General features: G+C 72.5%; 47 protein-coding genes (1 of these 47 running past the window's edge). 26 read left to right on the forward strand and 21 right to left on the reverse strand.

Features of this window, described 5'->3' with window-relative positions; all coding sequences use genetic code 11:
* The 5 genes from E0504_RS32475 to E0504_RS32490 form a co-directional block, all read right to left on the reverse strand.
* On the reverse strand, positions 1 to 188 hold a 188-nt coding region (locus E0504_RS32475), incomplete at its 3' end, for an aldehyde dehydrogenase family protein (RefSeq protein ID WP_131626490.1).
* Positions 185 to 313 (reverse strand): hypothetical protein, encoded by a 129-nt coding sequence (locus E0504_RS53605; RefSeq protein WP_306769285.1) that lies wholly within the window; start codon positions 311 to 313, stop codon positions 185 to 187. The genes E0504_RS53605 and E0504_RS32475, both read right to left, overlap by 4 nt.
* Before the next feature lie 595 nt (positions 314 to 908).
* Positions 909 to 2,315, reverse strand: a complete 1,407-nt coding sequence (gene proS / locus E0504_RS32480; protein WP_112109259.1) for a proline--tRNA ligase — start codon at positions 2,313 to 2,315, stop codon at positions 909 to 911.
* 370 nt (positions 2,316 to 2,685) lie between these two features.
* Entirely contained in the window at positions 2,686 to 2,964 is a 279-nt protein-coding gene (locus E0504_RS32485; protein ID WP_071065785.1) for a hypothetical protein, read from the reverse strand.
* 692 nt (positions 2,965 to 3,656) lie between these two features.
* A complete protein-coding gene (locus E0504_RS32490; RefSeq protein WP_071065786.1) occupies positions 3,657 to 4,154 on the reverse strand; it encodes a TIGR00725 family protein in 498 nt (165 codons plus the stop codon).
* 267 nt (positions 4,155 to 4,421) lie between these two features.
* On the opposite strand from E0504_RS32490, the gene pstS reads away from it, so the two are divergent.
* From pstS to E0504_RS32515, 5 genes are all read left to right on the forward strand, one after another.
* Positions 4,422 to 5,528, forward strand: coding sequence for a phosphate ABC transporter substrate-binding protein PstS (gene pstS, locus E0504_RS32495; protein ID WP_112108606.1), 1,107 nt, complete (start codon positions 4,422 to 4,424; stop codon positions 5,526 to 5,528).
* A 167-nt stretch (positions 5,529 to 5,695) separates the two neighbouring features.
* Positions 5,696 to 6,832 carry a phosphate ABC transporter permease subunit PstC gene (gene pstC / locus E0504_RS32500; RefSeq protein WP_112108600.1) on the forward strand — a complete coding sequence of 379 codons (1,137 nt, stop codon included), beginning with the start codon at positions 5,696 to 5,698 and terminating at the stop codon, positions 6,830 to 6,832.
* A complete protein-coding gene (gene pstA, locus E0504_RS32505) occupies positions 6,829 to 7,896 on the forward strand; it encodes a phosphate ABC transporter permease PstA (protein ID WP_112108601.1) in 1,068 nt (355 codons plus the stop codon). Before pstC ends, pstA begins: the two co-directional genes overlap by 4 nt.
* A 104-nt stretch (positions 7,897 to 8,000) precedes the next feature.
* A complete protein-coding gene (gene pstB, locus E0504_RS32510) occupies positions 8,001 to 8,777 on the forward strand; it encodes a phosphate ABC transporter ATP-binding protein PstB (protein ID WP_131626491.1) in 777 nt (258 codons plus the stop codon).
* An 11-nt stretch (positions 8,778 to 8,788) separates the two neighbouring features.
* Positions 8,789 to 9,814 carry a response regulator transcription factor gene (locus E0504_RS32515; protein WP_131626492.1) on the forward strand — a complete coding sequence of 342 codons (1,026 nt, stop codon included), beginning with the start codon at positions 8,789 to 8,791 and terminating at the stop codon, positions 9,812 to 9,814.
* A 106-nt stretch (positions 9,815 to 9,920) separates the two neighbouring features.
* Here the strand turns inward: E0504_RS32515 and E0504_RS32520 are convergent, their stop codons facing one another.
* The 4 genes from E0504_RS32520 to E0504_RS32535 all read right to left on the reverse strand — a co-directional run bounded on the left by E0504_RS32520 (position 9,921) and on the right by E0504_RS32535 (position 14,731).
* Positions 9,921 to 10,796, reverse strand: a complete 876-nt coding sequence (locus E0504_RS32520) for an A/G-specific adenine glycosylase (RefSeq protein WP_235014762.1) — start codon at positions 10,794 to 10,796, stop codon at positions 9,921 to 9,923.
* Between the two features lie 96 nt (positions 10,797 to 10,892).
* Entirely contained in the window at positions 10,893 to 11,972 is a 1,080-nt protein-coding gene (disA, locus tag E0504_RS32525; protein WP_112108607.1) for a DNA integrity scanning diadenylate cyclase DisA, read from the reverse strand.
* 146 nt (positions 11,973 to 12,118) lie between these two features.
* On the reverse strand, positions 12,119 to 13,591 hold the full coding sequence (radA, locus tag E0504_RS32530; RefSeq protein ID WP_200835460.1) for a DNA repair protein RadA: 1,473 nt from the start codon (positions 13,589 to 13,591) through the stop codon (positions 12,119 to 12,121).
* A gap of 351 nt (positions 13,592 to 13,942) precedes the next feature.
* Positions 13,943 to 14,731 (reverse strand): hypothetical protein, encoded by a 789-nt coding sequence (locus E0504_RS32535; protein ID WP_131626493.1) that lies wholly within the window; start codon positions 14,729 to 14,731, stop codon positions 13,943 to 13,945.
* Between the two features lie 1,107 nt (positions 14,732 to 15,838).
* Between E0504_RS32535 and E0504_RS32540 the strand changes: the two genes are divergently transcribed.
* From E0504_RS32540 to E0504_RS32560, 5 genes are all read left to right on the forward strand, one after another.
* The gene (locus E0504_RS32540) at positions 15,839 to 16,321 is read left to right on the forward strand and encodes a CarD family transcriptional regulator (protein WP_006545253.1); all 483 of its coding nucleotides are present in this window, start codon (positions 15,839 to 15,841) and stop codon (positions 16,319 to 16,321) included.
* Positions 16,322 to 16,525: 204 nt separating this feature from the next.
* Positions 16,526 to 17,215: a 2-C-methyl-D-erythritol 4-phosphate cytidylyltransferase gene (gene ispD, locus E0504_RS32545; RefSeq protein WP_112108112.1), complete on the forward strand. Its 690-nt coding sequence runs from the start codon at positions 16,526 to 16,528 to the stop codon at positions 17,213 to 17,215.
* The gene (ispF, locus tag E0504_RS32550; RefSeq protein ID WP_012157806.1) at positions 17,212 to 17,694 is read left to right on the forward strand and encodes a 2-C-methyl-D-erythritol 2,4-cyclodiphosphate synthase; all 483 of its coding nucleotides are present in this window, start codon (positions 17,212 to 17,214) and stop codon (positions 17,692 to 17,694) included. The genes ispD and ispF overlap by 4 nt, the downstream gene beginning before the upstream one ends.
* 222 nt (positions 17,695 to 17,916) lie before the next feature.
* Positions 17,917 to 18,309: a PPOX class F420-dependent oxidoreductase gene (locus tag E0504_RS32555; protein WP_012157807.1), complete on the forward strand. Its 393-nt coding sequence runs from the start codon at positions 17,917 to 17,919 to the stop codon at positions 18,307 to 18,309.
* A 69-nt stretch (positions 18,310 to 18,378) separates the two neighbouring features.
* A complete protein-coding gene (locus E0504_RS32560; RefSeq protein WP_131626494.1) occupies positions 18,379 to 19,968 on the forward strand; it encodes a cysteine--tRNA ligase in 1,590 nt (529 codons plus the stop codon).
* Between the two features lie 229 nt (positions 19,969 to 20,197).
* On the opposite strand, the gene E0504_RS32565 is transcribed toward E0504_RS32560, so the two are convergent.
* The 5 genes from E0504_RS32565 to E0504_RS32585 form a co-directional block, all read right to left on the reverse strand.
* Complete coding sequence (locus tag E0504_RS32565) at positions 20,198 to 21,805, reverse strand: FHA domain-containing protein (RefSeq protein WP_112108110.1); 1,608 nt, start codon at positions 21,803 to 21,805, stop codon at positions 20,198 to 20,200.
* A 4-nt stretch (positions 21,806 to 21,809) separates the two neighbouring features.
* Positions 21,810 to 23,096 (reverse strand): VWA domain-containing protein, encoded by a 1,287-nt coding sequence (locus E0504_RS32570; RefSeq protein WP_071065799.1) that lies wholly within the window; start codon positions 23,094 to 23,096, stop codon positions 21,810 to 21,812.
* A 106-nt stretch (positions 23,097 to 23,202) separates the two neighbouring features.
* Positions 23,203 to 24,738 (reverse strand): PP2C family serine/threonine-protein phosphatase, encoded by a 1,536-nt coding sequence (locus E0504_RS32575; RefSeq protein ID WP_112108109.1) that lies wholly within the window; start codon positions 24,736 to 24,738, stop codon positions 23,203 to 23,205.
* 123 nt (positions 24,739 to 24,861) lie between these two features.
* On the reverse strand, positions 24,862 to 26,169 hold the full coding sequence (locus tag E0504_RS32580) for a serine/threonine protein kinase (RefSeq protein ID WP_131626495.1): 1,308 nt from the start codon (positions 26,167 to 26,169) through the stop codon (positions 24,862 to 24,864).
* Positions 26,166 to 27,893: a hypothetical protein gene (locus E0504_RS32585; RefSeq protein WP_131626496.1), complete on the reverse strand. Its 1,728-nt coding sequence runs from the start codon at positions 27,891 to 27,893 to the stop codon at positions 26,166 to 26,168. The genes E0504_RS32580 and E0504_RS32585 overlap by 4 nt, the downstream gene beginning before the upstream one ends.
* A 491-nt stretch (positions 27,894 to 28,384) precedes the next feature.
* Here E0504_RS32585 and rlmB point away from each other — a divergent pair, with 491 nt between their 5' ends.
* From rlmB to E0504_RS32605, 4 genes are all read left to right on the forward strand, one after another.
* A complete protein-coding gene (rlmB, locus tag E0504_RS32590) occupies positions 28,385 to 29,545 on the forward strand; it encodes a 23S rRNA (guanosine(2251)-2'-O)-methyltransferase RlmB (protein ID WP_071065802.1) in 1,161 nt (386 codons plus the stop codon).
* Between the two features lie 96 nt (positions 29,546 to 29,641).
* Positions 29,642 to 30,688 carry a PHB depolymerase family esterase gene (locus E0504_RS32595; protein ID WP_131626497.1) on the forward strand — a complete coding sequence of 349 codons (1,047 nt, stop codon included), beginning with the start codon at positions 29,642 to 29,644 and terminating at the stop codon, positions 30,686 to 30,688.
* Positions 30,689 to 30,907: 219 nt separating this feature from the next.
* The gene (locus E0504_RS32600) at positions 30,908 to 32,053 is read left to right on the forward strand and encodes a serine/threonine-protein kinase (protein ID WP_165938680.1); all 1,146 of its coding nucleotides are present in this window, start codon (positions 30,908 to 30,910) and stop codon (positions 32,051 to 32,053) included.
* 7 nt (positions 32,054 to 32,060) lie between these two features.
* Positions 32,061 to 32,969, forward strand: a complete 909-nt coding sequence (locus tag E0504_RS32605; RefSeq protein WP_112108104.1) for a hypothetical protein — start codon at positions 32,061 to 32,063, stop codon at positions 32,967 to 32,969.
* A 91-nt stretch (positions 32,970 to 33,060) separates the two neighbouring features.
* Here E0504_RS32605 and E0504_RS32610 read toward each other — a convergent pair whose 3' ends face one another.
* The gene (locus E0504_RS32610) at positions 33,061 to 36,879 is read right to left on the reverse strand and encodes an ABC transporter ATP-binding protein (protein ID WP_131626499.1); all 3,819 of its coding nucleotides are present in this window, start codon (positions 36,877 to 36,879) and stop codon (positions 33,061 to 33,063) included.
* A gap of 133 nt (positions 36,880 to 37,012) precedes the next feature.
* Here E0504_RS32610 and E0504_RS32615 point away from each other — a divergent pair, with 133 nt between their 5' ends.
* Together E0504_RS32615 and E0504_RS32620 are read left to right on the forward strand one after the other, a co-directional pair.
* Positions 37,013 to 38,467, forward strand: coding sequence for an EAL domain-containing protein (locus E0504_RS32615; protein ID WP_235014479.1), 1,455 nt, complete (start codon positions 37,013 to 37,015; stop codon positions 38,465 to 38,467).
* Between the two features lie 141 nt (positions 38,468 to 38,608).
* Complete coding sequence (locus E0504_RS32620) at positions 38,609 to 39,253, forward strand: hypothetical protein (RefSeq protein ID WP_235014477.1); 645 nt, start codon at positions 38,609 to 38,611, stop codon at positions 39,251 to 39,253.
* Positions 39,254 to 39,393: 140 nt separating this feature from the next.
* Here the strand turns inward: E0504_RS32620 and E0504_RS32625 are convergent, their stop codons facing one another.
* The 5 genes from E0504_RS32625 to E0504_RS32645 all read right to left on the reverse strand — a co-directional run bounded on the left by E0504_RS32625 (position 39,394) and on the right by E0504_RS32645 (position 45,064).
* A complete protein-coding gene (locus tag E0504_RS32625) occupies positions 39,394 to 41,253 on the reverse strand; it encodes a DUF2334 domain-containing protein (protein WP_243657722.1) in 1,860 nt (619 codons plus the stop codon).
* Positions 41,250 to 42,512 carry a non-hydrolyzing UDP-N-acetylglucosamine 2-epimerase gene (gene wecB, locus E0504_RS32630; protein ID WP_112108102.1) on the reverse strand — a complete coding sequence of 421 codons (1,263 nt, stop codon included), beginning with the start codon at positions 42,510 to 42,512 and terminating at the stop codon, positions 41,250 to 41,252. The genes E0504_RS32625 and wecB overlap by 4 nt, the downstream gene beginning before the upstream one ends.
* A 121-nt stretch (positions 42,513 to 42,633) precedes the next feature.
* Positions 42,634 to 43,461 (reverse strand): family 16 glycoside hydrolase, encoded by an 828-nt coding sequence (locus E0504_RS32635; RefSeq protein WP_112108101.1) that lies wholly within the window; start codon positions 43,459 to 43,461, stop codon positions 42,634 to 42,636.
* Entirely contained in the window at positions 43,458 to 44,789 is a 1,332-nt protein-coding gene (locus E0504_RS32640) for a glycosyltransferase family 2 protein (RefSeq protein WP_131626500.1), read from the reverse strand. Before E0504_RS32640 ends, E0504_RS32635 begins: the two co-directional genes overlap by 4 nt.
* Positions 44,786 to 45,064, reverse strand: coding sequence for a hypothetical protein (locus tag E0504_RS32645; RefSeq protein ID WP_071065807.1), 279 nt, complete (start codon positions 45,062 to 45,064; stop codon positions 44,786 to 44,788). Before E0504_RS32645 ends, E0504_RS32640 begins: the two co-directional genes overlap by 4 nt.
* A gap of 1,193 nt (positions 45,065 to 46,257) precedes the next feature.
* Between E0504_RS32645 and E0504_RS32650 the strand changes: the two genes are divergently transcribed.
* The 10 genes from E0504_RS32650 to E0504_RS32695 all read left to right on the forward strand — a co-directional run bounded on the left by E0504_RS32650 (position 46,258) and on the right by E0504_RS32695 (position 56,841).
* Positions 46,258 to 47,523: a sensor domain-containing protein gene (locus tag E0504_RS32650; protein WP_112108099.1), complete on the forward strand. Its 1,266-nt coding sequence runs from the start codon at positions 46,258 to 46,260 to the stop codon at positions 47,521 to 47,523.
* A 614-nt stretch (positions 47,524 to 48,137) separates the two neighbouring features.
* Entirely contained in the window at positions 48,138 to 49,538 is a 1,401-nt protein-coding gene (locus tag E0504_RS32655; RefSeq protein ID WP_131626501.1) for a LuxR family transcriptional regulator, read from the forward strand.
* Between the two features lie 237 nt (positions 49,539 to 49,775).
* Positions 49,776 to 52,889 (forward strand): nitrate- and nitrite sensing domain-containing protein, encoded by a 3,114-nt coding sequence (locus E0504_RS32660; protein WP_131626502.1) that lies wholly within the window; start codon positions 49,776 to 49,778, stop codon positions 52,887 to 52,889.
* Between the two features lie 3 nt (positions 52,890 to 52,892).
* Positions 52,893 to 53,303 (forward strand): roadblock/LC7 domain-containing protein, encoded by a 411-nt coding sequence (locus tag E0504_RS32665; protein ID WP_071065810.1) that lies wholly within the window; start codon positions 52,893 to 52,895, stop codon positions 53,301 to 53,303.
* Positions 53,304 to 53,337: 34 nt separating this feature from the next.
* Positions 53,338 to 53,730, forward strand: a complete 393-nt coding sequence (locus E0504_RS32670; RefSeq protein WP_012157833.1) for a DUF742 domain-containing protein — start codon at positions 53,338 to 53,340, stop codon at positions 53,728 to 53,730.
* Complete coding sequence (locus E0504_RS32675; RefSeq protein ID WP_012157834.1) at positions 53,711 to 54,304, forward strand: ATP/GTP-binding protein; 594 nt, start codon at positions 53,711 to 53,713, stop codon at positions 54,302 to 54,304. The genes E0504_RS32670 and E0504_RS32675 overlap by 20 nt, the downstream gene beginning before the upstream one ends.
* A gap of 59 nt (positions 54,305 to 54,363) precedes the next feature.
* Complete coding sequence (locus E0504_RS32680) at positions 54,364 to 54,735, forward strand: hypothetical protein (protein ID WP_131626503.1); 372 nt, start codon at positions 54,364 to 54,366, stop codon at positions 54,733 to 54,735.
* Complete coding sequence (locus E0504_RS32685; protein ID WP_131626504.1) at positions 54,732 to 55,364, forward strand: hypothetical protein; 633 nt, start codon at positions 54,732 to 54,734, stop codon at positions 55,362 to 55,364. Before E0504_RS32680 ends, E0504_RS32685 begins: the two co-directional genes overlap by 4 nt.
* A 222-nt stretch (positions 55,365 to 55,586) precedes the next feature.
* Complete coding sequence (locus E0504_RS32690; protein WP_112104553.1) at positions 55,587 to 56,060, forward strand: hypothetical protein; 474 nt, start codon at positions 55,587 to 55,589, stop codon at positions 56,058 to 56,060.
* 355 nt (positions 56,061 to 56,415) lie between these two features.
* Positions 56,416 to 56,841, forward strand: coding sequence for a DUF3307 domain-containing protein (locus tag E0504_RS32695; protein ID WP_112108861.1), 426 nt, complete (start codon positions 56,416 to 56,418; stop codon positions 56,839 to 56,841).
* Between the two features lie 133 nt (positions 56,842 to 56,974).
* Here E0504_RS32695 and E0504_RS32700 read toward each other — a convergent pair whose 3' ends face one another.
* Positions 56,975 to 57,671, reverse strand: the 3' portion of a protein-coding gene (locus tag E0504_RS32700) for an adenylate/guanylate cyclase domain-containing protein (RefSeq protein ID WP_112108862.1). 371 nt of this gene lie beyond the right edge of the window; the window shows 697 of its 1,068 coding nt (coding positions 372-1,068); its start codon lies off the right edge, out of view; its stop codon occupies positions 56,975 to 56,977.

Genomic DNA, 57,671 nt, shown 5'->3' on the forward strand with positions numbered 1-57,671 from the left:
ACGCGGAACGCGACGTTGGTCGGCCAGTCGGTGGTGTCGAAGGCCTTGCGGGCGGCCTTGACCGCGGCGGTGGTCTCTTCGACCGTCGCGTCCGCGGCCTGGCCGATGACTTCGCCGGTCGTGGGGTTGATCGAGTCGACCGTCCGCTCGGTCTCGACAAGCTTTCCGTCGATCAGTAACCGCTTCACAGCCGCTCCTCGTTGATGTCGATCATCTTTGATGACTCGCTCGTCGTCACGGTGAGAGTTCCGAGGTGCACACCGGAACGCCGCCCGCCACGGGTTGTGCCCGCCGTTTCGCTCCCGGTTCGCATCTCGCCCTCTTTTCTCGGACGCGTGCCGGGGCGGGCGGGCCGAGCAGGCGGCCCGGTGGAGCCTGACACGTCTCGATCGCGTCCTGACCGCCACGTCCTATTTCGTGTCGTAATCCTACTTACGCCAAATTCGGAGTCAACCGTTTGACAGTGGAGTAGACCCGGCCCAGCCGGACCGGAGATCCATGGATCTCCACGCGGCCGTCCGCGGTCGCTCGGGAGGATCTCGGACATCGTCGGAGAGCGCTCGCGGGATCTTCACCGAGCGCCTGGCTTACCGCGTCCCGCAGGCGCATCTCACGGGCGTCCGCCGCACGTCAGCGGGCGTCCGACGGCGGGCGGAGCCGTCCGGAAATGGACTTCCATCGCTTTTCGATGTTTCCGTCCGCGGTGTCAAGAATGGCTACGCCAGTTACCGGGTCACCTAATCGCGGTTTCCACCGCTAAGGCACGTCGGGCCGGTGCGCCGGAAAAGCGGGAATGGCCCGTCGGCCCTCGTTCGGCCGGCCCTCGTTTGGCTGGCGCCAGCTGGGATCTGCGCCGGCTGGGATCTGCGCCGGCTGGTCCGGTGGCCACCGGACCAGCCGTGCCCGTGTCAGTAGGCGCGGGCCACGAGGCAGACGAGATCCTCGTCCCTGGTGTCCGCGGTCGGCAGGGCGCCGTCCGGCGTCTGCAGGCAGCGGACGGTCAGCGAGTCCTCGGCGAGCCGTGCCTCGCCGTCCTCACCCACCAGGTGCCAGGGCAGCCGGGCGAAGCCCGTCGCGGCGGCCTCGACCGCCTCGGCCAGCGAGGTGACGTCCGAGGTGCGTTCGTCGCGCAGCGCCAGGGCCTGCGCGTACAGGCTCGCCTGCACCTCGTCGAGCAGGACGGGGACGCGGCCGGCGGCCTCACCGAGCGGCACCGGGAACTTCTCGGCGGTGTCCCGGCGGGCCAGCGTGACGTTGCCGGCGGCCAGGTCGCGCGGCCCGACCTCGACCCGGACGGGGATGCCCTTGAGCTCGGCGTCGGTGACCCGGCGGCCGAACGACAGACCGGGGCGGGCGTCCAGCCTGGCCCGGACGCCGAGTGCGGTGAGCGCGTCGGTGATCTCGCGGGCCTTCGTGACCACGGCGTCGTCGTCGCGGACCGGGAGCACCACTACCTGGGTGGGCGCGAGCGCGGGCGGCACCCGCAGGCCGTTGTCGTCACCGTGAGCCATGATCAGGCCACCGATCATGCGGGTGGAGCTGCCCCAGGAGGTCGTCCACGCCAGGTGGCGGCCGCCGTCCGGCCCGAGGAAGTCGATGTCGAAGGCGCGGGCGAAGTTCTGGCCGAGCTCGTGGCTCGTCGCCATCTGCAGCGCCTTGCCGTCACCCATCATGCCTTCGCAGGTCATCGTGTTGATCGCGCCGGCGAAGCGCTCCTTGCGGGTCTTCGCCCCGACGAACACCGGCAGCGCGAGCACCGAGGTCATGAACTCCCGGTACACCTCGAGCGCGATCCGGCGGGCATAGGCCGCGGCGTCCGCGGCGTCCGCATGGGCGGTGTGCCCCTCCTGCCACAGGAACTCGCTGGTGCGCAGGAACAGCCGCGGGCGCAGCTCCCAGCGGACGACGTTCGCCCACTGGTTCAGCAGCAGCGGCAGATCCCGGTAGCTCTGCGTCCACTTGGCCATGTACTCGCCGATCACCGTCTCGCTGGTGGGACGGACGACGACCGGTTCGGCCAGCTCCTTGCCGCCACCGTGGGTGACGACGGCGAGCTCGGGGCTGAACCCCTCGACGTGCTCGGCCTCCCGGCGCAGGTAGCTCTCCGGGATGAACAACGGGAAGTAGGCGTTCACCGCGCCCGCGGCCTTGATCCGGGTGTCGACGTCGGCCTGCATCCGTTCCCACAGCGCGTAGCCGTAGGGCCGGATGACCATCGTGCCGCGCACGGGCCCGTTGTCGGCGAGCTCGGCCTTGTCGAGCACGTCCTGGTACCAACGCGGGAAGTCGGTGGAGCGGGGGGTGAGAACAGCCACGTCGTCCACGATATTGGTTCGGTACGACGGGCCGGCGGACACGGCCCGCCCAGGCGACCGCCACGGGCCCCGCGGACGCGTACGGGGCCCGGTTCCGGCCCCGGCTCCGAGACGGCCCGCCCCCCGAGACGGGCCGCACCGGCCCCGGCCCGCCCGGCCCCGGTGTGCGCGGCCGGGGCCGGGCGGGCGGGCGGGTGGGTCACCAGCGCGTCACCGGCCGATGGGAAGGGGGCACCCACCGCTCGCGGAATGCGGCGGGCCCCGGCCGGGACAGCGTGCCGGCGACACCTCTGCCGCGCTGTCCGCTGCCGAGCCGTCCGCTGGTGAGCCGTCCGTCCGCGGCCGGCCGGCGGACGGCTCGGCGGACGGCTCAGTGGTGCGCGACGGCGTCCTCGGGATCCGGGCGTGGGACCTCGCGGAAGATGAGGGAGAGGTCCACGTCACCGTGGTGGCTGACGAGGGCGGCGGCGGGCGGGACCAGGATCATGGCGCTGGTCAGGTCGGCCGCCGTCGCGCCGGGGGCGAGGACCAGCTCGTGCTCCACCAGTAACCCGTTCCGGACCGTGACGACTTCCGCCAGCGACGGCGGTGGACCTCCGGATACGGGTCTGGGTTCCGGCATGAGTTCACCGGTGTCGACGGTGTTCATCGTGCATGCTGCCTTCCTGTTGCTGGCGGTCCACCGACTTCGGTGTCGCGGGCGGGATCGGAGACAGGTGTGTTCAGCGCGCGTTGGTCCCGCCGGCGGGACCTGGTCCCGGCTGTGGGGCTGACCGGTGGAGCTGGGGGTTCCGTCGGACAGCCGGTGCCGGCCGGGCCTGTTCGGCGGGCGGAGCGCGGTCGGCGGCACCCGGTGCTTGCGGTGACCGGCGACCGAACTCGACATGAACGATCGGCGACGCGATGGCGACGGCTGGCAGCGCCGTCGCCGAGCTCGCGGGAGTTCCGGGTGGTTCCCTGGCGAGTCCGGGTGAGACCGGAGGGGCGTCGTCGTCGCCGTGACGTGCGTTCGGGTCGAGCCTGAACCACCTCCTGACTCTGCGGTTATGAGGCAATGCTGTCAGCTACCGCTTGTTTGCTTTATAGCAAACGGCCGGCTGGCCGGGAAGGCAAGGGACGATCTCCGGTCAGAGTTGGACGTCTGGTGACGCGGGACGAAAGTCCGGTTCGTATGCGTAATCAGAAGTCCGAAATGGTGCGTTCGCAGTGTCTTGTAAGCGGTGTGCGCGACCTTGTGTCTGGGGGTGGTCTCGTCGGCGGGCCGCCACGGGGACCTACGCCGGCCTGCCGACGAGACGTCACGCGAGAGACCACGCGACCCGCGGCGCGCGATAGGCCCGCTCAGGGCGCGGCGGCTTCGAGAACAGCCTGGACCCGCGCGAGCGCGTCCGTTACGCCGGTGGCCACCTGGACCGACGTCGGTTGATCGCGGTGCCTCGGGTCGCCCGCCGGCGGCGTCGGCGCCCAGCTTCGCAGGCTCACGACGGGGACGCCCGTCCGCAACGCCAGGGCGACCTCGGACAGCGTGCCCCAGCCGTGTCCGACGGCCACCACCGCGGCGGCGGAACGGACCACGAGCGCGTTCCGTGCCTCCCCGAGACCGGTGGGAACGACGACGTCGATCCACGGGTTGGCCGTGGCCGGATCGTTGCCTGGAAGCAGGCCCAGGGTCCGCCCGCCGGCTGCCCGGGCGCCCCGCGAGGCCGCGGCCATCACGCCGCCGAGGCCGCCGGTCACGACGGTCAGCCCCAGCCTCGCCAGGCCCGCGCCCAGGCGCTCGGCGTCGGTTTCCTGCTCCGGTGTCGCCTCGCCCGGACCGATGACGGCAACCTGTCGCATGCGCTCACGACTCCGTTCCACCGCCGGCCATGGTGCCTCTGTGTGTAGCGTGCAACTACTGAAGGTAGCTAAATGGGTCGTGTGTGGGTTGTCGACTCGTGTCGAAACCCATGGCCGGGATGTGTTCCTGTTTGAGTGCGGTTCATGTCCGTCGATGTTCACCCTTCGTTCACTCGGCATCGCTTCGATTCTCGCCGGCACCCCGATCCGGGGGGCGGGACCAGATCCGCGCCGCGAGGCGCGAACCAGATGGACGAAGGATTGCTAGTGAACCTAGGCAAGCGTCAGATCGTCGCGGGCCTCGCCGCCGCGGCGCTGCTCTCTCTGGCCGCGTGTGGCTCGGACGACAACACCGACACGGCGGACGGGACCGCGTCCACGGCCTCCGCCGGCGCGATCGACTGCGCCAAGGGGTCGATCACCGGGTCGGGGTCCTCCGCGCAGAAGAACGCGATGGACGAGTGGGTCTCGGCCTACCAGGACGCGTGTGACGGCGCCACCATCAACTACCAGAGCACCGGCTCGTCGACTGGACGCCAGCAGTTCATCGACAAGCAGATCACCTTCGCGGGTTCCGACTCCGCGCTGAAGGACGACCAGAAGACCGCGGCGGACGCCCGCTGCACCGGCGGTGCGGCCGTCGACATCCCGATGGTCGTCGGGCCCATCGCGCTCATCTACAACCTCGACGGCGTCGACACGCTGAACCTCAGCGCGTCGAACATCGCGAAGATCTTCTCTGGTGCGATCACCAAGTGGAACGACCCGGCGATCGTCGCCGACAACGACGGCGCGAGCCTGCCGGACGCTCCGATCCAGTCGGTCCACCGCTCGGACGGCTCGGGCACGACGGACAACTTCACCAAGTTCCTCAAGGGCGCCGCGGCGTCCGACTGGACCTTCGAGGGCGGCTCCGACTGGACCGCGCCGGGTGGCCAGGGCGCCAAGGGCAGTGACGGTGTGACCTCGACCGTCAAGTCCACCCCGAACGCGATCGGCTACGTCGAGCTCTCCTACGCGGAGAACGCCAGCCTGTCGACCGCGCTGATCGGCAACGCCGCTGACGAGTTCGTCGAGGTGAGCACCGACGCCGCCTCGATCGGCATCAGCTCCGCCAAGGTCGCCGAGGGTGACGACCTCAAGCTCACCTTCGACTACACCACGGCGACCAAGGGTGCCTACCCGATCTACCTGGCCACCTACGAGATCGCCTGCACCGCTGGCACTCCCGCCGACCAGGCTCCGCTCCTCAAGAGCTTCCTGACCTACATCGCGTCCGCGGACGGCCAGGCCGCGATCACGGAGCTCGGCTACGCCCCGCTGCCGGACGAGATCGCCACGAAGGTCCGCGCCGTCATCGCCAAGATCGCCTGACGGATAGAACTGGCTGACGGGCTGACCAGCATGTCCTTCCGCGGCCGGGGCACCGTCGCCCCGGCCGCGGAACCTGGTTTTCCGGGCGGTCGCCCCGGCTGCCGGTCGATCCGACCGGCAGCCGGGCCGGCCGCCCCCTGAGGGAGGAAGAGTCGAGGTAGGTACGGATGACGACTGAGCCGGGTAGCCCGGCCGACGCCGGGTCTCGGGGGACCGGTTCACCGACCACCCCGGAGGCGGCCACCGCACCAGCGGCGGAGGCCGCGCCGACGAGCACCACGTCGACGGACATCACAGCGGCGGGCGCGACACCGCCGGGCACAACGCCGCCGGAACTCGTGCCACCGGGCATCACACCGCCGGCGGACGCCAAGCCGAAGGTCGGCCTGGCCGACGTCGCGTTCAAGAACCTGACCAGGACGGCGGGCGTCAGCCTGCTCGTGCTCATCGCGCTGATCGCGATCTTCCTGGTGCTGCGGGCCACCGACGCCCTGAGCGCGAACACCGGGAACTTCCTCACCACGGAGGAATGGCGGGCCAACGCCGACCCGCCCGTCTTCGGTGTCGCCGCCCTCCTGTTCGGAACTCTGGTCTCCGCCGTGGGGGCGCTGGTCATCGCGGTTCCGGTCGCGGTCGGCATCGCGCTTTTCATCACGATTTACGCGCCTCGCCGGCTGGCCTCCGGGCTCGGTTTCATCGTCGACCTGCTCGCGGCCGTGCCGAGCGTCATCTACGGTCTCTGGGGCCTGATCGTCCTCGCTCCGCACTTCAACGGGACGCAGTCCTGGCTGGCCGACTACTTCGGCTGGATCCCGCTTTTCAACATCGATGACAGCACGGTCGGACGTTCGATGTTCCTGGCCAGCGTGGTGCTGGCAATCATGATTCTCCCGATCGTGGCGGCGATATCCCGGGAGGTCTTCTCCCAGGTGCCCATCACTCATCGTGAGGCTGCTCTCGCGCTCGGCGCCACCCGCTGGGAGATGATCCGGACGGCGGTCATTCCCTACGGCAAGCCGGGTGTGATCAGCGCTTCCATGCTGGGTCTCGGCCGGGCGATGGGCGAGACGATCGCGGTCGCCCTCGTCCTGCCGGCCTCCTTCAACATCTCCTGGAACATCCTCACTCCCGCCGGAAACACGATCGCCGCGAACGTGGCGAACGGCTTCGGTGAGGCAAACGACATCGGAAAGGGCGCTCTCATCGCGTCCGGTCTCGTTCTCTTCGTCGTCACGATGGTGGTCAACATGATTGCTCGAGCCGTCATCGCGCGGCGTGCCGAGTTCTCGGGACGCGCGGCATGAGCACCGCGACGACGACGGCGCCGACGGCTCCGGTCGGTGACGGTTCGCTGAACCTGCGCGGGCAGACGCTCGGTCGGCCGGTACTCGGTGCCATCGCTGCGGGAGCGGTCGTGCTGACCCTCCTGCTCTACCTGGTGACCTCCATCCACAGCCGGATCCAGTTCGTCCTCATCGCGCTGATCCTGTTCGGCATCGGGCAGACGATCGCGTCGGTCATGGTGGAGGGGTCACGGCGGGCGCGGGACCGGCTCGTCACCTCGGCCGTGTTCGGCTCGTTCCTCCTCGCGCTCATCCCGCTGCTGGCGATCATCATCAGTGTCGTGACGCGGGGCGCGGAGCGGCTGGACGGGAACTTCCTCACGCATTCGATGCGCAGCATCAATGCCCGGGAGGCCGGCGGCGGCGTCTACCACGCGATCATCGGGACCCTCGAGCAGGTCGGGCTGGCGAGCGTCATGGCGGTGCCGTTCGGGCTGCTGGTCGCCATCTACCTGGTCGAGTACGGAACCGGCCGGATCAGCCGCGTGATCAGCTTCTTCGTGGACGTCCTGACCGGCCTCCCGTCGATCATCGCCGGTCTGTTCGTGCTGGGCTTCTGGATTCTCGCGCTGGGGCAGAGCTTCTCCGGTTTCGCCGGTGCCCTCGCCCTGACGATCCTCATGATTCCGGTGGTCGTGCGCTCCGCCGAGGAGATGCTGAAACTCGTTCCCGACGAGCTGCGCGAGGCGAGCTATGCGCTCGGTGTCGCCCGGTGGCGGACGATTCTGAAGGTGGTGCTCCCGACCGCGCTGCCGGGAATCGTCACCGGCGTCATGCTGGCCGTCGCCCGGGTCGCCGGCGAGACGGCGCCGCTGCTGCTGACCGTCTTCGGCGCGAACTCGATCAACTTCAACCCGTTCTCCGGTGAACAGTCGGCCCTTCCGCTGTACATCTACTCACAGGCCGGACAGCCGCAGCAGGTCGCGATCGACAGAGCCTGGGCCGCGGCGCTCACGTTGATTATCATCATCATGCTGCTCAATCTGCTCGCTCGGCTCGTGGCGCGCCGGGCGACGATCAAGTAGCCCGTGGTGGCCGTCGTCGTCCGCCCAGGGCGCCAGTCGGCAGTCCGGGTACTGCCTTCTTCCACGAACCGACCGACCGCACAAACACCTGAGTCGAGGTAGCAATGGCCACCCGTATCGACATCTCCGGGCTGACCGCCTACTACGGGAAGTTCAAGGCCGTAGCCGACGTGAACCTGACGATCGAGCCCAAGACCGTGACGGCCTTCATCGGCCCGTCCGGCTGCGGGAAGTCGACCGTCCTGCGGACGCTCAACCGGATGCACGAGGTCCTCCCCGGAGCCAGGGTCGAGGGCAGGGTCCTGCTCGACGGGGAGGACCTGTACGGCCCCGGGGTCGACCCGGTGAACGTCCGCCGCAACGTCGGCATGGTCTTCCAGCGGCCCAACCCGTTCCCCACGATGTCGATCTACGAGAACGTCATCGCCGGGCTGAAGCTGAACGGCATCCGCAAGAAGGCACTGCTCGACGAGCGGGTCGAGGAGTCGCTGCGCGGCGCCAACCTGTGGGACGAGGTCAAGGACCGGCTCAACCGGCCCGGCGCCGGGCTGTCCGGAGGCCAGCAGCAGCGACTGTGCATCGCCCGCGCGATCGCCGTCGAGCCGCAGGTGCTGCTCATGGACGAGCCGTGCTCCGCGCTCGACCCGATCTCCACCCTCGCGATCGAGGACCTGATCCAGAAGCTCCGGTCCAGCTACACGATCGTCATCGTCACGCACAACATGCAGCAGGCGTCCCGCGTGAGCGAGACGACGGCCTTCTTCTCCCTGGAGAAGACCGGCGACCCGGGACGGCTGGTGGAATGCGACCGCACCTCGCAGATCTTCAGCAACCCGAAGGAGAAGCGCACCGAGGACTACGTCTCCGGGCGGTTCGGCTGAGATCTCCCGACGTGTGGCCGACGGCCAGCGGCGGGGGCGACGGTGCGGTCGCCTCCGCCGCGCCAGATCACGGGCAGCCCTCGCCCTCGCTGCTCATAGCCGACGACGAGGCGAACGACGAACTGCTACCGGCATTGCGCGGCCGGGGCGTGGAGGTCAGCGTCGTCACCGACGGCGCCCAGGCCCTCGTCGAGATCGGTCGGCTCGACCCGTCGGCCGTGCTGATCAGCGCACGGCTGCCGGTGGTGGACGGCGTCACCGTGATCCGCACGGTCCGCTCGGTGGCGGGCCGGGACACCACGCCCATCCTGTTCGCGGTCGGCCCCGGTGACCGGGAACAGGCCGCGGCGGCGCTCGAGGCCGGGGCGAGCGCCTGCGTGGGCAAGCCGTACCGCCTGCACGAGGTGCTGGCGATGGTCGGTGCCGTCGGCGGCCTGGCGGCCGTCACGGCCGGCCTGGACGGCTCGGGCGGTCTGAGCGGTTCAGGCACCCGGATGACGCCGGCCGCGGGCCGCGCCGGCTCGTCCGGAGGCCCGGAGGGCGCCGGCGGCTTCGGCGGGCTCCTCACCGCCGGCGGCACGGGCCGGCCAGGGTCGGCCGGCGTGTTGGCGGTCCCCGCGGCATCGAGCGTGCTGCGCTCCGGGCCGGTCGTCCTCGACGTCGACGCGCACGAGGTCACCGTGGACGGCCGCGCCGTCCACATGCCGCCACGGGAGTTCCGGCTGCTGCACCTGCTGCTCGGGCACGCCGGGCGGGTCGTCACCAGGGAGACCCTGCTCACCGAGGTCTGGGGCTCGGCCGACACCGACCCGAACACGCTGGCGGTGCACGTGCGCCGCCTGCGCCGCCGCCTCGGGGACTCCATCTCCGGCGCGGCCGACGGCGCCGCCGCGCAGCGACACGACTCCGCCGACGCTCCCGGCGTGTCGCGCCCGGTTGTGACTTCCCGTGGCCTCATCGACGTTCATCCGCCGCTCATCGAGAGCATCCGCGGGATCGGATATCGCTTTCGGGCTCCCGCTCCGCGCCCGACCTGATTTCGGGGCGGACCATTTCACGGCACTTCCGTGCCGCCGAAGTGCCGTGAAATGGTCCGCGGAATGCGAAAGAGGGCCGCGGCGTCCGGGCGGGAGGCCCGGGGCGTCAGTGTGGAAGGGCGTAGACGCCCGGCGCCGTCCGGCTGACCAGGCCGTCCGTGAGGAGCCCGGCGAGCGCCCGGTCGCGCTGGACGGGCTCGTCCCACACCGCGTCGAGGTCGGCCTGCTCGACCGGCCCGGTCGCCTCCCGGAGCACGGCCAGCAGACGGCCGCGCACCTGGCGGTCGGTCCCGGCGTAGCCCTGCGGGCGCCGGGCCGGGCCCTCGAAGGGCGGGCTGCCGGCCGCCAGCCACGCGCACCCGTCCCGGACGGGGCACGCGGCGCAGCGGGGCGCCCGGGCCACGCAGACCAGCGCGCCCAGCTCCATGAACGCCGCGCTCGCCCGCGCCGCGGTCTCCGGGTCCGCCGGCAGCAGGTCGGCGACCAGCGCGAGGTCGCGCCGGGAGACCGACGTCGGTCCCTCGGCGACCCCCTCGACAGCCCGGGCGACCAGGCGGCGGACGTTCACGTCGATCACGGCGTGGCGCTGCCGGAAGGCGAACGCCGCCACGGCCCTGGCCGTGTAGCTCCCGACACCGGGCAGTGCCAGCAGGTCGTCAAGCTCGTCCGGGACGGTGCCGCCGTGCCGTTCCAGCATCGCGGTGGCGGCCTGGTGCAGTCGCAGAGCCCGGCGGGGGTAGCCGAGGCGCCCCCACGCCCGCACGGCCTCACCGGAGGGCTCCGCGGCGAGGTCGGCCGGTGTCGGCCAGCGGCTGAGCCACTCCGCCCAGACCGGCAGGACCCGGTTGACCGGCGTCTGCTGCAACATGATCTCGCTGACGAGGACGCCCCACGGCGTCGTCTCGGGCCGCCGCCAGGGCAGGTCGCGGGCACAGACCGCGAACCACTCCAGCACCTCGTCAGCCATTCGCACGGATGTCATCGCGGGAATCGTCTCAAGCCCCGGCACACCGCCCACCGCCGGCCCTCAGCCCGCCCGCGGCCGCCTCCCGCCACCGCACCGCCTACCGCGGCGCTCTCAGACGTAGCGTTCGAGGATGCTCGACTCCGCGAGCCGGGAGAGCCCCTCACGGACCGCGCGGGCGCGGGTCTCACCGACGCCGTCAACCGCCTGGAGGTCGTCGACCCCGGCGGCGAGCAGCTTCTGCAGGGTGCTGAAGTGGTCGACGAGGCGGTCCACCACCATCCGCGGCAGGCGCGGGACCTTGGCCAGCATCCGGTAGCCACGCGGGCTGATCTGGCGGTCGAGGATGTCCGCCCCGCCGGAGAAGCCGATCACCCGGGCGATGACGGTCAGGTCGAGCAGGTCCGTCGGTGACATCGCGGACAGCTCGGCGAGCACCTGGGCGGCGTTGCCCGCCCGCGAGCCGACCGGCAGGTAGTCGCGCACGGTGAGCTCGCGCTCGGTCTCGACGCCGGCCATCAGCTCCTCGAGCTGCAGCGACAGCAGCCGGCCGTCCGTCCCGAGCTCGACGACGTAGCTCTCGATCTCGTCGGCGATCCGCCGGACCATCTCCAGCCGCTGGCTCACCGAGATCGCGTCACGGACGGTGACCAGATCCTCGATCTCCAGCGCCGAGAGGGTGCCGGCGACCTCGTCGAGGCGCAGCTTGTAGCGTTCGAGCGTGGCCAGCGCCTGGTTGGCGCGGGAGAGGATGGCCGCGGCGCCGTCGAGCACGTACCGCCGCCCCGCCACGTACAGAGCGATGATGTGCATCGACTGGCTGACCGAGATCACGGGGAAGCCGGTCTGCTTCGCGACCCGCTCCGCGGTGCGGTGCCGGGTGCCGGACTCCTCGGTCGGGACCGTCGGATCCGGGACGAGGTGCACGGCGGACCGCACGATCCGCGCGAGGTCGGAGGAGAGCACGATCGCGCCGTCCATCTTCGCCAGCTCGCGCAGGCGGGTGGCCGAGAACTCCACGTCGAGCTCGAATCCGCCGGTGCACAGGCCCTCGACGACCTTGTCGTGGCCGAGCACTATGAGCGCTCCGGTGTGCCCACGCAGGATGCGCTCGAGACCGTCACGGAACGGGGTACCGGGCGCGACCGCGGCGAGTGTCGCCCGGAAGATGTCATCCCCGGGTGGTCCTGCCATCAGGCTCCCTCGTTGTTCTTCGACGTCCTGTGCGTCGAACGCCCCCACCGTGTCGTGCCCGTCGCCGTAATGGTATCGGTAAGTCGCATGCGGATCAGTGTGGGCTCACAGCGGCCTCACCATATCCGGCAATCACCAAAGCAGGTTCATTCGTCGTACATGTGCGCAATGGCCGCGATAAGGTCCGGTACTTCCTGGACGGTCAACCCTTCCGGCGCCTCTCCGGACCCGGTCGGCACGAGCGCCCGGCGGAAGCCCAATCGGGCCGCCGCGGCGAGCCGCGTACGCACCGCGCCCACCGAACGCACCTCGCCCGCCAGGCCCACCTCGCCGATCGCCACCAGATCACCGGGCAGCGGCCGGTCGCGGGCGGCGCTCACCGTGGCCAGCGCCACCGCCAGATCCGCCGCCGGCTCGGCGAGCCGAACCCCGCCGACCGTCGCCGTGTAGACGTCCGCGCGGCCGAACCGGACCCGCGCCCGCCGCTCGACGACGGCGAGGATCATCGCCACCCGGGCGGCGTCCAGCCCCGACACCGCGCGGCGCGGCACCTGCGCCGACGCCTCCGCCACCAGTGCCTGCACCTCGGCGACCAGCGGACGCCGGCCCTCCACCGTCACCGTGACGCAGGTGCCGGGTACGGCCGCCGGCCCGGCGCCGCCGGACCGCGACAGGAACAGCCCGCTGGGATCGGCGACCTCGCGGATGCCCGAGTCGTGCATCTCGAAGCAGCCCACCTCGTCCGCCGGGCCGTAGCGGTTCTTGCCGGCCCGGAGGAGACGCAGCGTCGAGTGCCGTTCGCCCTCGAAGTGCACGACGACGTCCACCAGGTGCTCGAGCAGCCGCGGCCCGGCCACGGCGCCCTCCTTCGTCACGTGGCCGACCAGCACGGTCGCCAGGCCCAGCGCCTTGGCGGTGCGGATCAGGGCGCCGGTCACCTCGCGCACCTGCGTCACCCCGCCGGCCGACCCGTCGAAGCCGGAGGAGGAGATGGTCTGCACCGAATCGACGACCAGCAGGGCCGGCTGGACCTGCTCGACATGGGTGAGCACCGCGCCAAGATCGGTCTCGGCCGCCAGCCAGAGATCGGGATGCAGCGCGCCCGTCCGCCCGGCGCGCAGGCGGACCTGGGCGGCGGACTCCTCCCCGGTGATGATGAGCGAGCGCGACCCGGTGGCCGCGCTGCGGGCGGCGACCTCCAACAGCAGGGTCGACTTGCCCACACCCGGCTCCCCGGCGAGCAGGATCACCGCCCCGGGGACGATCCCGCCGCCGAGCACGCGATCAAGCTCACCGATGCCGGTGGGCCGCGAGCGGGCGGTCGTCACGTCGACCGCCGTGACCGGGGTGGCCGGCGCCGTCACCGGGGCCGCGGCCCCGATGCGACCGGTGCCACCCAGCCCACCCGAGAACCCGCCGGCCCGGCGGGGGGCGGGTGCCTGCGCCTCGAGGGTGCCCCAGGCCTGGCAACGCGGGCACCGGCCGGCCCACCGAACGGCCTCGGCCTCGCAGGCCGAGCACCGGAAACCACCCGCGGGGTTGCGGGAACCCGCGCCCGCCCGCGAGGAGGCACGCCCTGCGCCCGCACCGGACCGCGCCGCGGGACCTGTAGACGACATGGCGGCCACCGTAGCCGGTAGGTCCGACAATCAGGGCGAGCTCCCACCTCCAGCAGGGCGGGCTCCCACCTCCGGGCACTACTGAGGAGCCCCTCAGGGCACCGGCGAGGAGCTGCTCGGCACCAGAGCGCGGGCCTGATCCCCGAAGCCGGGCCCAGCGGCTGAACCGCGGCCTGGCGGCCGAAACGGGACCTGCTCACAGAAATGTGGCGGGTCAGTAAGTCCATGGACTTACTGACCCGCCACACTTCGTACAGATCAAGGGAAGACGGCGGGCGGACGGTCGTCGGGGCCCGGCAGCCTGCCTGGCCCCGACCTGGCGACCTGCCCCGGCCGCCGGCCGCGGGTGGGTCAGGCCGTCGGGGCGGTGGGGGCGCCAGCGGGGGCGGGGCTCTCCGCGGGGGCGCCGGGCTCGGTCGTCGTGCCGCCGACCGCCGGTGCGCCGCTTTCGGCTGGCGCGCCGCTGGACGGCGTGGCGGTGCCGGACGGGGACGCCGAGGTCTCCGCGGGCGCCGTCGGGGCCACCGGGCCACCGGAGGCCCCGGGGGCCGGGGCCTCGACCGGCACGTCGAGGGTGACGCTGCCCGCCTTCGCGAATGTGAAGGTGACGGGCACCTCGTCGCCGATGGCCAGCGTCTCGTTCAGGCCGGTCAGCGTGGGCGCCGAGCCGTTCGCGATGTAGATGTTGCCCGCACCGGGACGGATGATCGAGGGCTTGGGCGCCGTGCCACTACTGGCGGCGGGGGAGGAAATCCCGATCAGGCTGTCCTCCTCCGCTCCACCGTTGAACACGGCGGAGATGACCTGCGCCGACCCGCCCTCGTTCGCCGGGCCCGCGACGTAGACATTTCGCAGGGTGACCGACCCAACGGCTCCGCTCACCGAGTTGGTCGTGGTGCGGGCGGAGTTGGTGAGGGCGTCGGTGCCGGACGCGCATCCGCTCAGCGCGGCCGCGGCGACGGCGGCCGCGGCGACGGATGTCGCCAGGGCGGCCCGCGCGCGGACCCGGCCGCGGCGGGCGGTTCTCGGGCCGCCGCCGACTTCCGGGGCGTGGCCCGGACCACCGGTTTCGGCGGCTTCGACGTGCGGCGTCCCATGGATGGTGGACGTCGCGGAACGAGCACCCAGACGGCGGCTCACGGCTCGGTGGCTCCTCCTGCGCAGGGACCGGCGCGCCTGGCGCGTCGGTGCCGATCGGTCGTGACCGGTCAGGTGGCCGTTGCGGGGGCCCGCAGCGGCCGGCGCGCACCGGTGCGGGCCGTCGCGACGTTCCAGTCGGTGGATCGCCGCGTGGCGCACCGGGAGCGCACCCGGTCACCCGCGTCCCAGGTCGGAGCCGCGGGTGCGGGGCTAAGACTAGCCATCCGCGCCCGCTATGTGCGGCCTAGCGTGTTGGGCTCGACATCTCGGACCGATCGGACGGCTGACAACAGATCCGAACGGCCCATGCGAACCCGCCCGCAGGTCGGACCCGTTCGCCGCGGCGCGGGTGTGGGCGGGAGAGCCGTGGCCTCGGGGGGCGGGTCCAGGCGGGTTCAGCTGTCTGACCAGGTCGGCGGGTGGAGCTGGCGGAAGGGAGCCGGCCTGGGGCGGGTGAGCGACCGCGAGCATGGCGTTTCCCCGTCGTCTCGCGCAACCGGATGTCATCTGCGTGATCGGATGTCCGGAGAATCCGCTTCGTCATGACTCGGGCCAGTTGCGCGCACCGAACAGGGGGGCCTGGAAGGGCCCGGCACCCTCGGGGCGGGCCGACCGGATTCCACAGGTCCGGGGGAGAAAGGCCGCAGGGCCCTGGGAGACAGGGTCTTCGGTCCCCGCGGCGGCCGCCCCGTCTTCGGTCGCACGGCGAGTGCGAGCGGGCGGGCGGACGGGGGCGGGAGGCGGCCCGCCGAGCCGGCGCGACACGCCCGGTGCGGACGGCGGCTCCGGGGGACCTTCGGCGGGTCGATGTGGGGCCAGCGGGGTAGGGACGGTAGTGTCGCGACGCTCTTGATGCCAACAACCGGACAACTTCCGCCGCAACGCCATCTGTTTCGCCAGACCGGACACGTCGCCCGTTGATAGCCCCCGACCTGCGCCGATCCGGTCGGGCTCGGCGCCAGGTCTGTCGCGTGCCGTACCTGCCGGCCTCGGAGGGTGGCCGGAACACGACGGCTGCCCCCTTCCCGTGGCAGGCCAGCAGCGCGCGTCTGACCTGCGGCGATGCGTGCGTGTTACGCTGGTAGAGGCGGAAGGGGCACGTGACACATGGCGTTCCAAGTCGGCGAGACCGTTGTTTACCCGCATCATGGTGCTGCTCTGATTGATGCGATTGAAACGCGCGTCATCAAGGGTGAAGAGAAACTTTATCTCGTGCTGAAGGTCGCCCAGGGCGACCTCACTGTCCGCGTTCCAGCCGACAACGTCGGCATGGTCGGGGTGCGTGACGTCGTCGGTCAGGACGGCCTGGAGCGTGTGTTCGAGGTGCTACGCGCCCCGCACACGGAGGAGCCGACCAACTGGTCCCGGCGGTACAAGGCCAATCTCGAGAAGCTCGCCTCGGGTGACGTGAACAAGGTCGCCGAGGTGGTTCGTGATCTCTGGCGGCGTGATCGTGAACGCGGTCTTTCCGCGGGTGAGAAGCGCATGCTCAGCAAGGCGCGGCAGATTCTCGTCAGCGAGCTCGCGCTCGCCGAGGGAACCAATGAGGACAAGGCTGAAGCCATGCTCGACGAGGTTCTCGCCGGCTGATACCGGCAGGCTCGAACATGCGCGGTCGGCAACACCGGGGCGGCATTGTGCGCGCCGTCCGACGTCAGCGGAAGGCTTGATGTTTCCGACCGAATCGTGGTTGCGGCGGATTTTCATCCCCGTGGGAGTGCCCCCGGAAGGGGGCCTCTCACCCGTCCGGATCTCCCGGGCGGTCAGGCGCGTTCGCCGCGGAGGCCGGAGTTGGTGAGCACCCGGGTCGGGGCCCTCGTCCCGGCGGCGGGCCGAGGCGAGCGTCTCGGCGGTGGCACGCCCAAGGCACTGCGGCCGCTCGGGGGCCGTCCGATGCTTTTGCATGCGGTGGAGACGCTCCTGTCGTCCACGCTCGTCTCTCAGGTCGTCGTAGCGGCACCGCCGACTCTCGTCGAGGTGGTGGGCCAGATCCTGGGCCCACGGGTGCTCGTCGTCCCCGGCGGGGCTGAGCGGGTGGACTCGGTCCGCGCCGCGCTCGAGGCGTTGGACGACGACATCGGCGTGGTCCTCGTGCATGACGCGGCGCGGCCGCTCACGCCCGCCAAGCTGGTGGACGCCGTCGCGACCACGGTGCTCGACGGCCATCCCGCTGTCATCCCCGTGTTGCCCGTGACGGACACCGTCAAGGAGGTGGACGCCGACGGCCGGGTGGTGCGGACCCCACCCCGGGACGTCCTGCGCGCGGTGCAGACCCCACAGGGCTTCCGGCGGGACATCCTGCACACGGCCTACGCGAACCGGGACCTCCCGGTCACCGACGACGCCGGTCTGGTGGAAGCTCTGGGGGTGCCGGTGACGACGATCCCCGGCGCTGAGGAGGCGTTCAAGGTGACCCGACCAGCTGACCTGGTCCTCGCGGAGGCCCTGCTGGCCCAGTTCGCACCCGGCGACGGGCAGCGGTGACCGAACCGTCGCTGCCCCGGGTGGGCACAGGTGTCGACGTCCATCCCTTCGAGCAGGGGCGGGAGTGCTGGGTCGCCTGCCTGCTGTGGCCCGGGGAGACGGGGCTCGCCGGGCATTCCGACGGTGACGTCGCCTCGCACGCCGCGTGCGACGCGCTGCTCACCGCGTCCGGCATCGGCGATCTCGGTGCCGTGTTCGGTACCGGTCGCCCCGAGTGGTCCGGCGCGTCCGGCGCGGCGCTGCTCGGCGAGACCGCGCGCCTGCTCGCCGAGGGCGGCTGGCTGATCGGGAACGTCGCCGTCCAGGTGGTGGGCAACCGCCCGCGGATGGCCGCGCGCCGGGTCGAGGCGCAGGAGGCGATGTCGGCGGCGCTGGGCGCCCCGGTGAACCTCTCGGCGACGACGACGGACGGGCTGGGCCTCACCGGCCGCGGCGAGGGCCTGGCCGCCATCGCGACGGCTCTGGTCACCCGCGTCTGACGTTCCCGGCCCGGCCCCCGGCGCCCGACTACCCCGTGCCCGGCGGGATCCGTCTGACCGGACGCACGTGACAGTGCCTGTGGCTGTCAGTGGCCCGCGGTCGTCCGAAATGGTCGTGGGCCAAGTCGTGGCCAAAGGGATATGCCTGACTGGCATCGGCGTAGGTTGGATCCCGGGTGGAGTGAGAGGGTGTGCCCGGTGAGTGACTCCCGGAGGAGTGTGATGGCGGCGCGGCTTCCCGAGTCGGTCAGGGCGCTCGCGGATGCTCCGACATACGTGACGCTGGCGACGATCCGTCCCGACGGCTCGCCTCGCCTGACCGTGCTGTGGATCGCCCGGGACGGCGATGAGCTGCTCCTGTCGACCGTGCGCGGGCGCGCGAAGGAGCGTGACATCGCGCGTGACCAGCGGGTCGGGCTGATGTTCCTCGATCAGCGGGACCCGTACAGCTACGTGGAGGTCCGCGGGCTGGCCACGCTCTCCGAGGAGGGCGGCAAGGAGCTCATCGATCAGCTCGCCACCAAGTACACCGGGTCCCCATACCAGTGGGACGGTCCGGATGAGGTCCGGCTGGTGATCCGGGTGGTCGCGGAGCGCGTTCTCACCACCGGCTGAGCCCGCCGCGACCGACCCGGGGGACCTCCCTTTGGCGCCGCCGCCGCGGCGGGGCCGTACCCTTGACAGATGGGTCTTCACCTCTATGACACGCGCACCCGGCGCGTGCGGCCGTTTGTGCCGCAGCGCCCCGGTCATGTGGGCGTGTACGTGTGTGGGCCCACCGTCCAGTCTCCGCCGCATGTGGGCCACATCCGTACCGCCCTCGCGTTCGACCTGCTGCGGCGCTGGCTGACGCAGAGCGGCCTGTCGGTGACGTTCGTCCAGAACGTCACCGACATCGACGACAAGATCATCGTCAACGCCGAGCGGGCGGGGACGAGCGTGTGGGAGCTCGCCACCCGGCAGACCCGGGCGTTCGAGGATGCCTACCGGGCCGTCGGGATCCTGCCCCCGACGATCTCCCCACGAGCCACCGGGCACATCCCCGAGATGCTCGAGATGATCGCCGTCCTGGTCGAGCGTGGGTTCGCCTATCCCGGCGCGGGCTCGGTGTGGTTTCGCGTCGGCGCGTTCGCTGATTACGGCGCGCTCTCCCACCAGCGGCCCGCCGCGATGCACCCGTCCCCGGAGTCCGAGCCGGGCAAGGCCGACCCCAGGGACTTCGCCCTGTGGAAGGCCGTGAAGCCCGGTGAGCCGTCCTGGTCCTCTCCCTGGGGCCCCGGCCGGCCGGGCTGGCACCTCGAGTGCTCCGCGATGGCGGGCAAGTACCTCGGCGATCTGTTCGACATCCACGGCGGCGGGCTCGACCTGGTGTTCCCGCATCACGAGAACGAGCGGGCGCAGTCCGTGTGTGCGGCGGAGCTCGCGGTCGCGGAAGCCGCGACCGCGACCGCGACCGCGAGCGCGGCGTCCCGAGGTGCCGTTTCCGGCGGCGCCGTGCCGGCTGGCGCCCGCGCGGCGGGTGCGGGCGTGGCTGGTAGGGGTGCCGGTGCGGGAGTGGCCGGTGCCGGCGTGGCGGGCGAGATGGCGCGCTACTGGATGCACGTGGGCCTGCTCACCACCGGCGGCACCAAGATGTCGAAGTCGCTGGGGAACTCGTTCTTCGTGACCGACGCGCTGGCCGCGGTACGCCCCCAGGTGCTGCGCTACCACCTGCTCTCCGCGCACTACCGCTCCTCGCTGGAGTACAGCGAGCAGACCCTGGACGAGTCCGCGGCGGCGCACGACCGGATCGAGACGTTCGTCCGCAACGCCCTGGACATCCTGGGCGGGCCGGCGGAGGCCGCGGCGCTTGCCGCCGAGGCCGATCGCGTGGCGGGCACCGAGGCTGCGGACGCGGACGGGGCCTGGGCCGAGTTCGCCGCGGCGCTGGACGACGACCTCGGTGTCGGCCGCGCGCTGGCCGCCCTGTTCGGCGTGGTCGGCCGGGGCAACCAGGTGCTGTCGAAGACCCACAGCCGCGAGCTGGCCGGCTGGGTGGACGTCGCCCGCCGGATGCTGACCGTCCTCGGGCTCGACCCGGTCGAGCAGTGGCCGACGGCGGGCGCCGAGCTGCGCCCCGCGCTCGACGGCGTCATGGACGTCCTGCTGGACCTGCGCTCGGCGGCCAGGGCCCGGCGGGACTACAGCGAGGCCGACTCCATCCGCTCCCGGCTCGCGGCGGCCGGTGTGGTCATCGAGGACACGCCCGAAGGGCAGCGCTGGCACCTCACGTAGGCGACGGGCCGCCGGCCCGCCTGGGGCGAGATCCGGGCCGGCCGGCCATCCGCGTGGCCCGTCGTCGAGGCGAGTCGCCTGAGCCAGTCCATGTGCTGCTGGCGCACCACGCTTCAGCGCGGTAGCCCGGCGGAGGCCCCGACGAGGAGCCAGCGAGGGTCCCGCGAGAAGCCGGTGGGGCTGGCGGGGCCGCCCGGTGTCCAAGCCGGGCGGCCCCGCCAGGTGGGGCTTACTGCGCGCGGACGGTGATCCTCGTCCAGGCACCCACGTAGACGCGGTCGCCGTCGCGCAGGGGGATCGGACGGCCGGGCTCGATCGGGTCCGGCTCGTCGTTGAGGCGGGTTCCGTTCGTCGAGCCGGGGTCACGCACGGCGTACGTGCCGTCGGGCATCCGCTCCAGGGTCGCGTGCGCCCGGGAGATGCCCGGGTCCTCCGGTGCTCCCGAGAGGTCGATCTCGGGGTGGATGCCGCGCGACTCGCTGCGCCGGCCGATCAGCATCTGCGACTCGGTCAGGACGAAGACGCGGCGCGGGTAGAACGCGGGGAACGGCACGCGGTGGTCGTCACCGCTGTCGTAGTACTCGCGTTCCGCCTCGATGACGGCCTCCCACGTGCCACCGGGACCGGCCTCGTCCCACTCGCGGCCACGGGAGCCGGTTCGCGGGTCGCCGCCCATCCGGGGATCGGCCGCGCGCGGGTCGCCGAGCCGGGGATCGTCGAGCCTCGGGTCGGCGCGGCGCGGGTCGGCCATCCGCGGGTCGGTGGAGTGGCGGGCCTCGGCGCCGCGCCGTGACCCGGTCTGCCGGGAGGTCACGCCCGCGTCGTCGACGGGCACCGCGCCCGCCGGAGCGGGCAGCTGGCCGGTGCTGAAGTCGAGCCCGCAGGTCTCGCAGAACCGCGCGGACGGCTCGTTCAGCGAGCGGCAGTTCGGGCAGGGGGCGGGGGCGTAGCGGTCGCGGGTGCCGGCCGGGGCCGGTACCGGGGTCGCGCCGGCGGCCGACACGCCGAGCGGGTCCGCACCGTAGCCGCCGCCGTTCGGGCCGTAGCCGTCGTCACGGTAGCCGCGCCGGTCGTCGGCCTCGGGCGCCGGCCGGCCCGGCTCGCCGGGGCCGTAGCCGCCCCGCCCGTCGGGCGCGCCGTACCCGCCGCGGTCGTCGCGGGCGCGAGGGTAGCCGGCGGGATCCGGCTCGCCGCGCCCGCCGCCGAAGCCGCCGGCACCGCCGCGGTCGTCCCGCCCGTACCCGGGCGGGGTGCGGTCGTCGCGGCCGCCGAAGCCGCCGGCACCGCCGCGGTCGTCGCGCTCACGGCCATAGGGGTCGAGCCCATCCCGCGGCCGTTCGCCGCGGCCGTCGGGCCGGGCCCGCTCGTCAGGCCGGGCCCGCTCGTCAGGCCGGGCCCGTTCGTCGGCGGGGCGCCCGTACCCGTCGCGGTTGTACGGGTCCGCCGCCGGGTACGACCGTCCGGAGCGCGGCTCCTCGGCGTATCCCTCGCGGCCGTAGCCCCCGTAGGGGTCGCCGCCGCGGCCGGCGCCACGCGGCGGATCCGCCACGCCTGGCGCGTCGGCCGGGGCGCGCCGGATGCCGAGCGGGTCATAGCCTCCCGGCGCTCCGGCGGGGCCCGAAGGCCCCGGGGGCACCGAGGGGTCCCGTTCCGGCGTCCGACGCCCGTACGGGTCTGCCGGACGCCCCGTCGGCGCGCCCGCGCTGTACGCGGCGCCGCGCCCGGCGTCGTCCTGACGGTAGCCGTATCGCTCCTGACCACCCACGATCCGCAGCCCGCACTGATCGCAGTAGTCGGGATCGTGCGACAGGTGCCCCTCCGGGCAGCGTGCGCTCACCTGATCACCTGTTCACCCGGACAGTCCTGGTTGACCTCGAGTCGAGGACCATCTCGTCCATCTTCTCGACGTTTTTCTTCAGACGAACCGTACCCGTTGTGGGATCGTCGATGTGAACCACCTTCTGTAGGAGGCGGTAGGTTGCTTCGTTGCCCGACGCGAGCGCGATCTGTACTCCCCGCCCAAGCCTCAGTGTGGCAGTGACGTCGTCTCCCTGTTGACGGGCCTCCAGCCCGTCCGCCAGGACCCTGGCCAGCTCGGCCTGACCGGTGTAATGCGCAACCTCCGTGTTGACCCGGGTGGCCAGTGCCGTGTCATCCGTCCACAGTGCGCGTACCAGCGCGGATGACGTCGGCTGGTGGTCGACGACGAGGCTTACGCGGGCCGCCAGGACCTCGGTGCCGACCTCGCGGGCCGGTAGGCGGACACACAGGTGGTAATCCCGGGACTCGATCCCCCAGGCCCCGGTCTGGTAGTCCGTGCAGTGGTCGTCGACGGCCCGGCCGGAGCCGGTGAGGTCCCGCAGGTCCGGGGTGACCTCGCGCAGGAAGTCCAGCGAGGCACCGGTGGGCGTCCACAGCCGCAGCGAGACCCGGTCGGTGGCCCGGTCGAGGGCGGTGGCCACGATCCGCTCGAACTCGGCCGCGAGGCCGGCGGGCTCGGGGACGGCGTCCACCGTCCCCAGCAGGCCGGTGGCGATCGCCCGCAGCTCCTCCACCCGCCAGTCGGTGCCCACCCCTCGGCAGTCGCACTGGAACCGGCCCTGGCAGGCGTCGACGGCGCCGAGCAGCTCGGATTCCATCTCGCCGTTCTGCCCGTCGGTGAGCAGCAGCGCGTGGCCGATGGCGTCGGGCCGGGTCGCCAGCAGGTCGTTCGCCAGCCGCAGCCAGCGGCCCATGGCGGTGCCTCCGTGCGGCTCGAGCGCGTCCACCGCGTGGCAGGCCGCCGCCCGCGTCGCCGCGGACGCCGGAACCAGCTCGGGCGAGCGCGGGTACGCCATCGCGGCGGAGCCGGTGCCGCGCACCACCGCGAACCACGCCCCGTCGGGCAGGCTGTCGAGCGCCGCCCGGACGGCGCGGCGGGCCTGGGTGACCTTCGCGGGCGGGTTCGCCATCGAGCCGGAGCAGTCGAGCAGGATGACCATGGCCTGCTCCGGACGCCCGGTCGGCCGGCCCGCGATCGGGGGGGCGGCCGGGGCGCCCGTCGAGGTCACCGTGATCACCGCGTGTACCTGGGTCCCACCGACCGGCAGGAACTCGTTCTGGTACACCTTCGCCGTGAACGCGCTCATCCGCCCGCCGCGGCCCGGGCGCGGCAGCGCCGCCGGGAGCCGGAGCCGGATCTGGAGCGGCCCCGCCCGCGGACACGGCGGGCGGCCTGCGGGCGCGGCGGCATCGTCAGCTCGTCACCCTCGCCGCGACCACGGTGATGTTGTCGTGCCCGCCCTGGTCGATGGCGAAGTCGATGAGGTGGCGGGAGACGTCCAGCGCGGACGCGCTCGGCTCGAGCTGGTTCACCAGCGCGGCGAGGACGTCCGGGCGCGAGGAGTAGTTCCACAGGCCGTCACTGCAGACGAGGACGGTGGCCGGGGTCTCGATCGGGAAGGCGGCGGTGTGCGGGGTGACGTCCTCGGCGTCGCCGCCGAGCCAGCGCGTCAGTGTGTGCGCGCGCCGGTGGGTCTCCGCCTCCGACGCCGGGATGAGCCCGGCCCGGGCCGCCTCGGCCGCCCAGGTGTCGTCCGCGGTGAGCCGCTCGCACCAGCGCGGGCCGAGCAGGTAGACGCGGCTGTCGCCGACCCAGCCGACGGTCACCATGCCGGGGCCGTCCACCGACGGCGGCGTGATGATCGCCGCCGCGAAGGTGCAGGACGGCGCCATCCGGCCCTCCGCCGCACTGAGCTGGGCGATCGTGGCCTGGGCGGCCTCCACGGCCCGCTGCAGGGCGATGTCGGCCTCGTCCGGGCCGAAACCACCGGAGATCCGCCGCGGAGCGGTGCGCGGCTCGTCGTACTCGGAGTACTCCTCCAGAACGTCGAGGACGTCGTTCGCCCGGCTCGCCGGCCGCTCGTCGTACGGGACGGCCTCGCCGGGCCCGTGGGCGCGTACCGCGTCGGCGAGGATGGCCGTCGCGGTCGCCGCGGCGGCGGCGGACGCCTCCCCGGAGCCCGGGGTCGTCGAGACCCCGTCGCAGACCACTGCGATCAGCGTGCCGTGGACGATCGCCACGCCCATCGAGTCCTCGTTGGTGGTGTGCCGCACGCCGCGGTCACACACGCCGGCGAGCGGGCCGAGGTCGATCTCGCGGTGGTCCTCGTCGCCGCCGGCCACCGGGACGCCGGTCAGGGCGAAACCGCAGGCCTCGCAGTACCGGGCGTCCTGGTAGTTGGGCGCCGCGCACACCGGGCAGCGCATCACCTCGTCGTGCGCGTCGTCGTCCGCCTCGCCCGGGGCGGCGCGCTGGCCCAGGAGCATCGTGGCCGGATCGGTGTCCTCCGCGTATCCGTCCTCGTTGAATCCGCTGCCCGAATAGGTGCCGTCCGGGTACGTCTCACCCTGGTAGCCGGGTTCGGAGTACGCGGATTCGGGGTACTCGTGGTGATAGTCGCCGTCCCGGTAGCCACCCGTGCCCGCCGGGTAGCCGGCGCCGGGATAGGCGCCGTCCGGATAGGCGTTCTCCGCATAGCCGTTGTCGGCGTAGCCGTTCTCCGGGTAGGCGGACCCGGAGAACTGGTCCGGCGTGTAGCTCTCGGTAGGCTGATCATCGGCTCGGAAGTCCTCCGCCCGGTAGCTCTCGGTCGGAAGATCGTCCCCTGGGTATCCGCCGGGGTGGGTGGAGCTCTCGGCGTAGCCGGCATTCGGGTGCGGCGAGTCCGGGCGTTCGGGGGGATAGCTGTGCCCGGGGTAGCCCTGCCCGTGCCGGGGGTTGAGGTCCACAGTCAGGCCACCGGCCGCTGGACCGGCCCGCCGGGGACAGCGAGTCTGGGCGGTGTGCGCGGAGCCATGTGGTGAGTGCCTCCTGCCCGTCCTGTGGGGACCGGATATATCACGTCGACCTGCTCAAATCCAAGTACGCCGAAATGAATAGTGGCATGATCCGCCAGATGCGTCGACGCCCGTGATCTCGGTGCCCCCTTCGGTGCCAGCGCTCGCCCGTGCTCCTGGGATCGGTCGGAGCTCTGTCTCCAGTACGCCCTCGCCACGGGCGCTCTCCGTAACCTCTGCCACCTCTCCCACCTTTTCCCTAGTGGGCGCTCTGTTTCTCGCCTCCGCGGTGGCTTCCACGGCCGGCGCGGCGGCGCCGTCCACCGCGATTCCGGCGAGCTCGCGGGCCATGTCGGCGGCTCTGGCGAACCGGTCCGCCGGATCGGCGGCGGTGGCACGAAGGAGGAACCGGCGCAGCGGTTCGTGCCGAGCCAGCACCTGGTCGACCTCCTGGGCGGGAAGGGTGTATCGGTAGGTTGACGCTCTGTTCGGGAAGTCGAGTACCGCGGTTGCCAACAGCCTGCCGAGAGCGTAGAGGTCGGAACCCACCGACGGGGGGCTCGCCGTCAGCTCGGGGGCGTCGAAACCGGCCGTCACATGGAAGGTGCCGCCGCGCCGCCCGGGTTCACGGATCGCCTGAAGATCGATAAGCGTCACCCGGTCGCCGTCCCACACCACGTTTCCCGGTGCCAGGTCGCAGAAGACGTACCCGCGGTCGTGGACGTACTCCAGCGCGGACAGCAGCCGACGCACCCCGGCGACCGCCTCCGGAACGGGTAGCGGCGCCGGCGCCCCGCCGCGCGCCGCCCGCCGGGACCGGAGCAGATCCGCCAGGGACGGGCCGCTCACCAGCTCCATCACCGCGTAGACGACGCCGTCGTGGCGGACCTCGCCCAGCGTCTCGACGATCGCCGGATGTCGCAGCGGCGGGTCGGGCGGCAGCCGGCGGCCCGGGCGCAGGCCCAGCCGCGCGGGCGGGCGCATCCCACCGCGGCGCACGCTCTTGAGTACCACCAGCCGCCCCGGGACGCCACCGCCGGAGCCTGGGCTACCTGGGCTACCTGGGCCTGTCGGGTCGCCCGTGCCGGTGGTCTCGGCGGCGCCCGCCACGCCGCGCAGGTCGACCGCTGAGAAGACCCAACCGGCGGGCCCGGGGCCGCCTTCGGCCAGGCACTCGACGATCTCGTAGCCGCCGGCGACATCCCCGGCGCGCAGCGGGGGCGCGAAGGAGTAGGGGGTCCGGCAGCGCGGGCAGAAGCCGCGGTCCCGGGCGGGCAGCCCGAGCCGCCCGCGGCCGATCGGCCCGGCGCAGACGGGGCAGCGTGCGGCCGGCTCACGCGGTGTGCCCCGGTCGCGCCCGCGAACCGAATGCCCGCGGGTCACGTCACCGCCTCGGGACGGGTGGAGCTCCCGATCCCGGCCGGCTTCCCGCCCCCGGCGCTCCCCGCGGGCCGCCTGGCCCGGGTGCGCCGTGCCGGCCACGTGGGCTGGGTGGGATGCCTGGGCCGTGCGGAGGGCGCGGACTGAACGGGGGACGGGGACTGACCAGGAGGCGTGGGCTGGGCGAGGCGCGCAAGCTCAGCGGGAGGCGCGGGCGGAGCGGAGGGCGTGGCCTGGATGGGCCGCGTGGTCGAGGCGGCCGGTGCCGGTGCCGGTGCCGGTCGCGGGTGCGGAGCGGTCTGCGGGGGCGGGATCGGGTGGGTGCGCGTACCGGATCGGTCCCGCTGCGCGGGTCGCCGCGGCGGTGCCGGTCGCGCGGGCGAGCCGTCCCGGGCGGCGAGGGCGGCGCCGAAGTCGTTGACGAGGCCGGCGGCGCGCTCGACATCGGTCGGCGCCGAGTACAGCTCGCGGCGGGCGGCGCGGGCGAGCGGGAGCAGTCTCGGATCCGCGGTGAGGCCCAGCCGGGCCGCCTTGGCCTCCCAGGCGCCGAGCAGGCCGCGCAGCTCCTCCCGCCGGCGCAGCGCGGCGCCGTTCGCGCCGGCGATCCGCTGGGCGGCGAGGTGGGTCGCCTCGGCCACCTCCAGCCAGCGGGCCAGCCCCCGGCTCGACTCCTTCCAACGGCCCGCGGCCGCCTGCGCGCGCAGCCGGATGAGCCAGGGCGCCAGGCCATGCTGCTGGTCGTCCCGCCAGTTGTCCGCCAGGCGGTACAGCGGCCCCAGCCCGCGGATGCGGCCGGTAGCGAGCCCGGCGTCGCGGCGGGCGGTGTCGTCCAGTCGGGTGATCTCGGCGAGCAGTGCGCCCGCCGCGGCCAGGTCGGCGTCGAGACCGTCATGGCGTCGGGCGAGATCACCAGTCGAGCGCGTGGCCGCGGCGACCGCGGCCTCGGTACGGGCGCGCAGCCCCGGAGGGACCCCCAGGGGATCGGAGCGCGCCGCGGCGGAGAGCTCCGCCAGCAGTCGCCGGGCCGCGACCAGCCCGGCGTCACCGGGCGCGAGACCGAGCCGGGCCGCGAGCACGCTCGTCTCGGCGACGGCCCGGCTGCCGGCGGCGATCTCGGCCAGCAGCGCGTTGCGCACGCCGAGGATCAGCCGCATCCGCCCCCGCACCGCGGCGACGGCCGCGTCCACCCGGCGTGCCAGCTCGGCCGGGCGCACCTGCCCGGAACGCGCCTGCTCCGGACGCGCCTGTTCCGGGTGGACCTGTCCCGCACGCTCCGGCCGGTGGCGCGCCGGCACCGGGCCGATCTCCGCGATCGGGCGGATCTGCGCCACCGGACGGATCTGCGCCACCCGGCGGATCTGTGCCACCGGGCCGATCTCCGGCGCCGGAAGGATCTTCGTCTGCGGGAGGATGTCCGGCACCGAGGGGCCGTACAGCAGCGCGGTGAGCTCCGTCAGGGTCCTCGCGTCCACCCGGGAGCGCCGGCCGCGCAGGCTCCGCGCGGCTTCGGTGACGTCGCGCAGGGCCGCGTAGGCCCGCCAGACGTCCGCCAGGACGGCGATCACGGCGAGTGCCTCGGCCCGGGTGACGCCACTCAGCGGCGCCGGGTCGAGCAGCGCACGTTCGGGGCTGTTCTCCAGGTCGAGTAGGACGCCCGCCTGGGCCGCGACGGTCTCCTCGAGCGCCCGCAGGGCGGCGTCGAGATCGTCTGTGCCGGGAGAGGGCACCGGCTCACCGCCCGCGACCGGGCCGGGAGACGCTGTTCATCCGCCCGCTGTACATGCGCCTCCTGTCCATACGCGCGGCCACCTCCACCGGGCGGTGTGGCCCGCCCGACGGCACCGCCGGAGCGGCCGGCCCCGAGTGTGGACGGGGCCCCGCGGCCGGGGGACGTCCCTGCTACCGAGGATAGGTAGCCTGCAGCCGGCTCGCGGACCGTCTCGCTGAACTGGTGCGGTCTGTGGTCGTCGCTGTGGCCCGTTCGGTCGCCTGCTCCGTGGCCGGACTTCTCGTCTGCTCGTCGGCCGGTGCCCTGCCGTCTTCGCCTGCCGTCTTCGCCTGGCGGCGGCGCCCGCCGTGTGATGTGCCCATTACGGATACCGTTGATGGACGACCGGCGTCGCGGCGTGGCCGCCGACGGCCAGCTGACCCGGTCGGACGACCGTGGGCTCGCCGGGCGGGTTCACGACCCGACGGGCTAGTGACGAGGTGGACTGTTATGGCCGGTGGCCAGGGTCGAGGCGGCCGAGGAATCGCCCGCGGCGGTCAGGGAGGCCGGGCCGCGAAGGCTGGCTCCCACCGCAAGGGCGCGGCGGTCGGCAGCGGCGGCCAGCGCCGCAAGGCGCTGCAGGGCAAGGGCGCGACGCCGCCGGCCGAGATGCGTCCAGGCCATCCGGCGCAGCGGCGCGCGGCCGTGAGCGCCGCCGGCACGCGGGCGGCCGCGAAGCGCCCGGGCGGCCAGGCGGCCGACGAGCGCGACCGCCCCCGGGCCGAGCGGGGCACCGGCGGATCGGCCGGCGCCGCCGGTGCCGGGCGCTCAGGTGGTCACAGCGGTCACGGCGGTAACGGGGCGCATGGCGGTCACGGCGGGGCGGGGGCGCCCGGGGCGTACGGCTCGCGGCGGGTCGAGACCGACGAGCTCGTGGTCGGGCGCAACGCGGTCGTCGAGGCCCTGCGGGCCGGCGTGCCCGCCACCACCCTGTACATCGCCGGCGGCCTGGACTTCGACGAGCGGATCGCCGACGCCCGGCGCCTCGCCGGCCGGGCCGGGCTGGCCGTGGTCGACATCGGCCGGTTCGAGCTCGACCGCCTGTGCGGCACCGCGCCCCACCAGGGCCTCGCGCTGTCCGTCCCGCCGTTCGAGTACGCCCACCCCGACGACGTGCTCGCCGCCGCGCGGGCCGCGGCGCCCGGGCTGGTCGTCGCCCTCGACGGGGTCACCGATCCGCGTAACCTCGGCGCGGTCGTCCGCTCGGCGGCGGCGTTCGGCGCGAGCGGCGTCGTCGTGCCGGAGCGGCGCGCCGCCGGGGTGACGGCCGCCGCGTGGAAGACGTCCGCGGGTGCCGCCGCGCGGCTGCCGGTCGCGCGCGCGGTGAACCTCACCCGAACCCTGCGCTCGTTCGCCGAGTCGGGCCTGTTCGTCGTGGGCCTCGCGGCGGACGGCGAGGTCTCCCTGGACGAGCTGCAGGTGGCCACCGACCCGCTGGTGCTGGTGATCGGCTCGGAGGGCAAGGGCCTGTCCCGGCTTGTCGGCGAGTGCTGCGACCTGCGGGTGCGCATCCCGATGGCGGGCCAGGTCGAGTCCCTGAACGCCGGGGTCGCGACCGGCATCGCCCTCTCCGAGATCGCCCGCCGCCGCCGGGTGGCCGCCGCCGTCTGACCCGCGGATTCACACCTCCCTCAGATCTCGGCCGGCTACCGTCCGCCCAGTCGGCGGCCGGCGGCCGTGCCGGCCGGTTGGGGTCCGGGAGGTGACATGCGCGTCAGATCGTTCGCGGTTGTCGGGTTCGGCCTCGTTGCCGTGCTGCTGGCCGGCGGCTGCCAGCGCGGCGGGCCGGTGATCCCGGGCAGCCCGGCGGCCCCGTCGGCAGCGGGGGCCGCGGCGGCCGGCACCGTCGTGCGCTCCCTGACCGTGGACGGGCGTGAGCGCTCCTACCGTGCGCACGCCCCGGCGGCGGGGGGCGTCGACCTGCCGGTGATGATCGTCCTGCACGGGGGCGGAGGCAACGGGGAGCTCACCGAGCGGCAGACCGGGTTCAGCGAGCTCGCCGACGAGGCCGGCTTCCTCGCCGTCTACCCCGACGGAACGGCCCGCGCGGGTGGTCGCCTGCTCACCTGGAACGCCGGCAACTGCTGTGGATTCGCCCGTGACAACGACATCGACGACGTGGCCTTCATCGGCGCGCTGCTCGACGACCTCGCCGAGCGGTATCCCGTCGACCTGGATCGGGTCGGTGTCACCGGGCTCTCCAACGGAGCCATGATGAGCTACCGGATCGGCTGCGAGCTCTCGGCGCGGGTCGCGATCATCGCCCCGGTGGCCGGGGCCATGAACGTGGACGGCTGCCAGCCCACGCGGCCCGTGGCTGTACTGGCCATCCACGGCACCGCCGATGACAACGTCCCCTACGCGGGCGGGCGGTCCACGGGGCGCGGGGTCGGCACCGAGAACGACCGGGCGGACCAGTCCGTCGCCTACGCCATCCAGTTCTGGGCCGAGCACAACGCGTGCGGAGCAACGCCCGAGGCCGAGGGGGTCGACGGGCCCGGCGGCCCCGTCCCGGGCGGAACCGTCGGGCCCGGAGGGCCCTGGGTGCCGGAGCCGTCGGCCGTCCCGGACGGCACCGTGATCCGCACGACCTACTCAGGATGCGCCCGGGGCGCCGACGTCGTCCTCTACAGCGTCGGCGGGGGCGGGCACGCCTGGCCGGGTGGAACGAAGATCCGCCCACGCGCCGACGACGCTCCGGACGCCCCCGACGCGACCCGGGTCATCTGGGAGTTCCTCGCCTCCCACAGCTAGCGCCGCATCAGGGAGGGTCCACCGGTGTGGCCGTTCGCCGGCACCCTCGAGATCCGCTTCGTCATGCCTCGATGGGAATGTCTGCCGCGGTGGCAGGGGAAGCGGGGAGTGGCAAGGCAGGCTGGTGGGAGAGCAGCGCAGATCGCTACACTTTCGTGGTGCCGGTGCCACGCCGGGTCGGCGGCATAGATGAGCTGGCCGTTTGGGGGCGGGAAGCCGATGACCGCGACCCCGGAACTGGAACTGCTGCCGTCTGATCCCACGAGGATCGGGCCGTATTTGCTTCTCGGCAGGCTCGGTGAGGGCGGGTCCTCCGTCGTCTTTCTTGGACAGCGGCCGGACGGTCAGCGAGCCGCGGTGAAGGTCCTCAAGAATGATTCGGACGACCCGGTGATGCTCCGGTCGAACTTCGAGAGCGAGCTCGTGATCGCGCGCCGCGTCCCGACGACCTGTACAGCGGTGGTACTGGACGCGGAGCTGGGCCCGGGCCGGTGGTGGATCGCCTACGAGTACATCCCGGGTCGCACTCTGCGTGAGCTGGTGGCCGAATCCGGGGCGCTCCCGACGGCGGACGTCGCACAGGTCGCGACTGTTTTGGCCATGGCGCTCGAATCGGTCCATGCAGCCGGCTTCGCTCACCTCGACGTCACGCCCTCGAACATCATAATGTCGAGAGTCGGTCCGAAGCTCGTCGACTTCGGGACGGCCCAGATCATTCCCCCGGCGGGAATCATTGAGGGATTTCGTTCGGGAACCCGGGGATTCATGGCTCCCGAGCGTGCGGCGTCGGGAACGGTTTCAAAGGCGGTCGATGTCTTCGGCTGGGGAGCGGTTGTCGTCTTCGCGGCGACGGGCGACTACACATTCGAGGACCCGGCACCGGAGAATACGCCGGCCAGTCTCCCGGACGACCTCAGGGTCCTGGTCGGCCGGACGCTGGCGGCCGAGCCCGCTCGCCGCCCTGACATGTCCACCGTACTTGCCCTGTTGCTGGAGCATGTACATCACCATGTGGAACCGGCTCCCCCCACGTCGGGCCTCAGGGTTTCCCCGACCTCCGGCATCGTCCCGGAACTGGGCGATTCATGGACGAGTGATCTATCCGGGCGCAGAATCCCTTCGCCTTCGGAGTGGTCCGTCCCGGTTCAAGGCGCTCCCGCGGGCGAGTGGACCGGAACCCAGGTCCCGGGTCCGGTGTTCACCGCGCCGGCAGTGGACGGACGTCTGGTCGGCGACCCGCTGGCCGAGGCGGTGTCGACGGCCCTGACCTGCGCGGTCTGCGGTGTGGTCAACCATGTCACCATCTTCGTCGAGACGATCACCTACTGCGTCTCCGGTCATGTTCTTGCGGTGAGCTGGGACTAGGACGGCAATGACTTCGTTATTCGACCAGATCGCGACCCTGCTGGACCCGCGGTTCGTCCGCAGCGCTCTCCTGCAGGTGCTCGTTTTCCTTGCGGCCAACGGGTTCCTCGTCATCTCCGCGATCGGCTGGACGGACACCGCGACCTGGTGGTACGCCCGTTCCGGTACGGAGAAGACCGCGCTCGTCACCGTCACCGTCGCCGCGTTGGTCACCGGGGCGATGGCTCTGGCCGGCCAGATACACGGCCTGCTGCGGATGTACCAGGGTTACGCCCTGCGTGGGCCGTTGCGTGTAATCGGGGAGCGCCAACGGACCCGTCACCTCCGGATATTCGACAGGCTGCCCGCAGGATCGCCGCTTCGGTACTCGCGTTACCCGCCCCTGGCCCAGTGGGTAATGCCGTCCGCTCTCGGTAACATGATGCGAAGCTCGGAGACCCACGCCTTCCAGCGATACCGCATTGATTCGGCGGTCGTCTGGCCACGCCTGTACGCGGTGCTGCCGCCTGACTTCAGGACCGAGCTGGCCGTGTCCAAGACACGCGTCGACGGCGCGGTCGCGTCGCTGACCCTCGCGTTGCTCTTCACGGTCAGCGGCACGGCCGTCGCGGCGCTGACCCTGCCGTGGCACGCGCCGCTGCTCTGCCTGGCGCTCGGGTCCGCCGTGAGCTGGGCCGCGCATCGGGGCCTGCTCAGAAGCGCGGCGCCGTACGCCGAGCTCGTGAGATCGGCGTTCGACCTGCACCGCGGTCTTGTGATCGACGCGGTCGGCTGGACCAGAGCGACGTCATTCGGCGCGGAACGCCGCCAGTGGGCGCAGATCTGCCGGCTGTGGTACCAGGGCATCCCTGACGGTCCAGAAGGCGCGCGGGCGCTCGGTTACCCGTCGGCTCCCCCTGAGTCGACGCGGGTCTAGCGCATCGGGGAGGGTCCTGGCTCTTCTCCTCGGAAGGGTGGTGGCGGCAGGGCGGCGCGGTGCTCACAGTCCCGGGACGGGGCCCGGCCTCCTACGAGACGTCCAGGCGGTGCTCGTGCGCGTAGGCCGCCCACAGGCGGGCGTAGTGGCCGCCGGCCGCCATCAGCGCGCCGTGCGTGCCGTCCTCGACGAGACGGCCGCCGTCCAGCACCAGCACGCGGTCGGCGCGCGCGGCGGTGGTCAGCCGGTGCGCGACCACCACCGTGGTGCGCGAGCGCCCGACCTCGGCCGCGGCGCGGGCGACCGCGGCCTCGGAGGCGAGGTCGAGGGCCGCTGTGGCCTCGTCGAGCAGGAGAATGTCCGGCCCGACGAGGTGGGCGCGGGCGAGGGCGAGGAGCTGGCGCTGGCCGGCGGAGAGGTTGCGGCCCTGGTCGCGCACCCGGTAGCCGTAGCCGCCGGGCAGCCCGGCGATCATCTCCTCGGCCCCCGCGGTGCGCGCGGCCGCTCTGACCTGCTCGTCCGGTGCGTCGGGACGTCCATAGGCGATCGCGTCGCGGACCGTGCCCGCGAACAGGTGGGCCTCCTGGGGCACCGGGCCCAGCCGCCGCCGGTAGTCGGCCAACGCGTACCCGCGGACGTCGACGCCGTCGACGCGCAGCGTGCCCTCGGTGAGGTCGTAGTAGCGAGCTATGATCTTGGTGAGGGTCGACTTGCCCGAGCCCGTCCGGCCCACCAGCGCCACCGTCTGGCCGGCGGGGATGGTGACGTTCACCTCCCGCAGCGCGGCCGTGGCGGAGCCCGGGTAGGTGAAGCCGGCGCCGGTGAGGCTGATCTCGCCGCGCAGCCGCTCGACCGGCCGCGCGTGCGGGGTGTCCGCCGGCACGGGTTGGACGGCCATCAGCTCCCGGGCGTGCCCCAGCGCCACCATGACCGCCTGGTACTCGTCGAACACCTCGGCGAGATCCTGGATCGGCGCGAAGAACAGCTCGATGTAGAGCAGGTAGGCGGCGAGCGCGCCGATGGTCAGCGTCCCGGCGTGTACCCGCCCGGAGCCGACGAGCAGCACCGCCACGCTCGCTGCCGTCGACAGCAACTGGATGTAGGGGAAGTAGTAGGCGAGGTACCGGACGGCGCGTAACCGCTGGTCGCGGTAGGTGGCGCTGCGGTCGCGGTAACGGTCGAGGGTGTCGGGCTCGCGGCGGAACGCCTGGACGACCCGCATCGCGGTGACGTTCTCCTGTAGCTCGGCGGTGAGCTCGGCCAGGCTCTCGCGGGCGTCGGCGTGCGCCCGCGCGGCCCGTCCGCGGAAGAACACCGTGCCGATGACGAGTGGCGGGACCAGCGCGAACACGGCCAGTGCGAGGCCGGGGTCGATGACGACCAGGGCGATCGCGATGCCCAGCGCCGTCAGAACGGAGACGGCGGATGACGCGGCGTCGCTCCGCATGAAGTCGGCGATCTGGTCGACGTCCGAGGTGAGGCGGGTCATCACCCGTCCACTGGCCTCGCGTTCGTAGAAGTCGAGGCCGAGGCGTTGCAGGTGCGCGAACAGCTTCACCCGCAGCAGGTAGCCGACCCGTGCGCCGAGACGGCCGACCACCCGGATCTGGGCGGTGTGCGCGCTCCACGAGACGGCGATGACGGCGACGCCGACCCCGGCGGTGCCGAGTACCACCGGCAGCGAGCGGGCCGTCACGCCCTCGTCGATGCCGTGCCGGATCAGGATGGGCAGCGCCAGCGTGGTGAGGCTGTCGATGACGAGCAGCAGCCAGGCGATGGTGAGCGAGGCCCACAGCAGCCGGCCGATGGCGGCGAGCCCGAAGCGGGGGTCGCGGGCGCGGACGACCTCCTGGTCCAGGTCCGGGGTGTCCAGGGCGGGCGGCAGCGCCAGCACCCGGCGCCGCAGCGCCGCCGGCAGTCCTTCCAGTTCGGGAACGGCGGCGGCCTGGATGTCCGGCACCGGGGTCTCGGTGGGTGTGGTCGCTTCCGTGGGCTCGCGGGGCCGCGGGGCTGCGAAGTCACCCGGATCGCCCTGGTCACCCGGATCGCCCTGGTCGCCCGGATCGTCCTGGTCGGCCGGGTCGTCCGGGGTGATCAGGTCGCGGTAGGCGGCGCAGCGCGCGATCAGCTCGTCGTGGGTGCCGATGTCGAGGATCCGGCCCTGCTCGACGACCCCGATCCGGTCGGCCAGGCGCAGCGTCGCCCGGCGGTGGGCGATCAGCAGTGTCGTCCGGGTCGAGGTGACCGTCCGCAGCTCCCGGTGGATCTCCGCCTCGACCTCCGCGTCGATCGCGGACGTCGCGTCGTCCAGCACGAGGACGGGAGTGTCGGCGACGATCGCCCGGGCGATCGCGACGCGCTGGCGCTGGCCCCCGGAGAGCGTCAGGCCGCGTTCGCCGACCCTGGTCCGGTAGCCCTCGGGCAGGTCGGTGGCGAACTCGTCGACCCGCGACGCGCGCGCCGCCGCGAGCACCGTCGCGGTCGGGGCGTCCCGGCACCCGTAGGCGATGTTCTCCCACAGGCTGGTCGAGAACAGCAGGCCGTCGTCGCCGACGACGCCGATCAGCCCGCGCAGGCTCGTCAGCGTCAGATCGCGCACGTCGTGCCCGTACACCCGCACGACGCCCGCGGACGGGTCGTAGAAGCGGCTGAGCAGCGCCGCGACGGTGGACTTGCCGGAGCCGGAGCGGCCGACGAGCGCGACCGTCTCGCCGGGCGCCACCGCCAGCCGGAAGCCGTCCAGGACCGGCCGGCCGTCCTGGTAACCGAACGAGACGTCGTCGAACTCGACGGCCGCGGCACCCGGCACCGGCCGGGCCTGGGCAGGCCGCACCTTCGCCGGCCCGTCCGCGGGGTCTTCGGCGACGTCGCTGTTCTCGGCGACGTCAAGGTCGGCCGCGTCCGGGCGCTGGACGACGGTGGGGCCGGTGTCGATGACCTCGAAGATCCGCTCGGCGCTGGCCCGCGCCTGCTGGGCCAGGGTCACCAGCGCGACCAGGTTGCGGATCGGCTGGTTGATCCTGGTCAGGTAGGTGGCGAACGCGATGAAGGTGCCGAGCGAGAGCTGGCCGTGCACGGCGAGCGCGCCGCCGAAGGCGAGCATCGCGATCTGCCCCAGCGACGGCACGGCCCGGATCGACGGCGCGAAGCGGCTGTCGATGCGCACCACGCGCAGCTGGTGGGCGAACAGCCTGGCGGCCACCGCCTCCAGCCGGTTCAGCTCGCGTTCCTCCTGCCCGAAGCCCTTGACGACCCGCACGCCGAACACCGTCGCCGCCACCACCCCGGCGACCGCCGCCTCCTGCTGCTGCGCGTACCAGGAGGCGGGGAACAGCGTCACGCGACTGGTCAGGGAGAGCGCGCCGAGCACCGGCAGGGTCACCAGCGCGACGGCGGTGAGCCGCGGGGAGAGGACCACCATCGCCCCGAGCGAGACGGCCAGCGCCACAAGGCCGCCGAGTGCCGTGGGGGTACGGGTGAGCAGGTTCTGGACCCGGGTCAGATCCGAGGTGTTGCGGCCGATCACCTGGCCGATCTCCAGGGAGTCCTGGCCGGCGCCGTCCAGGCGGGTGAGCGAGGTGAACATCGCCGTCCGCAGGTCGTGCGTGACCTCCTGCGTCATGCGGGCTCCGCAGCGCCGGCGCACCATGAGGAGGAGGTAGGCGGCGATCCCGGCCAGCAGCATCAGCCCGGCCCAGGGCAGCATCGGCCGGGACCGCGCGATGATCACATCATCGATGATCACCCTGGGTAGCAGCGGGGTGAGCGCGTTGATGGTCATCCCGGTCACCGCACAGACCCAGGTGGTGATCAGCGCCGCGCGGTGCCGCCAGCACTGACGCGTCAGCCGGCGGAGCCAGCCGGCCTTCCCGCCCGCGACCGCGCCGCGGGACACCGTGCTGCGGGACATCGGGTCGCGGGACACCGGGCCGCGGGAAACGGTACGGGGTGACGGAAGTCCGGCGATGGCGCGAAAGCCTACCGCCGCGGACGTCCACACGGGCCGGGCTGGACGCCTGGGACACACCCGTGGAGGTGGACTGGTGAGTGTTTTCGCTAGCAGGGCTGGGTCGCAGGACCCACCTGCCGGCCGTGACGGCCGTGACGGCCGGCGTGGCCGGGACCGTCGCGTCGGCGGGCGGGTGCGCGAGCGCACCGACGAGGTGGCCCGGGTGTTGGACCTGGCCCGCCGCCACCTCGGGACGGACGTCGCCTGGCTGTCGCGGTTCACCGGGGACGAACAGGTCATCGACCTGATCTCCGGGGAGGGTGAGCTGGTCGAGCGCCTGGTCGGCAGGCATGTCGAGCAGGAGGCGACCTACTGTGCCCGGGTGCTGGACGGGCGGCTGCCCGCCGTCATTCCCGACGCCCGGGCGGATCAGCGCACCGCCGCCCTGGCCGTCACCCGCGAGCTGGGCATCGGCTCGTACGTGGGCGCGCCTGTGTACCTCGACAGCGGCGAGTTCTACGGCATGCTGTGCGCGCTGAGCACCGAGCCGGACCCGGGCCTGGGTGACCGCGAGGCCCGCTTCCTGGGCCTGCTCGCCGACGTCGTGGCGGACGCGGTGTCCGCCCTGCACCGCGGCGGGGCGGACGACGACCACATCCGGAGCGTGATCGCGCAGGTCATCGCCCGCGGCGGGCCGGTGATGGTCTTCCAGCCGGTGTTCGACCTGCCGACGCACGGCCTCGTGGGCGCCGAGGCGCTGGCCCGCTTCCCCACCTTCCCCGCGCCGCCGGGGGAGCCGGCCGGGGACCTCGGTGAGGAGACCGGTGACCAGGCTGGCGGGGCGGCCGGTGAGGAGGCCGACGACCGCAGCGCCGCCGGCCCGTACTTCGGTGATCTTCCGCCGGACCGCTGGTTCGCGCACGCCGCGTCGGTCGGGATGGGAATCGATCTGGAGCTGGCGGCGATCCGGGCCGCGGTCGCGGAGCTGCCCAGGTTCCCGCGCGGGCTGTCGCTCGCGGTGAACGCGTCCCCGGCGACCATCGCGTCCGGACGCCTCGGGGAGCTGCTCGCGGTCACGGCGGCCGACCAGCTGATCGTCGAGATCACCGAACGGGACGGCATCCACGACCTGCCCGGCACGCTCGCCCGCCTCTACGAGCTGCGGGACATGGGGGTGCGGATCGCGGTGGACAACGTCGGCGTCGCCTACGCGAGCCTGCGCCGGCTGGTGCAGATCCTGCCGGACGTCGTGAAGATGAACCGCTGGCTGACGACGGACGTCGGTGCCGACGCGGCGCGGCGCGCGCTCGTCGAGGCGCTCGTGCACTTCTCCCGGCAGATCGGGGCGTGTCTCGTGGCGGAGGGCATCCAGAGGGCGGACGAGCTGCGCGTGCTGACCGCCGCCGGTGTGGACCAGGGGCAGGGCGAGTTCCTGGGCCCGCCGGGGCCGTTGCCGCTGCCCGCGCACGGCCGGTGCGTCCCGGTACGTCCCGGCGAGTCACGGGCCGCTGGTGTCCGCGTGCGCGTCCTGAATCCGGCCCCGGCGTAAATACAGTGTGGTCTTCCGCGGTGGCCCGGAGCTTTTTTCGATAGAGATCGTTGCCCGCCGTTGGGGAAACCGGGACAGTGTCGTGTCGTGGGCATCGTGAACAAGGTCCGGTGGCTGAATCGGCGTGCGGCGGTTTCCGCCATGTCCGGAATCGCCGGAACCCTGCTGATCGGAATGGGCGCCTGTGCGCCGTCGGCGGGTGGCCAGCCCCCGAGCGGGCCCGAAGGCGACTGGGAGATCACCGTCTACTACACGGCCGTGGAGCGTTTCCATGACGGCCCACCTCTGACGGTGCGGGGCTGCCCCCAGCTCGACTGCGTCTTTGGTAACGATTTCCTCGGGACGTTCCCGGCCGGATTCGTCCAGGTGGTGCGCGAGGAGGGAACGGGGCGGATCACCAGCGGCCCGCGGCGGGGCTCGGCGCTGAACTGGTCGTACGATTCCGGCTTCTGGATCGACGATGTCCCGGTCGACACCGCCGGGCGGGCGCTGGTCCCGTTCCGCAGCGCCGCGGCCGACTCCTCCACCCTGCCGGCCGGCACGACCTTCGTGGTCGAGGACTGCGGGCACGAGGAGGACGGCTCCGAGATCGACCCGAACGCGTGCGCGGCGCTGCGGCGCGGGACGTGGGAGGTCCGGGACGAGTTCACGCCGGGGCTTGGCGGGCAGCGCCACCTCGATCTCTACATCGGCGAGGAGGACGTCGCCGGATTCACCGACCGCAGCCCGCTTTACCTGACCGGCCTCGGCGCACGCGTCGCCATCACCGGCCGGGCCTCGCGGTAGCACTCCCGGAGAACCGTGCGAACGAAATCCACGGGAACAGGCGCACCACAGGGCGAAAACGCGGGTCCGGGGAAAGCCGGAAACAGATCCGTGAAAGAGACGGGCGCGGGAGTCCACCTGGGCTCCCGCGCCCGTCAGATCTACCCGCCCGCGACGACGGAGCCGGCCGCGACGAAGGTGTATCCGAGGGCGCGCACGCCCTCCACGGTCTGGCGCAGGTAGTCAACGCCCAGATACGGATGGTAGAATATGCTGGCGAAACCGTCCCGGACGACCAGATTGCGCCGGGCCGCGTCGATCAGCTCCGCGGGCAGCCGCGCCGGGTGGTTGTTGAACGGCTCGGGCTCGATGTTCCCGATGTTCTCCGGAATGACGAAGGACCCGTGGACGTCCGTCACCGGGTACGGGAAGAACTGGCCGCCGTACTTCGTGTGGTCCACCGCGCCGCCGGCGAGCTGGTTGCGGAAGTAGAGCCCGCGGTCGTAGCGGCGCGGGAACTCCGCCCGGGCCGCGGCGTAGTCGGGGGCGGACGCGGCGTAGTGCGGGAACTCGAAGGTCGTCGGCACCGGCAGCCCGGCGGCGGTGAACGCGGCGGCCGAGCCGTTCATCCGGTCGGTCGCCCACGTCTGGCTGTCGCCGGGCACGGGTCCGTCGTAGACCACGTAGTCCTGGGCGTCGACATGCGCCCGGAAGAACTCGAAGTCGTCCGCGCTCGCGCCCGAGTACGGGTTGGCGACGTTCGAGAACTGGTGTGTCCAGCCGTGCATGATCAGTGTGCCGCCGCGCTGGGTCATGTACTTCAGCGCGCTGACCACCGCCGGTCTGGACGCGAGGGTGTAGTCCTGCGGTACGCCGTTGTTGTACGTGCCGTTCGCGTCCACATACCGCGGGTAGACGGCGACCGAGAACGGTACCTGCGCGGAGGACAGGTAGTCGGCGATCGCGTGCAGCTCCGCGGGGTCGGCGTCCGGCCCGACGTCTTCGACGCGGACGAGCCCGCGGTGCCGGGCGGCGGTCTGCGGCGCGAGGACGTCGAAGAGCATGTCGGCCACCGCGAGGTAGCGGTCGGTCATGTCGGCGTAGGCGAACGGGATCTCGCCGATGTAGGTCAGGTTCCCGGACCGCAGCGCCCAGGGGAAGCGGGTGCCGTCACCGCGCACCGCCTCGGCGAGCACCGTGGCCCTGGTGGTGTCCACGGAGGCGTAGTTCATGATCCCGGCGGCGTTCGCCGCGTACCGGGTCAGGTCGGTCCCTTTGTAGCTGACGGTCCCGATCGCCGACGTGTCGAAGCCGGACCAGTTCCACCCGTACGTCGTCGGGAAGGTCGGCGCCTGCGACGTGAGCTGCCAGATGTTGTTGTACATCCACACCACGGGCCGGCTGCCCGCCAGCACGTCGGTGAGGAACGCCGTCGGGACCTGCTCGTCGTAGGTCGACCCGACGTACACCACCGCGGCGTACGCGGACATCTGGCCCGCGGTGTACGAGCTGACCGGACGGGCCTGCCAGGTGCCGAACCGGGAGGCCAGGTTGGCCGCCTGCATGGCGTACTGCTCGCCCAGCCACCCCCACGCGCCGGTGGTGTCGTACAGGATCAGGGTGCCCGTCCCGGTCGCCTGGCCGGACGGCGCCGGCGCGGCCCCGGGCCCGGTGGCACCGTCCGGTGCCGCGGGTGGGCGCTGGTTCGTGCCCGGGACGGGCCGCGCGGCCCGCCGCGGCGGCGGGGTGCGCGGCGGCGCCGGTGGAGCCGGCGGTGAGGCGAAGCGCCCCTCGGCGGGCAGCACCTGCGGGGTGGCCGCGCGGGCGTGCCGCGGCGGGTGTTTGGGCGCGTCCGGTGCCGCGGCCACGGGTGCCGCGGCACCGGCACCGAGCACGACCGCGAGCAGCCCGGCGGTCGTCGCCGCGCGGCCACCGCGTCTGATGCCCCGGCGGACACCCCGGCCGGTGCCGTCGGGACGGCTCGTGCGCCGGCGCGGGAGCCACCTGAGCGGCGGGGTCATGTTCCGGACTCCTCTCGTCGGCCGGCGGCGGAGCCGGTCAGCTCCTGCCCCGGGGCGGCCGGCTGGACGGGAATGGTGATCGTGCGCGGGCGCGGGACGAAGGAGTCCGGGGCGGGCGCGTCACTGAAGCGGTGCGCGATCGCGGCGACGGTGCGGCGCGCCGCCTGCCCGTCGCCGTAGGGGTTGATCGCCTCCGCCATCGCCGCGTAGGCGACGGGATCGTCGAGGAGCCGGTCGACGGCCGCGACGATCCGGTTCGACTCGGTGCCGACCAGGCAGGCGGTGCCGGCCTGCACCCCCTCGGGCCGCTCGGTGTTGTCCCGCAGCACCAGAACCGGCTTGCCCAGGCTGGGCGCCTCCTCCTGGATACCGCCACTGTCCGTCAGGACGACCGTCGCAGCCTTCATCAGGTGCGCGAAGGTGGCGTAGTCGACGGGATCGGCGACGAGGATGTTGGGGAACCCCTCCACCGGCGGCAGGACCGTCTCCCGCACCACCGGGTTGCGGTGCACGGGCAGCACGATCAGCAGCTCGGGCCGCTGCTCGGCCAGCCGGGCGAGCGCCGCGCCGACCCGCGCGAGCGGCTCCCCCCACGACTCGCGCCGGTGCGCGGTGACGAGCAGCACCTGCCGCCGGCCGTCGCCCGAGCGCTGGCGGACCTCGGCGAGCAGCCGGTCCGGCGGGGGCGGTGCCGCCGTGACGTGCAGCAGCGCGTCGATGACGGTGTTGCCGGTGACCAGCACGGACTCCGGCCGGATACCCTCCGCCAGCAGGTTCGCCCGGGCCGACGGCGTGGGCGTTAGGTGCAGGTCGGCGAGCTGCGAGGTGAGCCGGCGGTTGATCTCCTCCGGGAACGGCGAGGCCGGGTCCTCGGTGCGCAGCCCGGCTTCCATGTGGACGACGGGCAGGCCCTGGTAGAACGCGGCGAGGGCACCGGTGAACGCCGTCGTCGTGTCGCCCTGGACGACCACGACGTCCGGGCGCACCTCGGCCATCACCGACTCCAGGCCGCCGAGCGAGCGGGTGGTCACCCCGGCCAGCGACTGCCGGTCCCGGAGGATCCCGAGGTCGTAGTCGGGAACTATGCCGAAGAGGTCGTTGACCTGGTCGAGCATGGACCGGTGCTGGCCGGTGACGGCCACGACCGGCCGCAGCGGGCCGGTCCGTCCAAGTTCATGGACCACCGGAGCCATCTTGATCGCCTCGGGTCTGGTGCCGTACACGAGCAGCACTGTGCGACCGTCAGAGCTGTCGGTCATGTCGAATCCTCCCATTCTTGATCGTTTGTGAACGGCTGAACTCCACCGCGCCGAGAGGCGGGTGCTCGGGGGCCGCCGCTCCGAACGGCGGCCGGTCGGCGCCAGCCGGAACGGCGGCCGGTCAGAACGGCGGCTGGTCGGTCGGGCGCAGGTGGCGGGCGCCGGACCCGCGGAACTCCACGACGGAGTCCTCGCAGTACAGGCCGACGGCACCGGAGACGTAGGGGCGCTCGGTGTCCTGCATCCGCACCGTGGGGACGCCGTCCACGGACACCGCCATCGAGTCCCGGTCGTGGATCACCTCCACCGTGTGCCAGCTGCCGAGGCGGGCCCGCGGCGCCGGCCCGCTGGCCAGGAACCGCTGGCCGCCGGGGTAGGCGGGGTCCTGCTTGCTGAGCTCCCAGCCGTTGGGCTTCAGCGCGAAGGCGTAGAAGTGCGCCGGGTCGGTGTAGTTCCAGAGCACCCAGCCGACCTCCCACGGGGCCGGGGTGCCGTGGCGCAGCTGGCGGACGGTGCGCACCTGCGTGGTGAACCGCACGTCGCCGTAGTGCTCCGAGCTGACCACCAGGCCGGCGTGGGTGCGCTCCGGTGCGTCGGCGGTCCGGGGGGCGAGTGTGATCACCAGGCCGCCGGCCTCGAGCTGCCCGGTGGTGCGGCCGTAGCCGTCGAAGACCGCCAGCCACGGGCCGTGCCTGGTCCCGTCCCGCCAGCGGGTCGGCCCGTCCTCGGTGCTGAGCGAGATGACCGCCCACAGCCCGGCGAGGGCGGCCATCCCGCCCGCGCTGACCAGCGCGAGGACGACGAGCCGATACCGGCGGCGGACCCGCCGACGCGGCGGGCGCGGCGAGCCGACGGCGGACCTGGCTGGCGGGCCGGCGCCGGGCCGGCCACGCTCCTGGCCGAGGTGGCGGCTGTGGTGGAGGTCGGTGTGGTCGTGGTTGGCGCTCACCGGTCCGGTCCCTCGGGAGCGGCGGGAGCGGCGGACACCGGCTGGAGGGGCGTGGGTGGCGCGCTCTCCGGGGTTCGGGCGGTCTTGTGCCAGCTCGTCCGGCCGCTGACCACCCGTCCCATCGCCCACCAGCCGGCGACGAACCACACCAGCGCGTACAGCATGTAGAGGTGTGCATAGCCGGCTAGGCGGACCACGCCGAAGCCAACAAGCGGCTCGCGTGACCGGTAGATCAGCGCGCAGACCAGCGCCGGTCCCGCCGCCATCAGGTAGGCGCCGAGGAAGTAGCGCGGGTCCGGCGCCGGCCCGCCGGCGAGCCAGCTCGTCAGCACGCCCACCGTGCTGAGCACGAAGGCGGCCGTCAGCAGCGACGCGAGGAGGATCAGCAGCGGGCTGGAGAGGTGAAACAGCATGTCGGGCAGCGCCCGGGCCCGCGCCTGCCGCAGCACGCGGGGCATCAGCGCCCACGACTGCAGGTGGCCCTGGAACCAGCGCGACCGCTGCCGCAGCAGCCATCCCAGCCGGACGACCCCCTGCTGGTGGACGTCCGCCTGCGGGCAGAACTGGTTGCGCCAGCCCGTCAGCAGCAGCCGGACACCGAGATCGAGATCCTCGGTCAGGCTGTGCGACCACGGGTCGCCGCCGAGGGACCGCAGCGCCGAGAGCCGGACGAACTGGCCGTTGCCACCGAGGCCGACATTGTCCAGTTGGCCGCGTCCGCGCTGGAAGACATCGGTGTAGATCACGAACTCCATGTCCTGGAGCCGGGCGAGCAGGCTGGTGTGCCGGTTGTTGATGCGCACGCCCGTCTGCACGCCGGCGGTGCGGGGATCGGCGAAGTAGGGGGCGACCGCCTCCACCGAGTGCGGGTCGAGACGGCCGTCCGCGTCGACCACGGCGATGATCACGTCGTCGGGGTCGCAGGCGGCGATCTCCGGGCGGGTCGCCAGATGGGCCACGGCGGCGTTCAGCGCGGCACCCTTGCCCCGTCGGGCGTCCGGTGGCTCGCGGCGCAGCAGCCACACCCGGTCGTCGGCCACCCCGCGGACGATCAGCGAGGTCCGGTCGTCCGAGCCGTCGTCGACGACGAGGGCCCGGCGGTTCGTGGCGGGGGAGAGCAGGAGCCGGCGCAGGCTCGCCTCGATGACCGCCTCCTCGTTGAGGCAGGGCATCACGAAGACGAAGAAGATGCCGTCGGGGGGCGTGCCCGTCCGGGGCCGGTGGACACGGGAGAGCACCAGCATCGCGAACAGGTAGACCATCCCGAAGGTGATCATGGTTGCGGCGAGCAGGCGCGCGTCGCGGCCGTCGGTGTCGAGCAGGTTCACGTCGCCGCTCCGGGACCAGGCCGGGACGCGCCGCGCCGGGCCCGCAGCGCCAGTGCCAGCAGGACCCCGAGCAGGCCGACCGTCATGTACAGCACGAAGGCGAGGCCCACGAGGTTGGTCAGCAGATCCGAGAGCAGATCGAGCAGCACGGTCGCGTGGTCCGGGGAGGCGTCGCGGGCGACCGGGGCCGCGCCGCCCGCCCCGCCGGGAGCCTGGTGGGCGGGCGGGAGCCCCGCGCGGGTGAGCGCCGCGCCGGACGTCAGGGGGACGTGCATGGTTCCTCCGTGCGAGATGGGGTCCGTGCGGCGGCGGGACGGCCGTCGCCGCACGGGAGGTGGCGGCCGGTCGACGACCGGCGGCCGGTTCTCCTGCGCCCTGTCCGGACGCCAGCCGTCTCGGCGCGATCACGCCCGGGACCAGGCCCGGGGGCGGGCCGAGCCCAGGCACGTCGAACTCGGGACGCGCCGAACCCAGGTGTTCCTTGACCCGGGATGTGCCCAGCTCAGGGCGCGACGGGCAGGACGAGCACCGGGCATGACGAGCACCGGGCGTGACCAGCCCCGCCACCGCGCTCCAGCGGGAGATCGCTGTGGCGCGCCGGTCGGTGGGTCAGCCCGGAACCCGGGTCAGCCGATCGCTCCGGCCCGGATGAGACCATTGGACGGATCCAGCCGAGGCATCACGACCCGGCCAACCAGCCGGCCGCCCAGGTGCCAGCCACCCTCACGGGTCGTTGGACGGTGTATTCGGCCGGCGCCGCAAGAAATGTCGACGGAACTATTCCGGTGCGGTGTCCAACTGATTCCCCGGAACGGATTGGAGGAATCAGGTTCGCGCGGTTTAGCGCTGGCCGGAGAAAACTATCGACGGGTCGGCCGGCGGTCGTTTCGAAAGTGGACAACGCCCGGTACGGCGACTCAGGATGTGCCGGCGTGGCAGTGGTTCACTGTGGCCCGGCAGCGCGCTCGGCGCTGGGCCAGGGGACACCCCGCAAGCTGTCTGAGCAGCTCGGATGTATGCCCGATGTGGGCCGTGGGCGGGGCCGGAGCGATACCGTCACGACACATCGCCGCCCGTGGGTTTCTGCTGATCCAAATCATTTCCCCCCATGGAGCCATGCCTCCCGGAACCGCCAGGCCGCCGAGACGCGACGGCTGCGATCTCGCTGAATCCTCAGTGGACCAGGGCGGGAGGGCGCCCCGTTACTTTCCTGTTCGGCGCTTATTCTTACACGCCGTGCGACTGTGGCGGCGGGGGGTTGAGGAATTTTCTTGCGCCGGCCCCCGCGTCACACGATGTGGTCTCGTTCGGTGCTGCCGTAAAGCGGATAGAAACCCTCGCTATTGTTTGTCCTGTTGAACGAGTACGGTGTCCTTGTGCGTCGTCCAGGCTGTGTCGTCCAGACGGAGTGGCGCGAGAGTTGAGCCTGCCCCGTGCAGCCGCCGCACACCCGGGAGGAGCCCCAGCAGTGGCCGGCCCCGTCGACGCGACCCCGGACCAACGGACCGAGCAGCCCGTGGCCCCGCCGGCCGGGAAAGAACCCGTTCCCGACCAGCCCGTTCCCGATCAGCCCGGCGCCGGGGTGGACGCCAGGCCCGAGCAGGTCTTCGCCCTCGACAACCGGACCTGGCGGCGGGTCCTCTTCCTGTTGCTGAACCTGCCGACGGGCCTCGTCGGGTTCGTCTTCGTGGTCGTCTGGTTCTCGGTCGGCGTGGGGATGGCGGTCACGGTCGTCGGCCTGCCGCTGCTGACCATCGGCCTGGTGGTGACCCGGGCGCTCGGCACCGTCGAACGGGCCCGGGCCCGGGCCATCCTCGGCCTGCACATTCCGACGGCGTCGCGGCCGCGGTCGGCGTCCACGGGTGCCTTCGGCCGACTGTGGGCCGCGGTGGCGGACCCGGTCGGCTGGCGGCACGCCCTGTACTTCGTGATCCGGCTTCCATGGGTGATCGTCACCTTCACCGTGACGCTGGTGCTGCTGCTCGTCGGCTGGCCGGTGCTGCCGGTCGTGGCCCGGGCACTGGCAGCCGTCGACCGGGCGATGATCTCGGCGCTGCTCTCGCCGTCCGACCGGATGGAGCGGCGGATCAGGGAGCTGGAGGCCGACCGCGGCGTCGTCGTCGACACGGCCGCGGCCGACCTGCGGCGCATCGAGCGGGATCTGCATGACGGCGCGCAGGCGCGGCTGGTCGCGCTCGCGATGGGGCTGGGCCTGGCGCGGGAGAAGCTCGCCGACGACCCGGACACCGCGGCGAAGATGGTCGAGGAGGCGCACGGCGAGGTCAAGCTGGCGCTGCGGGAGCTGCGCGACCTGGCCCGCGGCATCCATCCCGCGATCCTCACCGACCGGGGCCTGCCGGGCGCGATCCCGTCGCTGGGGATGCGCTGCACGGTTCCCGTCCGGGTGACGGTCGAGCTGGACGAGCGGCCGGCGCCGGCGATCGAGGGCATCGTCTACTTCACCGCCGCCGAGCTGCTCACCAACATCAGCAAGCACAGCCAGGCGTCGGACGCGCTGGTCGACCTGCGCCGGGTCGGTGACAACCTGCTGCTGCGGATAACCGACGACGGCCGCGGGGGCGCGAGCCTCGGCCGGGGCAGCGGCCTGGCGGGCCTCACCGAGCGGCTGGACGCCATCGACGGCACGTTGATCGTGGACAGCCCACCCGGCGGGCCGACCTACGTCATCGCGAAGGTGCCGTGGCGGGACAGGGAACAGACACAGTCGGACTGATCATTCCGGCGACAGTCATCATCGACGTCATCTTCAAATCAGCCTCCGGCGTCCCCGGGCGGACGCGTGGAATGGGCGTCTGCCAGCCCGCGCCGTCGATTCCCGGCCGATCGCGGGCCGTCCGGCCGGGTAACGGGCGGGTAACGGTTTTGTGCGTGGACGGGGGCCGGAGCGGGTCGCCTGGCGGCGGCCCTCAGCGGTGCGCCCCGGGCCCGTGGCGTGGGACGGGCCGGGTCCAGGCGCCGACGACGGCCGCTCTCGGCCCGGAGCGCAGGTGGGCTTCTGTTGGTGTGTATAGGTTTAATTATCGCTATGTTACGGATGGGGTCAGGTTCATCGTCCGTGCGCACCATGCAGGAACATGACAGGTCAAACAATCGATCATCTTTGTGTATCTGTTGTTGTGTCGCGGTCGATCCTGCCGCAATTCGCGCAAAGCCGTTGAAGAGTCACCCAAAGTGGTATAGCTTGCCGTAACCAGATGTAATCGGCGCGTCAGCGCGGTTCTCGGTCTGCCCCGCACCGCGATTTCCCGTGAATCCAGCGAAGTGTTTCCGGGACGTATCTGGAATGTTCGTCGCTTGTGGCTGGCGGCTGCGCGGGGAGGGGTGGGCGTGCGTCTGTCCGAACTCGGATTCGAGGGTCTGGACGAATTCTCCGACGAGGTGTGGCGGACGGTGGCCCGCCACCCCTACTGCGGGGTTGACCTGCTCGCGGAGTGGCTGCGCCGCCCCGAGCCCATTGTCCAGGCCGAGATGGACCGGCTGGTGGAGGCGGGTCTCGTTCGCCGGGTCGGCCACCAGTGGGAGCCGCAGGACCCGGTGCGCGTCCTGCAGGCACGCCACGCCATGCGCGAGGCGGCGCTGGTCGCCGAGCGGGCGCGGATGGCCGACGAACGGGCGCAGCTCTACCGGTCGGGCCTGTTCGGCGACTACGTCGCCGGCCGCCGCCGGGCGGGGACCAACGCGGGCGTGCAGCTTCTCGCCCGCGACGAGATCTTCCCCCGGATGGCGGAGCTGACCCGCAGATCGACCCAGTCCGTCCGGTTCCTGCTGACCGGGCCGCCGCCGCCCGGCCTCGGTGGGGACGTCCCCGACCTGCTGGTACCGGCCGCCAGCCGGGGCGTGCGAGTCGTCAGCGTGTGGACGGCGGGCGCGGTCGCGGCGGCGCGCCGGCGGCACCAGGGGCGGCGGCTGCCGCCGATCGGGCAGATCCACGTGCTGCCGGCACTGCCGATGCGGGCGATCGTCTGGGACGGCTCCGCCGCGCTCGTGCCGGTGCGTGACGACGACCTCGACGACGGCGCGTTCGCGGTCGTCGCCCCGACTCTGGTCCGGGCGATCGCGGACATGGTGACCCGCACCCAGTACGCGGCGGCGCGGCGCGGGTCGGGTGAGGTCGAGCTCGACGAGCCCGCGACGGTGCGCCGCCAGCGCGCCCTGCTCCAGCTGCTCGACAGCGGGCTCGACGACAGCCGTGCGGCCCGGGAGCTCGGTGTCTCCGACCGGACGGTGAAACGGGACGTGGCGGAGATGTGCCAACGCTTCGGCGTGCTGACCCGGTTCCAACTCGGTGCCGCCGCCGCGCGCGCCGGATACCTGCCCCGGGGCGCCGGCGCCGGCCGCTGGGACGGCGGACCGGACGGCGGCCTCGACGGCGGCCTCGACGGCGCCCTCGGCGGGGTTCTCGGTGGTGTCCGCGGCGGGGCGCTCGCGGCCGGCCGGGGCGGCCGCGCGGCTGCCCTGCCAGCGGTTCCCGCTCCGGCGTCGCCCGAGTCGGACCCCGCCGCGGCGACCGCGTCCGCATCGGCGGCGTCGGCGCCCGCGCAGGCGGCCGGATCCTCCTCGTCGGTGCCCGCGGCCGCCTCCTCGGGGCCGGGCGCGGCCCGTCCGGTGGCACGACTTGGCCAGACGGGTGCCGCCGGTGCCCGTCGAGGCGACCGCGCGGGCGACCGGACGGGCGATCGGGCGTCCGGCGGGCGCGGTAATGGCATGAACAGGACACGACGTCCCTAAAGCGTCACATGATTACTCTTCCGGTAGAGCACCTCTCACGGTTAGCGTCCTGATTGCCGACGGGATCGGAACAGCTGCTCAGCGTCGTTCTCGGTGGCTGTTGGCGCCGGGGCGAGGTCGCCATGCCACCCAGTGCGTCCGCAGCCGGGCGCGGTTACTCCCCTCCTGCCGCCCCCCGGTCCCGTCGGCCGACTGGATGTCTCGAGGACCCCCGCGTCCCCGACGAGAGGTGGCGGAGTGCGGAACTGGCCCATCCGGTACAAGATCACTCTGGTCCTGCTCCTGCCACTGCTGGCCCTGGTCGGCTTCGGTAGCTGGGTCGTGACCGGCCAGCTCGCGGCCCAGCGCGCGAGCGACCAGACCAGGACCGCCGCCCGGTTCCTCATCCACGTCAACGATCTTGTCTACGCCCTGCAGGCCGAGCGGTACGCCGTCTCCAGCCTGGTCGGCTCCGGCTACCGGGAACGGGAGTTCGCCGCCCGCTCGACGAGCGCGCGCAGCCCGGTCGACGAGGCCCTCGCAACCGTCACCGAGACGGCCGACGAACTGCCGGCGGGCCCGCGCAACCAGGTCCGGGACGCAGTCGGCGCCGCGCGGAACCAGATGGCCGGGCTCGCCACGGTGCGCGCCGGCGTCGACGCGCAGACCCTCCAGCCCGGCCCGGGAACCGTCACCTTCAACCAGATGATCTCCTCCTGGCTGGACGTCGGCGCCGCCATGGTCGGCATCGGCAGCGAGGACACCGAGGTCGTGCGCGGGGCCACCGCACTGTCCGCGGTCTCCCGGGCCAGCGAGGCGATCAGCCAGCAGTACGGGTACGTCTCGGCGGCGGCCGTGCTCGGCGGCGCGGTGCCCGACAGCGCCACCCGGGTCCAGTCGGCGATCGGCGCCGAGGCGGCGTGGATGACCCAGTTCCGGTCGTCCGCCACCCCCGAGCAGCTCGCCCTGTACGACTCCGTCGTCGGCCCGACGCTGAACCCCGTCACCGACCTGCGCGACCGGGTGCTGCGCGGCGAGCGGATCGACTTCACCGCGTGGGCGACGGCGAGCGGCGCGAAGAGCGAGCAGCTCCGCAAGGTGCAGCGGCAGGTCGTCGACGACCTGGAGCACCGCAGCGCCTCGCTCGCCGACGCCGCGCTGCGCAGCGCCCTGCTCTCCGGTCTGCTCGCCGCCGGCGTGGTCGCCCTGTCGATCGCGGTGTCCGTCGGCGTCGCGACCAGGCTGGTCGGCGCGCTGCGCGCGCTGCGGTCCGGCGCGCTCGAGGTGGCCCAGCGGCGGCTGCCCGCGGTCACCTCGAAGCTGAGGCAGGGACATCCCATCGACCCGGCCGCCGAGCCGCCGGCCTTCGCCACCGCGGCCGGCGACGAGATCGGCGACGTCGCCCGTGCCTTCAACGTGACCTACTCGTCCGCGGTGTCGGCGGCCTACGAGGTGGCGGAGAGCCGCAGTGTCGGCGCCATCCTGCAGACGCTCGCCCGACGCACCCAGGGGTTGATCCAGCGCCAGCTCCGGCTGATCGACGAGCTCGAGCGCGACCAGCAGGACGGCGAGATCCTCACCCGCCTGTTCGGCGTCGACCACCAGGCCACCCGCATGCGGCGGCTGGCGGAGAGCCTGATCGTCCTCGCCGGCGGCCAGCCGGGACGCACCTTCCGCGGGCCGGTGCGCCTGGTCCAGGTGCTGCGCGCGGCGGCCAGCGAGGTCGAGGACTACACCCGGGTACACGTGCACCTGCCGACGTCGGACGTCGAGATCGTCGGCTCGGCCGTCGGCGACCTGACCCACATGCTCGCCGAGCTCATCGAGAACGCCACCGCCTTCTCCCCACCCGACACCCCGGTGACCGTGCAGGCCAGCCGCGTCGGCCAGGGCTGGACGGTGGAGATCGAGGACCGCGGCGTCGGCCTCGACCCGGCCTCCTACGCCTCGACCAACCACCGGATGGCCAACCCGCCGCCGTTCGAGGCCTCGACGCAGGGCAGCCAGATCGGCCTGTTCGTCGTCGCCCGGCTGGCCGCCCGGCACAGGATCGCCGTGCGGTTCAAGCCCAGCGTGTACGGGGGCGTCCACGTCGTCACGATCATCCCGGCCGGGCTCATCCACACCGAGATCCCGCATCAGGCCGCATCGCTGCCGGCCGCCGGGTCGAACGGCGGCCGGCAGCCGGCGGCGCTCGCGGCGGGCGGCTCCGTGTACGGCGGAGGTGCCGGCGGCGGCAGCGGAACTGGTCCCGGCGCGCCGGGCGATCGCGGTGGACGTCGGGCCGGGCCCACCCCCGCCGAGGAGCTCGCGCTGGCCGGAGCGGTCGCGGCGGTTCCGCACCGGGCGTCCGCCCGCCTGCGGCCCGAGGCCGCCGACGACGTCCGCCCCGGTGGCGGCGACGCCCGTCCCGGAGAGGTTCGTCCTGGCGAGGCTCGTTCCGGTGGTAGCGACGACAGGTTCGGTGGCCAGCACGGCGACCCCCGCGGTGCCGGCTATGGGGAGGACCCTCGCGCGGCAGGCTATGGGGAGGACCCGCGTGCGGTGGGTTACGGGGAGGACCCTCGCCCGGCGGGCTATGGGGAGGACCCGCGCGCGGCCGCCTACGGCAGTGACCCCCGTGACCCCCGTGACCCCCGTGACCCGCACGATGGCCGCGACGGTGGCTACGGTGCCGAGGCGCGCCAGGCCGGCTACGGCGGTGACGCCCGCGACAATGGCTACCGCGGCGACCCCGGCGGCAGCGGTTATCAGGACGATCCCCGCACCGGAGGTCCCGGCAGCGACACCGGCGCCGGCCGGTACGGCGACGATCCCCGGGCCACCGGTTACGGGCCGGACTCCCGCGCCGGCCGGTACGGCGACGCCCGCGCGGCCGGCGGCCACGGCGGCGACCTGGCCGACCGGCAGCTCGAGGACCCACGCGGCCTGCGCCTCGACAGGGGCTTCGATGGCGGCCTCGACGACGGGCTCGACGGTGGTCTCGGACGTGGTTTCGTCGACGGTGGTCTCGACGCCGCGCCGCGCCGCCGGCCCGAGGGACGTCCCGGCGGGATGGCCGCACACAGCGCCGCGGACCTGGCGGACGGCGGACTGTTCGATCCGCTGTTCGGCCCGCTGCGCGGCCACGACGGCGCCGAGGCGCTGGCCGGCCCGCCCGGCCCCGGCGGACACCCGCGGCTCGAGGACCTGCCGCGCCGGCAGCGCGGCGCGCACCTCGCCAAGAGCCTGCGCGACGACCCCGCCGGCGAGCGGCTGCCGCAGAAGGCCGCCAGCGCGCCCGACCCCGAAGCCGCCCGCGCGCTCGCCCAGCGTTTCACCACCGCTTTCGACCGCGGCATGCGCGACGCCGACGACCTCGACGGGAGATGAGCCATGCCCCGACAGCCTGACCTGTCCTTTCTGCTCGACCGACTTCGCGAGACGGTCCCCGACATCCTCTGCGCGGTCGTCCTGTCCTCCGACGGCCTGCTGCTGGCCACCTCCACCGGCATCGACCGGGCCGCGGCCGACCAGCTCGCGGCGGTCGCCTCCGGATTCGACGCGCTGGCCCGCGGCGCGGCGCGGCAGCACGGCTGGGGCCAGGTCAACAAGACCATGGTCGACATGGAGAACGGCTACCTGTTCATCACCGCCGTGGGCCACAGCGCCTGCCTGGCGGTCTCCAGCAGGGCCGACGCCGACGTCGGCCAGATCGCCTACGAGATGGCCCATCTCGTCAGCCGGGCCGGCAGGTTCCTGACCCCCGAGCTGCGCAACCAGATGCGGGCTGCCCTTCCGTCCTGAACTCGCACCGCGTCACGCAGGGAGGTGGAACAGGGTGGCTGGCGACTGGTCCGGGTCAACAGGACTGGGCGATAGCTGGGATGAGTCCGAGCCGCTGGTCCGTCCCTACGCGGTGACCAGGGGGCGCACCGCGCCCGCCGTCCCGCTGGAGCTCGTCGCGCTGGTCGCGACGACCGATTCGGGAATGGCGGCGATCCGGCGGCGCGGCCGGCTCGCCCCCGAGGAACACGACATCGCGATCCTGTGCATGCGAATCCACTCGATCGCCGAGATCTCCGCCAGGCTCAAGCTGCCACTGATGGTGGTTCGGGTCCTCATCGACGACATGGCGCGCGACGGAATGGTCTCCGTCCACCGCCCCGAAAATCCAGATCGGCCCAGTCCGGAACTCCTACGGAGGGTTCTGCATGGTCTCACCCGTCTCTAAGCGGGCGCCCACCGCGGTCAAGGTTCTCGTCGCCGGTGGGTTCGGAGTAGGAAAAACGACGTTCGTGGGGTCGGTGAGCGAGATCGAGCCGCTCACCACCGAGGCGGCGCTGACCAGCGCCAGCCTCGGCGTCGACGACACCAGCGCCGTGCACGGCAAGACGACCACCACGGTCGCCATGGACTTCGGCCGTCTCACGCTCAGCAACAACATCATCCTTTACCTGTTCGGCACGCCCGGCCAGGACCGCTTCTGGTTCATGTGGGACGAGCTCGTCCGCGGCGCGATCGGCGCGGTCGTTCTCGTCGACACCCGGCGGATGGCAGACTCCTTTCCCGCCATCGACTTCTTCGAGAACCGCCGGGTCCCGTTCCTGGTGGCCGTCAACCGGTTCGACGCGAACACCTACGAGTACCCGCTGCCCATGGTCCGCAACGCGGCGGACCTGGCGCCGCACCGGCCGCTGATGTACTGCGACGCCCGGCGCCCGGACAGCGCGCAGACGACCCTGGTCCATCTCGTGCGCCACGCACTGGAACTGGCTCTCTCCGGCGACCTGCCGGACGAGCCATGATGGGCCCGGCCCGACCAGGAAAGCGGATTGACCAGCCGGGGGGACGCCAGGAGGTGGACATGCCCAGCCATGACCTCGACGCGCCGCGTCCGCGCAAAAGCCGGGTACCCGGCGTCGAAATGGAGATCTATGTCGACTGGGAGCATCCCATCGAGGTGGAGGATCCGCCGAACAGCCAGCGCCCCGCAGTCATGGTGCGGATGCCGGCCTACGTGGCCGGCGGGCTCTCCCACGAACTGCACAGCCTGGAGACGATCCGGGGCGCCGTCGGCGGTGACAGCAGCGAATGGGCGCAGGTCGCCCGGGCCCTGCTCGCCGCGGCCCGGATGGCCGCCGGCTCGGACCGGCATCCCGAGCTCGCCGATCTGCCACCGGCCGACCTGCCACCGGCCGCCGGCTGCCGGGAGATCGCGCCTGGGGGAATCGTATGACCCTCCTCCTGCTGACGACCGAGGCCGCGGTCGTCTTCGGGGTGTCCACCTACCTGTTGCTCCGCACCTGGACGAGATATCGGGCCGTCACCATGGCCGACGTCTTCTTCTATGACCACGCGGACGGCGCACGGCTGCCGTGCAGCCGTTCCGCCGGTCCGCGGGTGCTGGGCGAGCACGTCGTCGCGGGATTCGAGCGCTCACCGTTGGGTGCCGTCATCGCCGCGATCAACCTTGCGCACCGGGCGACCTCCACCGTCGGCGCCACGGGCGTTGGCGGTTTTGGGGGTTTTGGTGGTTTTGGGGGCGCGGCCGGCGCGGTCGGCGGAAAGCCCGTCCCGGGGGGTGGGAGCGGGCCGAGTGGTACCTCCTGGTACCAGGTGCAGATCATCGGATGGGAAGTCGAGCGCTATTCGTCCAGGAAAGCGGCGATTCGATACCTTCTCACCCGTTCTGTGGACGGCGGCGACGCGGTCACGACGACGATGCGGGTTGGGGTGAGCTGGGTCGGCGCCGACTGGCGTGTGGTCGATCCGCCCTCGGGGGACTGGACACACGCATTCTGCCTGGGTGACGATGTCTCCGGTTTCAGTTGCTTTCCGTCGGAGTTCCGCTTCCCAGTCCCGTAACCGACGGGTCCTACCAGCCGTGTGGTCGGGGGTTCTTGCCAGCAATGCCGGCACGAACCCCCAACACCACGGCCGGGGGGGTGGTGTCCCGTTTCCTGGTCCCGGATACGCGCACGTGCGCGGCGCCGCCTGAGCGCGCACGCGGAACCGTGTTTCCAGGGCTTCTTCAAGCCGGTCGGCGGTGTTCAGGCACCTTGATGTCCACGGCAAAGGAGAACCTGTATGTTGCGACCTCGCGTCCGTCTCGCCTCCACGCGGGCGGCGCTGTTGCTGGCGGCTCTGGCGGGCACGCTCGCCCTGGCGGTCGGCGTGGCGCCGGTCGCCGGAGCCGCGAGCACGACCTCCCATGGCGGCGGTTACAGCCCGGTGGGCTACTGGACGGGCACGGCCACGACGGCACTCGGCGCCACCGAGTCGGTCCAGATGCTGTTCCTGCCGAAGAGCCGCTTCGCCGTCGCCACGCCGAGCGGGACCTTCTGGGGTTCCTGGCACTCGACCGGATCGAAGACCTTCACCTACTCCTTCGTCCGGACCCTGCCCGGCCCGAACGGAACGGTGGTCGGTTCCATCGACATCCGGCATTCGGCCACCTTCAGCAGCCGGGACGCGTTCAGCTCCACCGGAACGGCGACCGGCTACGACCTGAACGGGAACGTCCTGTTCTCCGGCCCGGTCACCTCCACCGCCACCCGGTGACAACCACGCCCATCACCTGGTAACGATCACACCCGCCGGCTGGAGGCACTGCCGCTCGATGTGTGGCGGGTGAGTGAGTCCATGGACTCACTCACCCGCCACAGTTTTGTGGTCGGGGTGTTCCCGGGTCATACGGGAGCGGGGCTTTTGCCCTATCCATGGCGGATGTTCCGAAATTTCGAGGACGCGGACCCGGCCCGGTGTCGTTGTCCTCCTGGCCGGGGGTGGGACGTGCGAGCGGCTGGCTGCCCGGGGCGCCAGCCTGGAGCGTCGTAAATCGCCGCTTCCGGCCCGAAGTCCCGATCTTCTGCCGTGGTGTGCCCTACTGTTATTTCGGCGGGAGGGGGCCACGTCGATGACTGATGCCACGGTGTTCTGTGCCGCGTTCATTGCTTTATTTACGGGCCATCACCTAGGTGATCATGTCGCGCAGACGGATCGACAGGCGACCGAGAAGGGCGGGCGCGGATGGCCCGCCGCCCGCGCCATGACCGGTCATCTATTCGCTTACCATCTGTGCGTCGCTGCGGCCCTGGCGAGTCTCCTGATTATCGACGTACCACTGCGTCTTCCGGGTGCGATAGCCGCGCTGGGCTGGTCCATCGTCACGCACGGGTTTATCGACCGTAGGTGGCCGGTACGCTGGCTGCTGCGCCGATCGGGAGCGGCCCGATTCGCCGAGCTGAAAAGCGGCGGCCTCAACGGAATTTACCTGGCCGATCAGTCACTACATATTGGATGTCTGTTCATTGGTGCCCTTCTGGCCGCGGGCCTGAGCTGATCCGTCACGGTACCGGGCCGGAAAATCATGTGTGGCCCTGAATATGTACGCGGTTGGAAACACAGGCCCGGGGCCTCGGTGGATCACCGGACACGGGTCGTCTACCGGGGCCGTCGGAGCCTCGCGGTGGTGGTCACCCCGCGGCGAGCGGCTCGCCGTCTCCGTCCGCGAGGCTGCTTCCGGGATGTATGAGCAGGCGGTAGCCATCCTTGAGGCCGCCCGGGACGGGGGCCAACTCGGGGCCGAAGGCACCCCGCTCCGACGTGAGGCCATGGAAGACCCCGTCCGTGATGATCTTCGTTCCGGGTTCGAGGACCTGCAACGTCCGGCAGGTGCTGCTCACCAGCGGGCCGGCCAGCCCGAAATCGGGGACGAAGAGATCCCCGTGCGCGATGACCGCGCTGAACGTGAACGGAGGCCGGCCGTCGTCACTGGCAATTCTCCGAGCGCGCGCCAGATGGTCGAGCGTGAGGAGGAAACTCACCGCCTCGTCCGCGCTGCCGTGCGTGGACAACACATTGTCACCGGCGACGGACCGGAGTCGGCCCCGGGTCGCGCCCAGCGCTTCGCGGTGAATAGAGACCCAGTCCCGAAGCCGTTCGTTCAACGCGGTCAACGAAACCCGTGCCGCAAGTGCGTTCAAACCGACCAGATCGGTCACCGTGAGGAAGGTGCCGCGCTCGATGCCGCGATAGCGTTCGGTAACAAGGCGGTGGACCTGGACGGGACGCGGTATCCCCCCGAGGACGAGCTCGCTGACCGGCTCGAAGTCGAACTCCGCCGACTTCGCGGCATCGCGGACGGTCGACGTCACGTACACGGCGTTCGTC

This window comes from Parafrankia sp. BMG5.11 (assembly GCF_004337455.1).

What these genes read in the sequence shown, in the direction of transcription:
- E0504_RS53605 (WP_306769285.1), bottom strand. Translation starts at nt 313, where the DNA reads ATGCGAACCGGGAGCGAAACGGCGGGCACAACCCGTGGCGGGCGGCGT.
- E0504_RS32485 (WP_071065785.1), bottom strand. Translation starts at nt 2,964, where the DNA reads ATGAACACCGTCGACACCGGTGAACTCATGCCGGAACCCAGACCCGTA.
- E0504_RS32490 (WP_071065786.1), bottom strand. Translation starts at nt 4,154, where the DNA reads ATGCGACAGGTTGCCGTCATCGGTCCGGGCGAGGCGACACCGGAGCAG.
- pstC (WP_112108600.1), top strand. Translation starts at nt 5,696, where the DNA reads ATGACGACTGAGCCGGGTAGCCCGGCCGACGCCGGGTCTCGGGGGACC.
- pstA (WP_112108601.1), top strand. Translation starts at nt 6,829, where the DNA reads ATGAGCACCGCGACGACGACGGCGCCGACGGCTCCGGTCGGTGACGGT.
- pstB (WP_131626491.1), top strand. Translation starts at nt 8,001, where the DNA reads ATGGCCACCCGTATCGACATCTCCGGGCTGACCGCCTACTACGGGAAG.
- E0504_RS32520 (WP_235014762.1), bottom strand. Translation starts at nt 10,796, where the DNA reads ATGACATCCGTGCGAATGGCTGACGAGGTGCTGGAGTGGTTCGCGGTC.
- disA (WP_112108607.1), bottom strand. Translation starts at nt 11,972, where the DNA reads ATGGCAGGACCACCCGGGGATGACATCTTCCGGGCGACACTCGCCGCG.
- radA (WP_200835460.1), bottom strand. Translation starts at nt 13,591, where the DNA reads ATGTCGTCTACAGGTCCCGCGGCGCGGTCCGGTGCGGGCGCAGGGCGT.
- E0504_RS32540 (WP_006545253.1), top strand. Translation starts at nt 15,839, where the DNA reads ATGGCGTTCCAAGTCGGCGAGACCGTTGTTTACCCGCATCATGGTGCT.
- E0504_RS32555 (WP_012157807.1), top strand. Translation starts at nt 17,917, where the DNA reads ATGGCGGCGCGGCTTCCCGAGTCGGTCAGGGCGCTCGCGGATGCTCCG.
- E0504_RS32560 (WP_131626494.1), top strand. Translation starts at nt 18,379, where the DNA reads ATGGGTCTTCACCTCTATGACACGCGCACCCGGCGCGTGCGGCCGTTT.
- E0504_RS32570 (WP_071065799.1), bottom strand. Translation starts at nt 23,096, where the DNA reads ATGAGCGCGTTCACGGCGAAGGTGTACCAGAACGAGTTCCTGCCGGTC.
- rlmB (WP_071065802.1), top strand. Translation starts at nt 28,385, where the DNA reads ATGGCCGGTGGCCAGGGTCGAGGCGGCCGAGGAATCGCCCGCGGCGGT.
- E0504_RS32595 (WP_131626497.1), top strand. Translation starts at nt 29,642, where the DNA reads ATGCGCGTCAGATCGTTCGCGGTTGTCGGGTTCGGCCTCGTTGCCGTG.
- E0504_RS32600 (WP_165938680.1), top strand. Translation starts at nt 30,908, where the DNA reads ATGACCGCGACCCCGGAACTGGAACTGCTGCCGTCTGATCCCACGAGG.
- E0504_RS32605 (WP_112108104.1), top strand. Translation starts at nt 32,061, where the DNA reads ATGACTTCGTTATTCGACCAGATCGCGACCCTGCTGGACCCGCGGTTC.
- E0504_RS32610 (WP_131626499.1), bottom strand. Translation starts at nt 36,879, where the DNA reads ATGTCCCGCAGCACGGTGTCCCGCGGCGCGGTCGCGGGCGGGAAGGCC.
- E0504_RS32620 (WP_235014477.1), top strand. Translation starts at nt 38,609, where the DNA reads ATGTCCGGAATCGCCGGAACCCTGCTGATCGGAATGGGCGCCTGTGCG.
- E0504_RS32625 (WP_243657722.1), bottom strand. Translation starts at nt 41,253, where the DNA reads ATGACCCCGCCGCTCAGGTGGCTCCCGCGCCGGCGCACGAGCCGTCCC.
- wecB (WP_112108102.1), bottom strand. Translation starts at nt 42,512, where the DNA reads ATGACCGACAGCTCTGACGGTCGCACAGTGCTGCTCGTGTACGGCACC.
- E0504_RS32645 (WP_071065807.1), bottom strand. Translation starts at nt 45,064, where the DNA reads ATGCACGTCCCCCTGACGTCCGGCGCGGCGCTCACCCGCGCGGGGCTC.
- E0504_RS32665 (WP_071065810.1), top strand. Translation starts at nt 52,893, where the DNA reads ATGCCCCGACAGCCTGACCTGTCCTTTCTGCTCGACCGACTTCGCGAG.
- E0504_RS32675 (WP_012157834.1), top strand. Translation starts at nt 53,711, where the DNA reads ATGGTCTCACCCGTCTCTAAGCGGGCGCCCACCGCGGTCAAGGTTCTC.
- E0504_RS32680 (WP_131626503.1), top strand. Translation starts at nt 54,364, where the DNA reads ATGCCCAGCCATGACCTCGACGCGCCGCGTCCGCGCAAAAGCCGGGTA.
- E0504_RS32685 (WP_131626504.1), top strand. Translation starts at nt 54,732, where the DNA reads ATGACCCTCCTCCTGCTGACGACCGAGGCCGCGGTCGTCTTCGGGGTG.
- E0504_RS32690 (WP_112104553.1), top strand. Translation starts at nt 55,587, where the DNA reads ATGTTGCGACCTCGCGTCCGTCTCGCCTCCACGCGGGCGGCGCTGTTG.
- E0504_RS32695 (WP_112108861.1), top strand. Translation starts at nt 56,416, where the DNA reads ATGACTGATGCCACGGTGTTCTGTGCCGCGTTCATTGCTTTATTTACG.